The organism is Leisingera sp. UBA4491, from assembly GCF_002388965.1.
Lineage (GTDB): Bacteria > Pseudomonadota > Alphaproteobacteria > Rhodobacterales > Rhodobacteraceae > Leisingera > Leisingera aquaemixtae.
Genome location: NZ_DGNN01000010.1, coordinates 56,903 through 111,476, shown reverse-complemented (window position 1 = coordinate 111,476; position 54,574 = coordinate 56,903). Strand labels below are relative to the sequence as shown.

59 protein-coding genes (2 of these 59 cut by a window edge) are annotated in these 54,574 nt (G+C 64.8%); 28 read left to right on the top strand and 31 right to left on the bottom strand.

Features of this window, described 5'->3' with window-relative positions; genetic code table 11:
- On the top strand, positions 1–145 hold the final stretch of the coding sequence (locus tag B2P87_RS04705; RefSeq protein ID WP_058287167.1) for a TetR family transcriptional regulator C-terminal domain-containing protein. The gene continues 470 nt to the left of window position 1, outside the view; only the last 145 of its 615 coding nucleotides appear in the window; the start codon falls outside the window, past its left edge; the stop codon is at positions 143–145.
- 211 nt (positions 146–356) lie between these two features.
- Here the strand turns inward: B2P87_RS04705 and preA are convergent, their stop codons facing one another.
- The 8 genes from preA to B2P87_RS04665 all read right to left on the bottom strand — a co-directional run bounded on the left by preA (position 357) and on the right by B2P87_RS04665 (position 8,340).
- Positions 357–1,661, bottom strand: a complete 1,305-nt coding sequence (preA, locus tag B2P87_RS04700; protein ID WP_141890528.1) for an NAD-dependent dihydropyrimidine dehydrogenase subunit PreA — start codon at positions 1,659–1,661, stop codon at positions 357–359.
- 55 nt (positions 1,662–1,716) lie between these two features.
- The gene (locus B2P87_RS04695; RefSeq protein ID WP_141890529.1) at positions 1,717–3,051 is read right to left on the bottom strand and encodes an NAD(P)-dependent oxidoreductase; all 1,335 of its coding nucleotides are present in this window, start codon (positions 3,049–3,051) and stop codon (positions 1,717–1,719) included.
- A 155-nt stretch (positions 3,052–3,206) separates the two neighbouring features.
- Entirely contained in the window at positions 3,207–3,848 is a 642-nt protein-coding gene (locus tag B2P87_RS04690) for a cupin domain-containing protein (RefSeq protein WP_141890530.1), read from the bottom strand.
- A gap of 88 nt (positions 3,849–3,936) precedes the next feature.
- A complete protein-coding gene (locus B2P87_RS04685; protein WP_058287171.1) occupies positions 3,937–4,335 on the bottom strand; it encodes a RidA family protein in 399 nt (132 codons plus the stop codon).
- Positions 4,336–4,455: 120 nt separating this feature from the next.
- On the bottom strand, positions 4,456–5,193 hold the full coding sequence (locus B2P87_RS04680) for an SDR family oxidoreductase (protein ID WP_141890531.1): 738 nt from the start codon (positions 5,191–5,193) through the stop codon (positions 4,456–4,458).
- Positions 5,190–6,518 (bottom strand): FAD-binding oxidoreductase, encoded by a 1,329-nt coding sequence (locus B2P87_RS04675; protein ID WP_141890532.1) that lies wholly within the window; start codon positions 6,516–6,518, stop codon positions 5,190–5,192. Before B2P87_RS04675 ends, B2P87_RS04680 begins: the two co-directional genes overlap by 4 nt.
- Positions 6,515–6,934, bottom strand: coding sequence for a GtrA family protein (locus tag B2P87_RS04670; protein WP_141890533.1), 420 nt, complete (start codon positions 6,932–6,934; stop codon positions 6,515–6,517). The genes B2P87_RS04675 and B2P87_RS04670 overlap by 4 nt, the downstream gene beginning before the upstream one ends.
- Positions 6,931–8,340, bottom strand: a complete 1,410-nt coding sequence (locus B2P87_RS04665; protein WP_141890534.1) for a UbiA family prenyltransferase — start codon at positions 8,338–8,340, stop codon at positions 6,931–6,933. The genes B2P87_RS04670 and B2P87_RS04665 overlap by 4 nt, the downstream gene beginning before the upstream one ends.
- Positions 8,341–8,573: 233 nt before the next feature.
- Between B2P87_RS04665 and B2P87_RS04660 the strand changes: the two genes are divergently transcribed.
- Positions 8,574–9,980, top strand: a complete 1,407-nt coding sequence (locus B2P87_RS04660) for a hypothetical protein (RefSeq protein ID WP_141890535.1) — start codon at positions 8,574–8,576, stop codon at positions 9,978–9,980.
- 93 nt (positions 9,981–10,073) lie between these two features.
- On the opposite strand, the gene B2P87_RS04655 is transcribed toward B2P87_RS04660, so the two are convergent.
- Positions 10,074–10,337, bottom strand: coding sequence for a DUF2312 domain-containing protein (locus B2P87_RS04655; protein WP_008553759.1), 264 nt, complete (start codon positions 10,335–10,337; stop codon positions 10,074–10,076).
- A gap of 193 nt (positions 10,338–10,530) precedes the next feature.
- Between B2P87_RS04655 and B2P87_RS04650 the strand changes: the two genes are divergently transcribed.
- Complete coding sequence (locus B2P87_RS04650) at positions 10,531–10,749, top strand: hypothetical protein (RefSeq protein WP_141890536.1); 219 nt, start codon at positions 10,531–10,533, stop codon at positions 10,747–10,749.
- Between the two features lie 35 nt (positions 10,750–10,784).
- Here the strand turns inward: B2P87_RS04650 and B2P87_RS04645 are convergent, their stop codons facing one another.
- A complete protein-coding gene (locus B2P87_RS04645; protein WP_058287178.1) occupies positions 10,785–11,000 on the bottom strand; it encodes a hypothetical protein in 216 nt (71 codons plus the stop codon).
- 292 nt (positions 11,001–11,292) lie between these two features.
- Here B2P87_RS04645 and B2P87_RS04640 point away from each other — a divergent pair, with 292 nt between their 5' ends.
- Genes B2P87_RS04640 through B2P87_RS04625 form a run of 4 tightly spaced genes read left to right on the top strand, consistent with a single transcriptional unit; the run spans position 11,293 to position 13,488 of the window.
- Positions 11,293–12,156 (top strand): MBL fold metallo-hydrolase, encoded by an 864-nt coding sequence (locus B2P87_RS04640; RefSeq protein WP_141890537.1) that lies wholly within the window; start codon positions 11,293–11,295, stop codon positions 12,154–12,156.
- 32 nt (positions 12,157–12,188) lie between these two features.
- A complete protein-coding gene (locus B2P87_RS04635) occupies positions 12,189–12,617 on the top strand; it encodes a YeeE/YedE family protein (protein ID WP_141890538.1) in 429 nt (142 codons plus the stop codon).
- Positions 12,617–13,051: a DUF6691 family protein gene (locus B2P87_RS04630; RefSeq protein WP_208764533.1), complete on the top strand. Its 435-nt coding sequence runs from the start codon at positions 12,617–12,619 to the stop codon at positions 13,049–13,051. Before B2P87_RS04635 ends, B2P87_RS04630 begins: the two co-directional genes overlap by 1 nt.
- An 11-nt stretch (positions 13,052–13,062) precedes the next feature.
- A complete protein-coding gene (locus B2P87_RS04625) occupies positions 13,063–13,488 on the top strand; it encodes a TIGR01244 family sulfur transferase (protein ID WP_141890539.1) in 426 nt (141 codons plus the stop codon).
- 321 nt (positions 13,489–13,809) lie between these two features.
- Here the strand turns inward: B2P87_RS04625 and B2P87_RS04620 are convergent, their stop codons facing one another.
- The 5 genes from B2P87_RS04620 to B2P87_RS04600 all read right to left on the bottom strand — a co-directional run bounded on the left by B2P87_RS04620 (position 13,810) and on the right by B2P87_RS04600 (position 19,962).
- Positions 13,810–15,087, bottom strand: a complete 1,278-nt coding sequence (locus B2P87_RS04620; RefSeq protein WP_141890540.1) for a FliM/FliN family flagellar motor switch protein — start codon at positions 15,085–15,087, stop codon at positions 13,810–13,812.
- 84 nt (positions 15,088–15,171) lie between these two features.
- A complete protein-coding gene (locus B2P87_RS04615) occupies positions 15,172–17,850 on the bottom strand; it encodes an ATP-binding protein (RefSeq protein ID WP_141890541.1) in 2,679 nt (892 codons plus the stop codon).
- Positions 17,850–18,194 (bottom strand): hypothetical protein, encoded by a 345-nt coding sequence (locus B2P87_RS04610; protein ID WP_058287184.1) that lies wholly within the window; start codon positions 18,192–18,194, stop codon positions 17,850–17,852. The genes B2P87_RS04615 and B2P87_RS04610 overlap by 1 nt, the downstream gene beginning before the upstream one ends.
- Complete coding sequence (locus B2P87_RS04605; protein WP_058287295.1) at positions 18,191–18,571, bottom strand: response regulator transcription factor; 381 nt, start codon at positions 18,569–18,571, stop codon at positions 18,191–18,193. Before B2P87_RS04605 ends, B2P87_RS04610 begins: the two co-directional genes overlap by 4 nt.
- Before the next feature lie 92 nt (positions 18,572–18,663).
- Positions 18,664–19,962 carry a helix-turn-helix domain-containing protein gene (locus B2P87_RS04600; RefSeq protein ID WP_141890542.1) on the bottom strand — a complete coding sequence of 433 codons (1,299 nt, stop codon included), beginning with the start codon at positions 19,960–19,962 and terminating at the stop codon, positions 18,664–18,666.
- Positions 19,963–20,193: 231 nt separating this feature from the next.
- Between B2P87_RS04600 and B2P87_RS04595 the strand changes: the two genes are divergently transcribed.
- From B2P87_RS04595 to B2P87_RS04560, 8 genes are all read left to right on the top strand, one after another.
- Positions 20,194–21,540: a substrate-binding protein gene (locus B2P87_RS04595; RefSeq protein ID WP_141890543.1), complete on the top strand. Its 1,347-nt coding sequence runs from the start codon at positions 20,194–20,196 to the stop codon at positions 21,538–21,540.
- A gap of 129 nt (positions 21,541–21,669) precedes the next feature.
- Positions 21,670–22,692, top strand: coding sequence for a branched-chain amino acid ABC transporter permease (locus B2P87_RS04590; RefSeq protein ID WP_141890544.1), 1,023 nt, complete (start codon positions 21,670–21,672; stop codon positions 22,690–22,692).
- Positions 22,693–22,695: 3 nt separating this feature from the next.
- Positions 22,696–23,901 (top strand): branched-chain amino acid ABC transporter permease, encoded by a 1,206-nt coding sequence (locus B2P87_RS04585; protein WP_141890545.1) that lies wholly within the window; start codon positions 22,696–22,698, stop codon positions 23,899–23,901.
- 12 nt (positions 23,902–23,913) lie between these two features.
- Positions 23,914–24,669 carry an ABC transporter ATP-binding protein gene (locus tag B2P87_RS04580; RefSeq protein WP_141890546.1) on the top strand — a complete coding sequence of 252 codons (756 nt, stop codon included), beginning with the start codon at positions 23,914–23,916 and terminating at the stop codon, positions 24,667–24,669.
- Positions 24,670–24,681: 12 nt separating this feature from the next.
- Positions 24,682–25,437: an ABC transporter ATP-binding protein gene (locus B2P87_RS04575; protein WP_141890547.1), complete on the top strand. Its 756-nt coding sequence runs from the start codon at positions 24,682–24,684 to the stop codon at positions 25,435–25,437.
- A gap of 279 nt (positions 25,438–25,716) precedes the next feature.
- Positions 25,717–25,968 carry a PepSY domain-containing protein gene (locus tag B2P87_RS04570; RefSeq protein WP_141890548.1) on the top strand — a complete coding sequence of 84 codons (252 nt, stop codon included), beginning with the start codon at positions 25,717–25,719 and terminating at the stop codon, positions 25,966–25,968.
- 61 nt (positions 25,969–26,029) lie between these two features.
- Entirely contained in the window at positions 26,030–26,569 is a 540-nt protein-coding gene (locus B2P87_RS04565) for a cytochrome b/b6 domain-containing protein (RefSeq protein WP_141890549.1), read from the top strand.
- A complete protein-coding gene (locus B2P87_RS04560) occupies positions 26,569–27,117 on the top strand; it encodes a helix-turn-helix transcriptional regulator (protein ID WP_141890550.1) in 549 nt (182 codons plus the stop codon). Before B2P87_RS04565 ends, B2P87_RS04560 begins: the two co-directional genes overlap by 1 nt.
- A gap of 10 nt (positions 27,118–27,127) precedes the next feature.
- Here the strand turns inward: B2P87_RS04560 and B2P87_RS04555 are convergent, their stop codons facing one another.
- Positions 27,128–28,624, bottom strand: a complete 1,497-nt coding sequence (locus B2P87_RS04555; RefSeq protein ID WP_141890551.1) for a class I adenylate-forming enzyme family protein — start codon at positions 28,622–28,624, stop codon at positions 27,128–27,130.
- Between the two features lie 95 nt (positions 28,625–28,719).
- Here B2P87_RS04555 and B2P87_RS04550 point away from each other — a divergent pair, with 95 nt between their 5' ends.
- From B2P87_RS04550 to aat, 4 genes are all read left to right on the top strand, one after another.
- Positions 28,720–29,256, top strand: coding sequence for a PAS and helix-turn-helix domain-containing protein (locus B2P87_RS04550; protein ID WP_058287195.1), 537 nt, complete (start codon positions 28,720–28,722; stop codon positions 29,254–29,256).
- A gap of 179 nt (positions 29,257–29,435) precedes the next feature.
- Positions 29,436–29,930: an acetyl-CoA carboxylase biotin carboxyl carrier protein gene (gene accB, locus B2P87_RS04545; protein ID WP_141890552.1), complete on the top strand. Its 495-nt coding sequence runs from the start codon at positions 29,436–29,438 to the stop codon at positions 29,928–29,930.
- 9 nt (positions 29,931–29,939) lie between these two features.
- Positions 29,940–31,289, top strand: coding sequence for an acetyl-CoA carboxylase biotin carboxylase subunit (accC, locus tag B2P87_RS04540; RefSeq protein WP_141890553.1), 1,350 nt, complete (start codon positions 29,940–29,942; stop codon positions 31,287–31,289).
- Between the two features lie 74 nt (positions 31,290–31,363).
- A complete protein-coding gene (aat, locus tag B2P87_RS04535; protein ID WP_141890554.1) occupies positions 31,364–31,996 on the top strand; it encodes a leucyl/phenylalanyl-tRNA--protein transferase in 633 nt (210 codons plus the stop codon).
- Here the strand turns inward: aat and B2P87_RS04530 are convergent.
- From B2P87_RS04530 to B2P87_RS04505, 6 genes are all read right to left on the bottom strand, one after another.
- Positions 31,960–32,337 (bottom strand): DUF2155 domain-containing protein, encoded by a 378-nt coding sequence (locus B2P87_RS04530; protein WP_058287199.1) that lies wholly within the window; start codon positions 32,335–32,337, stop codon positions 31,960–31,962. The genes aat and B2P87_RS04530 overlap by 37 nt on opposite strands.
- A complete protein-coding gene (mlaD, locus tag B2P87_RS04525) occupies positions 32,334–32,786 on the bottom strand; it encodes an outer membrane lipid asymmetry maintenance protein MlaD (RefSeq protein ID WP_058287200.1) in 453 nt (150 codons plus the stop codon). Before mlaD ends, B2P87_RS04530 begins: the two co-directional genes overlap by 4 nt.
- A 23-nt stretch (positions 32,787–32,809) precedes the next feature.
- Entirely contained in the window at positions 32,810–33,196 is a 387-nt protein-coding gene (locus B2P87_RS04520) for an NADH:ubiquinone oxidoreductase subunit NDUFA12 (protein WP_058287201.1), read from the bottom strand.
- Between the two features lie 139 nt (positions 33,197–33,335).
- Positions 33,336–33,701 carry a RidA family protein gene (locus B2P87_RS04515; RefSeq protein WP_058287202.1) on the bottom strand — a complete coding sequence of 122 codons (366 nt, stop codon included), beginning with the start codon at positions 33,699–33,701 and terminating at the stop codon, positions 33,336–33,338.
- A 142-nt stretch (positions 33,702–33,843) separates the two neighbouring features.
- Entirely contained in the window at positions 33,844–35,112 is a 1,269-nt protein-coding gene (clpX, locus tag B2P87_RS04510; RefSeq protein WP_058287203.1) for an ATP-dependent Clp protease ATP-binding subunit ClpX, read from the bottom strand.
- Positions 35,113–35,261: 149 nt separating this feature from the next.
- Positions 35,262–35,894 (bottom strand): ATP-dependent Clp protease proteolytic subunit, encoded by a 633-nt coding sequence (locus B2P87_RS04505; RefSeq protein WP_141890555.1) that lies wholly within the window; start codon positions 35,892–35,894, stop codon positions 35,262–35,264.
- Between the two features lie 246 nt (positions 35,895–36,140).
- On the opposite strand from B2P87_RS04505, the gene B2P87_RS04500 reads away from it, so the two are divergent.
- Positions 36,141–37,148, top strand: coding sequence for a GlxA family transcriptional regulator (locus tag B2P87_RS04500; protein WP_141890556.1), 1,008 nt, complete (start codon positions 36,141–36,143; stop codon positions 37,146–37,148).
- 236 nt (positions 37,149–37,384) lie between these two features.
- Positions 37,385–38,824, top strand: a complete 1,440-nt coding sequence (locus tag B2P87_RS04495; RefSeq protein WP_141890557.1) for a hypothetical protein — start codon at positions 37,385–37,387, stop codon at positions 38,822–38,824.
- Between the two features lie 67 nt (positions 38,825–38,891).
- On the opposite strand, the gene B2P87_RS04490 is transcribed toward B2P87_RS04495, so the two are convergent.
- From B2P87_RS04490 to B2P87_RS04450, 9 genes are all read right to left on the bottom strand, one after another.
- Complete coding sequence (locus B2P87_RS04490) at positions 38,892–39,920, bottom strand: c-type cytochrome (protein WP_141892081.1); 1,029 nt, start codon at positions 39,918–39,920, stop codon at positions 38,892–38,894.
- Between the two features lie 133 nt (positions 39,921–40,053).
- Positions 40,054–41,325 carry a sulfite dehydrogenase gene (soxC, locus tag B2P87_RS04485; RefSeq protein ID WP_141890558.1) on the bottom strand — a complete coding sequence of 424 codons (1,272 nt, stop codon included), beginning with the start codon at positions 41,323–41,325 and terminating at the stop codon, positions 40,054–40,056.
- A 115-nt stretch (positions 41,326–41,440) separates the two neighbouring features.
- Complete coding sequence (gene soxB, locus B2P87_RS04480) at positions 41,441–43,138, bottom strand: thiosulfohydrolase SoxB (protein WP_141890559.1); 1,698 nt, start codon at positions 43,136–43,138, stop codon at positions 41,441–41,443.
- Between the two features lie 99 nt (positions 43,139–43,237).
- Positions 43,238–44,089 (bottom strand): sulfur oxidation c-type cytochrome SoxA, encoded by an 852-nt coding sequence (soxA, locus tag B2P87_RS04475; RefSeq protein WP_141890560.1) that lies wholly within the window; start codon positions 44,087–44,089, stop codon positions 43,238–43,240.
- 75 nt (positions 44,090–44,164) lie between these two features.
- Complete coding sequence (gene soxZ, locus B2P87_RS04470) at positions 44,165–44,494, bottom strand: thiosulfate oxidation carrier complex protein SoxZ (protein WP_058287209.1); 330 nt, start codon at positions 44,492–44,494, stop codon at positions 44,165–44,167.
- Between the two features lie 44 nt (positions 44,495–44,538).
- Complete coding sequence (gene soxY, locus B2P87_RS04465) at positions 44,539–44,955, bottom strand: thiosulfate oxidation carrier protein SoxY (protein ID WP_141890561.1); 417 nt, start codon at positions 44,953–44,955, stop codon at positions 44,539–44,541.
- A gap of 57 nt (positions 44,956–45,012) precedes the next feature.
- A complete protein-coding gene (gene soxX, locus B2P87_RS04460; protein WP_058287211.1) occupies positions 45,013–45,489 on the bottom strand; it encodes a sulfur oxidation c-type cytochrome SoxX in 477 nt (158 codons plus the stop codon).
- A 127-nt stretch (positions 45,490–45,616) separates the two neighbouring features.
- A complete protein-coding gene (locus B2P87_RS04455; RefSeq protein WP_141890562.1) occupies positions 45,617–46,198 on the bottom strand; it encodes a thioredoxin family protein in 582 nt (193 codons plus the stop codon).
- Between the two features lie 19 nt (positions 46,199–46,217).
- On the bottom strand, positions 46,218–46,955 hold the full coding sequence (locus B2P87_RS04450) for a cytochrome c biogenesis CcdA family protein (RefSeq protein ID WP_141890563.1): 738 nt from the start codon (positions 46,953–46,955) through the stop codon (positions 46,218–46,220).
- A 110-nt stretch (positions 46,956–47,065) separates the two neighbouring features.
- Here B2P87_RS04450 and B2P87_RS04445 point away from each other — a divergent pair, with 110 nt between their 5' ends.
- The 7 genes from B2P87_RS04445 to B2P87_RS04415 form a co-directional block, all read left to right on the top strand.
- On the top strand, positions 47,066–47,449 hold the full coding sequence (locus B2P87_RS04445) for a hypothetical protein (RefSeq protein ID WP_141892082.1): 384 nt from the start codon (positions 47,066–47,068) through the stop codon (positions 47,447–47,449).
- Positions 47,450–47,509: 60 nt separating this feature from the next.
- On the top strand, positions 47,510–47,848 hold the full coding sequence (locus B2P87_RS04440) for an ArsR/SmtB family transcription factor (protein WP_058287215.1): 339 nt from the start codon (positions 47,510–47,512) through the stop codon (positions 47,846–47,848).
- Between the two features lie 21 nt (positions 47,849–47,869).
- The gene (locus B2P87_RS04435; RefSeq protein ID WP_141890564.1) at positions 47,870–48,928 is read left to right on the top strand and encodes a YeeE/YedE family protein; all 1,059 of its coding nucleotides are present in this window, start codon (positions 47,870–47,872) and stop codon (positions 48,926–48,928) included.
- A gap of 180 nt (positions 48,929–49,108) precedes the next feature.
- Positions 49,109–51,142 carry a PhoX family protein gene (locus tag B2P87_RS04430; protein WP_141890565.1) on the top strand — a complete coding sequence of 678 codons (2,034 nt, stop codon included), beginning with the start codon at positions 49,109–49,111 and terminating at the stop codon, positions 51,140–51,142.
- Positions 51,143–51,296: 154 nt separating this feature from the next.
- On the top strand, positions 51,297–51,767 hold the full coding sequence (locus B2P87_RS04425) for a DUF302 domain-containing protein (protein WP_141890566.1): 471 nt from the start codon (positions 51,297–51,299) through the stop codon (positions 51,765–51,767).
- A gap of 144 nt (positions 51,768–51,911) precedes the next feature.
- Positions 51,912–53,525, top strand: coding sequence for a thiamine pyrophosphate-binding protein (locus B2P87_RS04420; protein ID WP_141890567.1), 1,614 nt, complete (start codon positions 51,912–51,914; stop codon positions 53,523–53,525).
- Positions 53,512–54,574: the 5' portion of a CaiB/BaiF CoA transferase family protein gene (locus B2P87_RS04415; RefSeq protein ID WP_141890568.1), read on the top strand. 137 nt of this gene lie beyond the right edge of the window; 1,063 of the gene's 1,200 nt are visible here — the first part of the coding sequence; its start codon is at positions 53,512–53,514; the stop codon falls past the right edge of the window. Before B2P87_RS04420 ends, B2P87_RS04415 begins: the two co-directional genes overlap by 14 nt.

Here is a 54,574-nt window from a genome sequence, read left to right as displayed (position 1 = left end):
GTTGTTTTCGATCTGGTCGCTGACCCAGCACTATGCGGATTTCGACGCCCAGGTGCGCACGCTGATGGGCGAGGAAGACCCGTTCGACGCCGCGCCAGAGTATCTGGAAACCCTGTACCGCCGGATGCTTACGCCCAAAAGCTGACCTCAGATATCCTCGGAAACGCTTTGCAGGAGAACCGGGAGCTCCCGCGCCCGCAGGTGCCATCAGCCGTGCTGATGCCCCCTTGGCGGCCTTGGGCCCGGCGCCGCGCAAAGCGCGGCGCCGGGCCCAACGGGAGGAGCGTCTCCTGAAAAGGAGACCGGCGACGGGCGGGAGCCTTTCCGTTTGAGCTGCCCCCGCCCGCTGGAAAAGTTTACTCTGCGGCCGTTGCCGACGGGTTGTTCGGATGCGTGGTCCAGTTGGCGTAGTCGTCCGAAACCACCTCGCCGGTGCGCTCGTCGATCTGGCCTGCCGGGACTTCCTCCATGGTGATGCAGCCCTCCACCGGGCAGACATTCACGCAAAGATTGCAGGCGACGCATTCGTCGTCCTTCACCGTGAACACCCGGTCCTCGCTCATCGCAATCGCCTGGTGCGAGGTATCCTCGCAGGCCGCATAGCAGCGGCCGCATTTGATGCAGTCGTCCTGGCTGATCCTGGCCTTGGTCACGTAGTTCAGGTCCAGATACTGCCAGTCGGTCACATTCGGCACCGCCATGCCGATGAAATCCTGGGTGGAGGTATAGCCTTTCTCGTCCATCCAATTCGACAGGCCCGAGATCATCTCCTTCACCACGTTGAAGCCATAGGTCATCGCCGCGGTGCAAACCTGCACGTTGCCAGCGCCCAGTGCCATGAACTCCGCCGCGTCGCGCCAGGTGGTGACGCCGCCGATGGCAGAGATCGGCAGGCCGCGGGTCTGCGGGTCGCGGGCGATTTCAGCGACCATGTTCAGCGCAATCGGCTTCACCGCCGGGCCGCAATAGCCGCCGTGGGTGCCTTTGCCGCCGATGGTCGGCTCCGGCGCCATGCTGTCGAGGTTCACCGAGGTGATCGAGTTGATGGTGTTGATCAGGCTGACCGCATCGGCGTTGCCCGCGTGCGCTGCCCGGGCCGGGTGGCGGATATCGGTGATGTTCGGGGTCAGCTTCACGATCACCGGCTTGGAGTAGTATTTCTTGCACCACTCGGTGACCATCTGGATGTATTCCGGCACCTGCCCCACGGCAGACCCCATGCCACGTTCGGCCATGCCGTGCGGGCAGCCAAAATTCAGTTCGATCCCGTCGGCGCCGGTGGCCTCCACCTGCGGCAGGATGTCCTTCCAGGCCTGTTCCTCGCAAGGCACCATGATCGAGACGATGACGGCGCGGTCCGGGTAGTCTTTCTTGACCCGGGTGATTTCCTCCAGGTTGGTCTGCAGCGGCCGGTCGGTGATCAGCTCGATGTTGTTGAGGCCCAAAAGACGGCGGTCGGCGCCCCAGATCGCGCCATAGCGCGGGCCGTTCACGTTGACCACCGGCGGGCCTTCGGCGCCCAGGGTCTTCCAGACCACGCCGCCCCAGCCGGCCTCGAAGGCGCGGCGGACGTTGTATTCCTTGTCCGTCGGCGGCGCCGAGGCCAGCCAGAACGGGTTGGGGGATTTGATACCCAGAAATTCCGTTGTCAGATCAGCCATTTGATCTCTCCTTTTAAGGCTAGCTTGGGTGCAGCGGAGCCGCACCCGAGCTGGCTCAGCCCATCAGGCTGGAGTGAATGTCCATTGCAGCGTGGCGGCCCTCGGCCACGGCAGTCACGGTCAGGTCCTCGCCGCCCGAGGCGCAGTCGCCCCCGGCCCAGACCCCGGCCACAGAGGTGCGCCCGCTGGCGTCGACCTTGATCTTGCGGCCCTCCAGCGCCAGCGCCTCCGGCTGGCCCTCCAGCGTCTGGCCGATCGCCTTGAACACCTGATCCGCGGCCAGCCGCAGGGTTTCGCCCGTGCCGGAGACCTTGCCGTCCGCGACCTGAGTATACTCCAATTCGATCTCGGCCGCTGCACCGCTGCCGTGCACCGCAACCGGCATCACGTTGAACATCAGCTTGACGCCCTTCGAGGCCGCCAAGTCCTGCTCGAACCGGCTTGCGCCCATCTCCTCGCGGCTGCGGCGGTAGGCGATGGTGACGTTTTCGGCGCCCAACAGCTTGGACTGCACCGCAGCATCCACCGCGGTCATGCCGCCGCCGATCACCACCACATTGCGGCCGACCGGCAGCGTGGTCAGGTCGTCCGCCTGGCGCAGTTCGGCGATGAAGTCCACCGCGTCGCGGACACCGTCCATGTCTTCGCCCGGCGCGCGCAGGGCATTGACCCCGGCCAGACCAATGGAGAGGAACACCGCGTCATACGCCTCCTTCAGCGCATCCAGTGACAAGTCCTCGCCCAGTTTTTGGCCGTAATCCATGGTGATGCCGCCGATCTGCAGCAGCCAGTCCACTTCGCGCTGCGCGAAGTTGCTGGTGGTTTTATAGGCGGCAATCCCGAATTCGTTGAGGCCGCCGGGCTTGGACAGGGCGTCATAGACCACCACGTCATGGCCCAGCATCGCCAGCCGGTGCGCGGCAGACAGACCCGCCGGGCCCGCCCCCACAACGGCCACCTTCTTGCCAGTCGCTGCGGCACGGGTGAAGGGATGCACGCCCTTCGCCATCAGCGTGTCGGTGGCATAGCGCTGCAGGCGGCCGATCTCGACCGGCTTGCCCTCTGCCGTCTCCCGCACGCAGACCTCTTCGCACAGGGTTTCGGTCGGGCAGACCCGGGCGCACATGCCGCCCAGAATGTTCTGCTCCAAAATGGTGCGGGCCGCGCTTTCGGGGTGGCCTGCCTGGATCTCCCGGATGAACTGGGGGATGTCGATGCTGGTCGGACAGGCCGTCATGCAGGGCGCGTCATAGCAGAAATAGCAGCGGTCGGCGGCCACGGCGGCCTCATGCGCGTCATAGGGCGGGTGCAAGTCCGAGAAGTTCTCAGCGATCCCGGCAGCGTCAAGCCGCGCTGCCTGAATGCCGGATGCCTGATGGCTGGTCGCCATTGGGTGTCTCCCTGATTTTCGGTTGTTCTTGCTGTTCAGAGTGCCACAGTCTTATTTTTTATCAACTGGTAAAATTTTTCCCGCAGGCAAAAAATATGCCGCCCCCGAAGGAGCGGCGTGCAAGAACTTGATTTCACGCCGAAATCAGGCGATGCCTATTGAGCAGTCATTTGCGAAAGATGGCCGGTTTTCATCCACACTTTCGCACCGTCCGTACCGGCGGTGGCGTCAAACCGGCTGCCGGGCGGCAGACGCAGCCAGTCCCAACGGGTGAAATCCTCGCCGTTCTCGCTGTAGCTGCCGTCCACCACAAAGACCTCCAGCCCGCCGGGCGCCTGCAGGCTGACCGCGTGATGCGGACCCCAGGTTTGCAGCGTCACCGTCTCAACCGCATCCTGAAACAGCTGCTGCTGCGCGGCGCCGCCATCGGCGCGGGTTTTGACCTCGGTACGGTCGGCGGGGTCGAACTGGTGCAGCTTGACCAGGATCACCGCGCCCTCCGCCGCGGCGGGCGTGTGGCTGGTGGTGGGCGGGTTACGGACATAGGAGCCTGCGGGAAAGTCGCCGTGCTCATCCTGGAACACGCCGTCCAGCACCAGAAACTCCTCGCCGCCGTCATGCACATGCGCATCAAAGGCGGACCCCGGCGCAAAGCGGACGATGGTGGTGGCGCGGGCAACTTCCTCGCCGATGCGGTCGAGCATCTTGCGCTCTACCCCCGGGGCCGGGCTGGGCACCCAGGGTGTGTCCTCGAAATGCACCGCGGCGCGTTTGGTGAAATCGGCATTGATACGCATCTTGCTCTCCCCTTGCTGCGCCAAGCAATGTGGCGGCTGGCCGGGACCATGGGAAGAGCGCTCACGAAACCGTGCTTGATCCGCGGCGTCAGCCGGGCAGCACGGCAGTGGCTTCGATCTCCACCCTGGCCTCATCCTCGACCAGCGCGGAGACGACAACCATCGTCATCGCCGGGAAGTGATAGCCCATCACCGCGCGGTAAGCCTTGCCGACCTCAGCCTGATGGCCAAGGTATTCCGCCTTGTCGGTCACATACCAGGTCAGCCGGGTGATGTCCTCTGCGGTGCCGCCCGCGGCCTCGACCACCTCCAGGATGTTGCGCAGCGCCTGGCTCATCTGGCCGATGAAATCATGGGCCTCGAACACCTGATCCGCAGTCCAGCCGATCTGGCCGCCGACAAACAGCAGCTTGCCCTCTGCGACCATTCCGTTGGCGTAGCCTTTGGCGGGCTTCCACCCTTCGGGATGCACACTGATGGCCGGCATGGCGGGGCTCCTTTGCTGATAATGCCTGCCACCGACAATAGCGCTGCCGCGGGAATTATTTCAAGCTTAAAACTTATAAGCCTGAAGCAAACCCGCCGGACCATCCGGTGCCAGCCCGCTTCAGATGCTCATCTTCTTGAACACAGCTTCCGGAATGTTGCGGATGATCAGCATGATCAGCCGCCAGACCGGCCGCACATAGACGATGTTTTTCTGCTTGGCAGTGGCCTCGGTGATGGCGCGGGCGACTTCCTCGGGCTGGGCCGTCAGCTTGTCCGGCAGGTCCATGCCCTCGGTCATCTGCGTGGCGACAAACCCCGGCAGCACCGTAACCACATGCACGCCCTTGCGGGCCAGCCGGTTGCGCAGGCCGGACAGGAAGGCGGTGAAGCCGGCCTTGGCCGCGCCGTAAACATAGTTGGTCGCGCGGCCGCGGTCTCCGGCCACCGAGCTGATCCCCACCAGCGTGCCGGAGCCGCGCTGTTCGAACCGGCTGGCCAGAACCGAAAGAATGCTGGCCGGGCCTTCGAAGTTGCTGCGCAGGACCCGGGCCGCGGCGGCGGGGCTGGTCTCGCTTTCGCCCTGCTCCCCCATGAAGCCGACGGCGCAGACGGCGATGCCCGGCAGTTCCGGCAGCGCACCGGCAAAGCGCTCATGATCCTCCAGCGCCAGCGCGTCGAACTCATGCAGAGAAACTGGCACGCCGTGGCGCAGCTCCAGATCGGTCTTCTGGGGCTCCAGACTGTCCGTATTGCGGGCGGCCAGCTGCACAGGGCGGCCTTGGGCGGCATAGGCATGGGCCACAGCCATGCCTATGTCCGACCGGGCGCCGAGGATCAGAACGGGGGATTTTGTCATAGCGAAAGCCTTTGCGACTGGGCGGACTGAAAGGACGGGTGCAACCCGGACAGCTGCCGCATCCCGGCAAACTCTGCTGCCCTGGAGTCGGCAGCGTGCAGCGTGTCCCGGCTCATCCGGCTGTCCTTGGCCAGATAGAAGCGGCCGCCGTGGGCAATGGTGATACGGTCGAGGTCCTGCATCAGCTGCAGGCTGCGGCGGTTGACCGGAAAGTCCAGCGCCAGCGTGTAGCCCTCCATCGGGAAGGAGAACGGGCTGTCCTGCGCGCCCAGCCTCTTGAGCACCGCCAGAAACGACCCCTGCCCGGCAGCAGAGATCGTCTTGAGCAAGGCACGCAAGCCTGCCCGCGCGCGGTCCAACGGCAGCACGCATTGAAACTGGGCAAATCCCTTGCGCCCGTAGATCCGGTTCCAGCCCAAAAGCGCATCAAGCGGAAAGAAGAAGCTGTCGTAACCGGTGATCTGCCGCCCGGCCTTGCGCGCCCCGGCCCAGTAATAGGCGGCATTGAACGCCCGAACACTGTAGCGGTTCAGCGCAAAGGACGGGAACACTGGCGGCACGGTGCGGTTGCTGGCGCGGGGTATGGCAAAGGGCCGCGCCGCCTGGTCATAGCTCAGGTCCTGCAGCCCGGCATGTTCCCCCAGCATGACCAGCGACCGCCCAAGATTGCCGCCGCCCGCCAGGCAGTCGATCCACGCCACGGAATAGGTTGCGGCGGCGGAGCGTTCAAAGATTTCGATGGCGGCGTTGAGGTTTGCAGCGGGTAATGTCTGCTGCCGGATCCAGGCCGAGGGCACCCGCCGCAGACGGATGGCGGCCCGCAGGATCACGCCCGTAAGCCCCATGCCGCCAGCGGTCCAGTTGAACAACTCTGTGTTTTCCTGGGGGGAGCAGCGGCGGACCGTTCCGTCCGGCCCCATCACCTCGACCCAGTCCAGGCAACTGCGGAAACTGCCGTCCTTGTGGTGGTTCTTGCCATGCACATCCGCGGCAATGGCGCCGCCAAGGGTCACGAACTTGGTGCCCGGCACCACCGCCGGAAACCAGCCCCGTGGCAGGAAGGCAGAGATGATATCGCCCAGCAGCACACCGCTTTCCGCCACCAGCAAGCCGGTCTGCGCATCAAAGGAGATCATCTTGTTGAAATGGCGCATATGCAGGGTCGCCGGCGCGCCAACCGCGCTGTCGCCATAGGCGCGGCCATTGCCGCGGGCGATGACGGAAGGATTGCTGGCGATCAGCCCCTGCAGCTCCGCCTCGCTGCGCGGCGCAAGCAGCTGCGCCTGGGACACGGGGTAGTTGCCCCAGCCTGACAGCCCTCTCATTCCGCCTCCCTTGCGCGGCGGGTAAAGACGAACTGCCGGTCGAGATGGTATTTCACCGTGTAGCCGATCACCAGTCCCAGGACTGCTCCGGCCTCGCGCGCCGCATCGGTGCCCCAGATGAGCCAGAACAGCGTTTCGGTGATCCAGAACACCGCCGTGGTCGCCACCCCCATCGCCGAATACAGCAGGAAGGTCCGGCCCTGGTGCTTCAGGCCGCCCTGCTGGTCAAAGAAGATCCAGCGCTTGTCCAGAAAGTATTTGACCACCAGCCCGGCCAAAGTGCCCGCAGCCATGGCAGCGGTGAAATGGGCGCCGGTCTCCCCCAGCTGCAAAACCGCGCGCTGGGTGGCGAGGTTGACGGCGGTGGCCGCGGCCGCAAAGGCGGTGTAGCGGACGAGAAGCTGGTGCAGGGTCATAGCGCGCTGCTCCACACCGCAAAGGACAGAGCGATCAGGAAGCACAGCTGGCTGCCGCGGTCGCGCGCGGCATAGACCACCGGGTCATCCTGCATCTGGCCGCGATGGGCCAGCATCACCGTATTGGTGATCCAATAAAGCAGCACACAGCAAATCCCCCACAACCCCTGCGGCGTGGCGTAAAGCGCGGCCACCGCAGGCGAATTGAGGTAGAGCGCCAGAACCAGCACCGACACGTAGCCCGCGGCAATCGCGATCATCGAGATCACCGGCAGATCGTCAACGTGATAGCCGCGCCCCTTGGCGGTCAGCTGCTGGCGTCTGGCGCTGTCCACCAGCTCCGCCTGGCGTTTCACGGCGGCCAGCGAAAAGAAGAAGAAGATGGAAAACGCCAGCAGCCAGACCGACAGCGGTATGCCGGTAGCGGCACCTCCCGCCGCGATGCGGATGGTGTAAAGCCCCGCCAGCAGGCAGATATCCATCACGATCAGCCGCTTGAAATGCAGCGAGTAAGCCGTTGTCATTGCGTAATAAAGCAGGATGACCCCAAGAAACAGCAGGCCCAGCGGCAGGGCTGCCGCCAACCCGCCCAGAAACAGCGCCGCCGCCAACCAGCTGCCGTGCTCTATCGGGATGCGGCCCGCGGCAAAGGGCCGGAACCGCTTGCGCGGATGGGCGCGGTCGGCGTTCAGGTCAAGGAGGTCGTTCACCACATAGACGCTGGAGGCGATCAGGCTGAACGACAGGAACGCCAGCAGCGACTGCACCAGGGTCACCATGTCCAGCTGATGCGCGGCCAGCATCGGCAGGAACACGAGGATGTTCTTCAGCCACTGATGCGGCCGCAGCGCCTTGACATACGCGGCCAGCGCGGGCTCCACCGTTGCCAGATGTTCGGTCCGGGACGCCGCGTGCTCCGCCTTCTGGCGCAGCGCCGGGGCGGCATTGACGGTGACCGCCGTTGACGCCAGCCGCCAGACCGGCAGATCGGCGGGGGAATCCCCCATGTAGGCAAACCTGCCCGCGCCGAACCGGTTTTGCAGGAACTCCGCCTTGACCGGGCCTTTCAGGTTTTCGGTGCCGGTGGAGCCATGCACCTCGTCAAACAGGTCCAGATGAGCGGCGATCTGATCGGCGATGGACTGGTCGCTGGCAGTCACCAGCGCGGTTTTGCCGCCCCGCTGCCGCCAGTCCCTGACATAGTCCATGACCGCCGGATCATAAGGCAGGCTGGCCGCATCAATGCGGGAGGTGCCGGCCAAGTGCCGCTTCAGCGCCGCTCGGCCGTTCAGCAGCGCAACCGCCGCGGAAAAGGGGCTTTTCCAGTCGCGCCCGAAGGAAGACCAGAAGCTTTCATAGAGGATATTGCTGCGCAGCAGGGTGCCATCCAGGTCGACGGCAAGCATGCCGGGCTGCCCGGCCGGAAGCGATGAATCTGTCGTCAAATGAAGTCAACCGGAAGATGGATTTGGTCCCTGCCCCGCTTGTACCAGCGGCCCGGCTTTTTGGCTAGGTGCCAACTCCGCCGTGCCGCGGCCGCCTGTTGCACCGATGCCTGTGCCGGAGCCGCTGTCCGCCAGGGGGAATTTCATAGACGCCCCGGTTCCAGTATGACGGGGCAAAACAATTGAGGTCCGGCATGACAACTCCCCCGCAGGTTACCGGCATGGCGCGCGCTCCGGCGCCCGGGCTGGCTTCGCTGCTGCGCGATACCGCAGTGTTCACCCTTGCCGCTGCGGCGGTCGTGCTGCTGACCAGAACGCTGGCGGCGCTGCTGCTGGAGATCCGCCCCGATCCTGTCCACCTGTCCGGGGCATACCAGCACCTGCCGGTGCAGCAGCTGCATGACGGGCTGCTGGAGGCACTGATCGCCTTGCATTCGCAGCCGCCGTTCTGGAACTTCCTGCTGGGGCTGGCAGCCAAGGCCTGCAATGCGCAGGAGGCCTGCATGATCCAGCTGATCTGGGGCAGCCACCTGCTGCTGACCGTTGCGACTGCTGCCAGCATGTACGCCGCCTTGCGGCTGCTGGCGCCGTCACGAAAGCTGGCATGGCTGCTGCCGCTGGCCTATGTGCTGTCTCCGGCTGTGTTCTATTACGAGAACTTCATCCTCTATGCCCATTTCACCTCAGCGCTTTTTGCCTTGTCGTGCCTCTGCGTCCTGCTGCTGCTGAAAACGCGCCGCACGCTGTTTTTCCTGCTGTTCTGCGCCTGCCTCGCCGTCCTGTCGCTGACCTGGACGCTTTTTCACCCGGTCTACATCCTGCTCGTGGGAGGCCTGCTGCTGTTCAAGGCGGGTGCCGGACCGGCCCGCGCCGCCATCCTGGCCCTGACGCTGGCGGTATCGCTGCTGCCGTCGGTCAAGAACAAGGCGGTGTTCGGCATTTTCAGTTCCGGCAGCTGGCTTGGCCTCAATGTCTCGCAAGTGGCGCCGGAGCGGATCGAAGGGTGTTCCTTCAAGACGTTTGCCGAAACCCACGGGCTGATCGGCCAGCATATTGGCAGCGCCCTGAACGATCCGCGGATGATCGGCTATTCCAAAACCTGCCTTAAGAAGTCCCTGGACGTGATTGCTGCCAGCCCCCTGCAATACGCCGCCGGCGTGGTGGTGCGCGCCTCGACAAGCCTGTCGCTGTGGCCGAACGAATACCTGTTCCCGCCGCTGAACTGGGACCGCTTCCCCAAACTGCCGGACACCAATCGGGTGCTGACCGAAGACAACAAGATCGTGATCGGCCCCAGCCTGTCGCGATTCCTGACCCTGGCGCTGAACCTGTTCGCGCTGATCGCGCTGGCGGAGCTTGCCCGCCGGGACCGGGATCCGGCACGCCGGGCGTTCTTTCAGGTGATGCTGCTGTCGGTCGTGCTGTTCCTGGGGGTGGCGCACGCGGTGAACGGGCCTGAGCAGGAGCGTATGCGCTACACGCTGCATCCGCTGTTCTGGGGGCTTTACGCCGTGGTGCTGCTGGAGGCCGGCCGGCGCCTGAGGCGGCTGTTCGCACGCGCCGGAGCAGAAAACCTGCCATCGGCGGGCAGCTCGCGCTAAAATTTCGCGGCTTGAATGCAAAACTGGCGCCGGGGGCACTTCCGCCCGCCCGGCGCCAGCTAATTCCCTGCCAGGGCCGAAGCCCGGCGCGGCTTACATGCCCAGGGCTTCCTTGTACATTTCCAGCACCGCCTCTTCTTCGGCGATGTCGTTTTCGTCGCGCTTGCGCAGGGCGATGATCTTGCGCATCACCTTGGTGTCGTAGCCGCGCCCCTTGGCTTCGGCCATCACCTCTTTCTGCTGCTCGGCGATCGTCTTTTTCTCTTCGTCCAGACGCTCGAACCGCTCTATAAACTGGCGCAGTTCGCCAGCGGTCACACGGTAGTTTTCGCTTTTTTCGTCTTCGGTGATATCCATCTGCGGCTCCGTCGGCACATGCTGTCAGTTGCTGTCGGAGCAAGGGGATAGCGCCCCGCCCGCCGCGCCGCAAGAAGGGAAAGCGGCGGAGCTGCGCCAAGCGGCAAAAACCGGCACCCGTGCCGGCGCGGCTTGCGCGCGGTGGACGGATCGGCTAGGCGCGGCGCAACGCAACCCCTGCAGGAGCACACCCATGTTCGATCTTATCGTCTGGACCGGAGCCGCCTTGTCCGTTGCCGGGCTGCTGGGGCTGGTCTGGTGCATCATCAAGGTCGCACGCGCCCGCCGCCAAAATCTGGATGACGACGCGCTGCGTGCCGTTGTGCAATCGGTGCTGCCCTACAATCTGGGCGCCCTGCTGCTGTCGGTGCTGGGCCTTATGCTGGTGATGACGGGCATCTTCCTGGGCTGACGCCCGGCCCGCCCCTGCCTGACAACAGGTCTGTGTCAGACGGGCATGTTGTCGAACATCTCTTCCACCGCTTCTTCGCACAGCGCAGCCTCAAGACGGCGGAACCGGCGCGGAACCTCTGCCCCTTTCTTGCGCATGTGATCCAGCAGCCGGATGAATTCGGGCCGCATGGCCAGCCGGGCCGCGCCGGTCTCTCTCTGAATTCTGGTTTCCAGCTGTTCGACGGTGTGAAACAGATCTTCCATTGTCATAAGCAGTCCTCCCTACGTCCTGCGATTGTGACAGTATTTCGCAACAGGAATACGAAATCCCGCAGAATGTTACCTTTGCGCCGCATTTTCACGCTTTTTTTACGGCTTCCTGACGCTTTTGCGGCTTTACTCAGCACCAAACGATTCTAAGGGGCCGGTTCCAGCCGCGCCTTGACACACATCAGACAGCTGCGATGATTTTTTGCCAAAGCCTGCGGTAAGGGCCGCCGGCTCTCTTGAAACATATTCTTAAATTGATATATGATTTCCGAGCATCCAGGGAGACTGACAGATGACCCCCGCCGTCAAAGCCTTTTTCGACGAAGCCACCAACACCGTGTCCTACGTGGTGCGCGAGCCCGAGGGCACAGCCTGCGCCATCATCGACTCGGTCCTGGACTTTGATCACGCCGCCGGACGCACCAGCACCGCCTCTGCCGACGCCATCATCGCCTGGGTCAAGGCCGAGGGCCTGCGGGTGGAGTGGATCCTGGAGAGCCATGTCCATGCCGACCACCTGTCCGCCGCCCCCTATCTGCAGGAACAGCTGGGCGGCAAGATCGGCATTGGCGACCGGATCACCGTGGTCCAGGACACCTTCGGCAAGATTTTCAACGAAGGCACCGAATTCCAGCGCGACGGCAGCCAGTTCGACCAGCTGTTCCGCGAAGGCGACAGCTTCATGATCGGCCAGCTGCGCGGCGAGGTGCTGCACACGCCCGGCCACACGCCCGCCTGCCTGACCTACGTGATCGGCGATGCGGCCTTTGTCGGCGACACGCTGTTCATGCCCGATTTCGGCACCGCCCGCTGCGATTTCCCGGGCGGCTCCTCTGCCGATCTGTACAACTCGATCCAGAAGATCCTGGCGCTGCCGGACGAGACCCGCATCTTTGTCGGCCACGACTACAAGGCGCCGGGCCGCGACGATTACGCCTGGGAGACGACTGTCGGCGAGCAGAAGGCGCTGAACGTGCATGTGGGTGAAGGCCGCAGCATCGAGGAATTCGTCCAGATGCGCGACGCCCGCGACGCGACGCTGGGGATGCCGCGGCTGATCCTGCCGTCGCTGCAAGTGAATATGCGCGCAGGCCAGATGCCGGAGCCGGATGAGCAGGGCGATGTGTTCCTGAAGATCCCGGTGAACAAGATCTGACCGGACGCACGGGAAAGGACCAGGGAAAGACAATGCAAGCAGACTGGATTTGGGGACTGGGCGGCGGCCTGCTGATCGGGCTAGGCGGCGCGGTTTACCTGCTCGGCAACGGCCGGATCATGGGGGCCAGCGGCATCCTGGGCGGGCTTCTGGATGGCAGCGGCCGCAACACCGCGGCTGAGCGGATCGCCTTCATCGCCGGGGTGATTGGCATGCCGCTGCTGATCGGGCTGCTGACGGGCGGCACGCCCGATACCCATGTCACCAGCAATGCGGCGGTTCTGGTGCTTGCCGGGCTGCTGGTGGGGGTCGGCACCCGCGTTGCCAACGGCTGCACGTCCGGCCACGGGGTTTGCGGCATTTCCCGCCTGTCCTTGCGCGGGATTGCGGCGACCGCCGTCTTCATGCTGGCGGGCATTCTGACGCTGGCGGTGCTGCGCCAGCTGCTGGGGGTGATCTGATGCTGCGGATGTTTCTGGCACTGGCCGCAGGCAGCCTGTTCGGGGCCGGCCTGATGTTTTCGGGGATGACTGACACCGCCAAGGTACAGGGGTTCTTGGATATCTTTGGCAACTGGGACCCTACCCTGGCCTTCGTGATGGGCGGCGCGCTGCTGCCGATGGCGCTGGCTTGGCGGCTGACGGAAGGGCGCAAGCCGGCCGCCGGCGGCAGCTTTCCTTCGCCGCCCTCGGCCGAGCTGGACCGGCGGCTTTTTCTTGGGTCGGTGCTGTTCGGCATCGGCTGGGGGCTGGTGGGCCTGTGCCCCGGCCCGGCGATGGCCTCGCTCAGCTACAACAGCTGGCAAGGCGCGCTGTTCCTGGCGGCGATGGCCTGCGGCATGATAGCCGCCCCGGCGGTCAGCCGGCATCTGGACCGTGGCGCCGCAAGCGCGTAAGGAGTCGGCCCATGGATGCACGTGTAATCACCCCCCGCTATTCGGTCTCGCCGCAGATCTCGGCTGAGGACCTGCCCGCCATTGCCGCCGCCGGCTATAAGACGGTGATCTGCAACCGCCCGGACGAGGAAGTGCCGCCCAGCCATCAGGCGGACGCGATCCGCGACGCAGCTGAAGCAGCCGGCCTGCGGTTTGAGGTTCTGCCCCTGACCCACCAGACCATGACGCCGGAAAACGTGGCGCTTCAGCGCGAGCTCTATGAAAGCAGCGACGGCCCGGTGCTGGCCTATTGCGCCTCCGGCACGCGCAGCTCAGTGGTCTGGGCGCTGGGTCAGGCCAGCGAATTGAGCGCGGATGATATTCTGCAAAAGACCGCTGCGGCGGGCTATCAGCTGGACGGGCTGCGCCCGGCGCTGGACTCGCTGGCAAACCGCTGAAGCAAAGCCTGCTTGGGGTTGCGGCCTGCACCCCCAAGCGGCGGCTTCCGGATTGAAGCCTGCGCCCTCTCCAACAGCCAGATCTGACTTGATTGCAATCGGCCGTCTCTGCCGGTGCCCGCGGCCGGCTGAGTACGCACCGGAAGCACAGGCAGCGGGCATAGCACCGCACGCTTGCTGGTGGCTTACCTTCTTACAGACCGTTGAATGCGCGCCGGAAATGGGACAGCAGAGCGCGCGAATAGCCTGAAGCCAAAGCCGGGAGTGCCGTGCTTCACCTACGCCAATCAAGAGTCAGCTTCAGTTGTTCTCTGTCAGGGCTCAGTCCAGCCCGGCCAGCTGCGAGATTTCCACCGCATCGGCGGCCTCGAAATCGCCGAGGTCGGCGGCGGGAAAGTCGGGCAGATCCGGCAGATCGGGAAGATCCGGCAGCCCGCCGTCCAGGCCATCCAGACCCAGCCCGCCATCACCGTCGAGGTCGGACAAGTCCAGGCCATCCAGCCCGGCGTCCATGCCGCCCATTCCACCCATGGCACCGCCATCCAGCGCCGGTGCGGCCTCCAGCGCGGGCAGGCCGCCGTCATCCATCGGGTCTTGCAGACCCTGGTCGGCAATGCCCATGCCAAGGGCCGGCGGCGCGTCTGGCAGCGCATCCAGGCCGCCCCCGTCGGAAAAGCCCATGTCGCCGCCGCCGTCGCCCGCCAGCTTGGAGCCGGACCGGTTCAGCCGGACCGCGCGGGACCCGTTCATCTGGCCCAGCCGCCCCTGCGCCACCGGTTTGCCGCCAATGGTCAGCAAGTCGGTTTCATACAGGAACGCCTGATCCAGCGGCAGCGTGTCGCCGATCTTGAGGTCCGTGAAGTCGCGCAGCGGAACCCGCATCTTGCACAGGACCGCGGTCAGCTCTGCGCGGATCGAATCGAGGTTGCGGCCCAGCGACGGACCCTGGGCGGCGGCGCCCTGGCTCTCCTGCAGCTCCTCCGCAGTGGGTTCCGGCAGGATCAGTTTCATCACGCCCTGCATGGCGCCGCAGGCCAGATCCAGGTTCAGCTCGATCACCCGGTAATCGTCAGCCTCCATCCCCAGCACCAGGCTGCGCACGTTTTCGACCTGGGCGCCAAAGCGGTAGCCGGAAAAGATGGCCTGATCCGCCTGGCCCTCCAGCATCGACACAACCTTGGCAAAGGAGCGTTCCAGGAACTCCGCGGTCATTGCAGCGTCGGTGGGGGTGTACAGCCGTTCGTTCGGCGCCTTGCCGATCACCGCGCCGATGGTCTGCTGCTGAATCAGCGCCGTCACCGTGGCCGCGTCCATGCTGGCCGCACCGACCCGCCCGTTCGGGCAATCCAGCACCACAAGCAGGTCTTTGTCGGACAGGTTCCGGGCCAAATCCTCGGAAATGCGGTTGCACTGGCGGGCCGCCAGCACCGCCAGCGGCAGTTCGCACAGATCGGCCGCCGCGCGCGCGAGGGAACGGCGCAACGCCTTCAGCGTCAGGGAGCTGTTGATCGCCCCTGCGCCTTCCTTGGTTGCTGCCAGCTTGCGTGCAAGCACACTTTGCTTACCGCTGCCCGCCTGTGCTGCTTCTGTCTCAGACATAGGCTGTTTAACCTGCCCCATACGCGTCCCGTTTCCCCGTTTTTACCCGAAAGGAGGTTAACAACTCCTATACCTCACAGCGGGTTACGCCGCCTTTTCGCCCGCAGCGGGTAGGGAAACCCGGAAAGCGCCGCCGCTGTGGCCCGGCAGGTAGCAGATATCGCCGCCAAGCCGCTGCATGACCTCGCGGCAGATCGCCAGACCGAGCCCGGCACCGCCCGCGCGCTCAGGGCTGACGCGGGAGAATTTTTCGAAAATCATCTGCCGGAAATCCGCGGGCACGCCGCTGCCGTTATCCGTGAAATCAATATGCAGGCGGCCGCCGGCGGCGTTGGCGGAGATGGTCAGCTCCGGCTTCTCCGCGTCGCAGTATTTCTGGGCATTGGCGATCAGGTTGATGAACACCTGCGCCAGCCGGTCAAGATCCGAGGAGATGCGGAAAGTCTCCGTCTCCGGGCTGCGGATCACCTTCAGCGGCCGGTCCGACCCCGCCAGCGCCGCCGCGACTGCATGGTCCAGCACTTCCGGCAGGGTGCCCGCCGTCATGTTGAGGCTCACCTGGCCGTTTTCCAGCACGCTCAGGTCCAGAAGGTCGTTGAGCAGCCGGGTCAGCCGCAGCGTCTCGTCATGGATGATACCGGCATAGTGGCGCTGCTCCTTGGGGTTGAGCTGGCCGTCGTCGCGCAGGATTTCCGAGAACGCCCGGATTGAGGTCATTGGCGTGCGCAGCTCATGGCTTACCTGGCTAAGAAACGCATCCTTCTGCTCAGAGAGCTGGGTCAGCTTTTCGTTTGTTTCCCGCAGCTTGCGCGCCGTTGCCGAGAGCTCTGCCGATTGCGCCTCAAGACGGCTGGAGTATTCCAGCATCTGCGCCGTCTCATCCGCCACCGCCAAAAGATCCTGCACAGAGACCGACGAGCCGCCGACAATCTGGCCGATCATCGCATGCGCCGCCGCCGCCCCGATGGAGGCGCTGAGCTCGCGCTCCAGCCGCTCCAGGAAGGCCGGCGTTGGCTCCGGCAAGGGCCCGCGGCCGCCCTGGCGCAGCCGCTCGCGCTGGAAGAACGCCTGCGCCTCCGGCGCGCCAAGGATCCGCTGTGACATGATCATCAGGTCTTCGGATTGCGCCACAGAGCCGGTCCAGCCGCGCGGACCCGCGGAATGGTCGAAGACATTGACGAATTGCGCCCCCTGCAGCCGCTCCAGCGGGCTCGGGAAGCTCACCAGCGACACCAGGCAGAACGCCAGGGCATTGAGGCTCATCGACCACATCACCGCATGGACCGTCGGGTCCAGCCCCTCGATCCCGAACAGCGCCTCTGGCCGCAGCCAGGCCAGGCCAAACAGGCCCTCGCGCAGGATATGCTCCGGCAGCAGCCCGCCGCCCAGTGCCGGCAGCAGCATGGTGTAAAGCCAGATGGCAAAGCCCACGGTAAGCCCGGCCAGGGCGCCGGAGCGGGTGGCGCCGCGCCAGAACAGCCCGCCGACCAGAGCGGGCAGGATCTGCGCCACCCCGGCAAAGGAGATCAGTCCGATGGCCGCCAGCGCGGCGGCGCCGCCCGAGAGGTGATAATAGAAATACCCCAGCGCCATGATCACCGCGATCGACACCCGGCGGGAAAACAGCACCACATCGCGCACATCGCCCGAGACCGAGGCCTGGCGGCTTTGCAGCCGCAGCCAGACCGGCATCACGATATGGTTCGACACCATCGTCGACAGCGCCATGGCCGCCACGATCACCATCGAGGTCGCGGAGGAGAAGCCGCCCAGGAATGACAGCACCGCCAGCCCCTGCTGCCCCTGCTGCAGCGGCACCGTCAGAACGAACATGTCCGGGTTGGCGCCCGCGGGCAGCAGCTCCAGCCCGACCACGGCAATCGGCACCACGAACATCGAGATCAGCAGCAGGTAGAGCGGAAACGCCCAGGAGGCGATGCGCAGGTGGCGCTCGTCCTCATTTTCCACCACCATCACTTGGAACATCCTAGGCAGGCAGACAAAGGCGGCCGCGGCCAGGAAGGTGATGGTGGCCCAGCGGCTGCCATCGACGTTCCAGTGGCCGATCTGCGAGGCATCAATGCGCTGCAGCGTCGCGCTGACGCCGCCCGCCACGCCCCAGACCACAAATACCCCGACCGCCAGCAGCGCCGCCAGCTTGACGATGGCCTCCAGCGCAATGGCCGTCACCACCCCGTGGTGGCGCTCGTTGGCGTTGAGGTTGCGGGTGCCGAACAGGATTGCAAACACCGCCAGCCCGGCGGCCACCCAGAACACGGTCGAAGTTTCATTGTAGCCGCGCAAGGGGTCGGCCTCGGCAAAGATGGCAAAGGACAGGGTGACCGACTGCAGCTGCAGCGAGATATAGGGGGTAACGCCAATCACCGCGAGGATGGTCACCCCGGTGGCCAGCAGGTTCGACTTGCCATAGCGCGAAGAGATCAGGTCGGCGATGGAGGTGATCCGCTGGCTGCGCCCGATCCGCACCAGCTTACGCAGGCCCCACCACCAGCCGATCATCACCAGCGACGGGCCAAGGTAGATGGTCACGAACTCCAGCCCCGAGCGTGCCGCATAGCCGACCGCGCCGTAAAAGGTCCAGGCGGTGCAGTAGACCGACAGCGACAGCGTGTAGATCAGCGGCGAGCGCATCCAGGCGGCACTGCGGCCGCGGGCGGCCATCCGGTCGGCCCAGAAGGCGATGAAGAACAGGAAGGCCACATAGGCAAGGCAGACAAAGGCCAGCACGTTCAGGGAGGCCATCAGGCGTCCTCCGGGCCGGCGGGGCCGTCCCCGGGAAGCTCTGCCCCGTCCGGCCCGCCGCCGGTCCAGTGATCAGCCCACCGCTGCACTGTCAGGCTGAAGGCGAAACAGGCGCCGATCAGACCGATCCAGACCGCGAACACATAGATGATGGCCGAAGACATGCTGACCCCGCCGCGCGCGGCCGGATGGGTCGAGGCCTCAGGCCAGAGCAGCGGCAGCGCCAGCAGCAGCACCCCCAGCACCGGCAGCAGCCGGGCGATGTCCATCAGGCGGCGGCGGCGGTAGGTCTGGCGTTCCGCGCGGGTGCCCGTTTGCTCTCTGGGGCTGCCGTCCCGGGTCATCCCTGCCCGGCCTGGGCGTGCAGGTCCCGCACTGCGGTCAGCACCTCGGCGTTGGAAAAGGGTTTGGTCATGAACCGGGTGACGCCGGCCTTTTCCGCCATCTCGCGGTCGCGCATTTGGCCGCGGGCGGTCAGCATCAGCACCGGCAGCGCCTGCATCCCCCCCTCGGCGCGCAGCTCGCGCACGATCTCCAGCCCGCTTTTGCCCGGCAGCATCAGATCCAGAATCACCAGGTCGGGATTGGCATCCCGGATCACCTCCACCGCAGTGGCGCCATCGGTGTGCGCATCAACGCTCCACCCGTCCCGGGTCAGCAGAAACCGGATAGCCTCGGTGATATTCGGCTCATCTTCGATCAGTACAACATGCCTGCCCATCAGCAGAAATTCCTCCCGGCGCCCCCTGCCGGACAAGCCGGTGCGGGCACGCATTCCTTTTGGCGCAGGTTAGCCCCGCCGCCATGTTGCTGTCAAAACTCTTCCTTCAGGATCGACGGCTCGCGCCGGGCCGGACAGCCGCGGCGCGGGCAGATCCGGCAGCTGGCGCCGACCGGCTGCGGGTCTTGCGCGTCCTGCCCGCCGGGCAGGATCAGCATCACTGCCCGGTACAGCGGATCAGCCCCGAAATCCGGCATCTCCAGCGGCCAGGCCACCGCCAAGCAGTCAAAGGCCGCCGCGTTGCGCCCCTGCTGCACCACGTTGCGCCGCACCGGAACCTGGGGGCGCACCAGCGCGGTGTAGAGCGGCCACAACGGACAGGATGCCCCGAACCTCGGCATGGCAAAGCCGGTCACCGGCTTGCGGAACAAAAGCGTGCCGGAGGCGTCGCAGATCACCAGCCCGGCTTCGCGGCCCAGCACCTCTTCCGGCAGCGCAGCCAGACGGCGCAGCACCACTGGCAGGCCGCAGCCGAACTGCCGCGCCAGCGCCACCGGATCCAGCCCGCCAGAGCGGATCCCGCGCGCCAGCGTCGGCAGCGGCATGGCGCGGGCGTCCGCCTGATACTGCTCCAGCGCCGCGCGGGCCAGGCTGCGGGACGCTTCGCTCACCAGCTCCGGCGCGTGCTGCACCAGCTCCTGCGGCACGGCAGTGCCCTCCTCCAGCGCCGGGAAATGGAAGCCGCTCGCCTGCAGGAAGGCCTCGGCCTCCTCCTGCGGCATGCCGCGGCGGTCCTCGCCGGTGTCGCCCTCATCCAGAAAGCTGACCAGCGCCCGGCTGCTTTCGGACAGGCGCAGCGAATCCTGGTTGAGGTTCTTGTGGAAACGGTCGCGCCACTCCGGTTCCAGCTCGCCGGTTTCCGCCAGGATCGACGCGGTGGAGCGGATCGCGGCGGCGGTCGACAGCACCTCATGCACCGAGGCCGCCAGGTTGGGGTCATGGGTCAGCCGGTCCGACAGCGTCTCGACCGTGCGCTCCAGCGTCGCGATGCGGCGGTGGCCGGAGGCCAGCACCTCGGCCCAGCCCGGAAACCGGCCGGCGAACTCGTCCACCCGGTCCAGCTCCGCCACCGGCACGCCGCTGTCGGCCGCCGCCTCCCGCAGGGTGGAGATCAGCGCCGCCTCCGCCCCCTCGCTCAGCATCGAAGGCTCCACCCCCAGAACCCCGGCAATGCCGACCAGCAGCTTGCCGCCGATTCTGCGCCGGTTGTGCTCGATCAGGTTGAGATAAGAGGCTGAAATCCCGGCCTCCCGCGCCAATTCAGCCTGCCGCAACCCCAGGATGAGCCTGCGTTCGCGGATCCGGCTGCCGGTCAAGGTGTCGCGTGCCATGCGGACAGGCCTCCCAAAACACTTCCAATTCAAGGGCTTTCTGCAACGCAATATAACTTTGTTTACAGTATGCCACGGAATATTGTTCATTTATTTACAGAATTTTCAAGCTGCAAAAGGGTTTTATTGCTTGGGTTTACATGACGCTCCCATACTGATTTTGCACTTATCGTGCTGGTACCGCGCAGAAGTGAGGAGCTGCAAGGCACCAATCATATTAGGGAGGAATACATGTCTAAATTTGACGTTTCGCGCCGTGGTGTCTTGAAGACCGGCGCAATGGCAGGCGCTGGCGTGGCGCTGCCGACCATCTTCACCGCCTCATCCGCCGCGGCCTTCACCAATGAGCCGACCGGCAGCACCGTCACCCTGGGCTTCAACGTGCCGCAGACCGGACCCTACGCCGACGAAGGCGCCGACGAGCTGCGCGCCTATGAGCTGGCGGTCGAGCATCTGAACGGCGGCGGCGACGGCGGCATGATGAACACCTTCAGCTCCAAGGCGCTGCAGGGCAACGGCATCCTGGGCAAGAAGGTCGAATACGTCACCGGCGACACCCAGACCAAATCCGACGCCGCCCGCGCCTCTGCCAAGTCGATGATCGAAAAAGACGGCGCGGTGATGATCACCGGCGGCTCCTCCTCCGGCGTGGCCATCGCGGTGCAGGGTCTCTGCCAGGAGGCAGGCGTGATCTTCATGGCCGGTCTCACCCACTCCAACGACACCACCGGCAAGGACAAGAAGGCCAACGGCTTCCGCCACTTCTTCAACGGCTACATGTCGGGCGCGGCGCTGGCACCGGTGCTCAAGAACCTCTATGGCACCGACCGCACCGCCTATCACCTGACCGCCGACTACACCTGGGGCTGGACCCAGGAAGAGTCGATCGCCGCCGCCACCGAAGCCCTGGGCTGGCAGACCGTGAACAAGGTCCGCACCCCGCTGGCGGCCACCGATTTCTCCTCCTACATCGCGCCGGTTCTGAACTCGGGCGCTGACGTTCTTGTGCTGAACCACTACGGCGGCAACATGGTGAACTCGCTGACCAACGCGGTGCAGTTCGGCCTGCGCGACAAGGTGGTGAACGGCAAGAACTTCGAAATCGTCGTGCCGCTCTACTCCCGCCTGATGGCCAAGGGTGCTGGCGAGAACGTGAAGGGCATCCACGGCTCCACCAACTGGCACTGGACGCTGCAGGATGAAGGCTCCAAGGCCTTCGTGAAATCCTTCGGCACCAAATACGGCTTCCCGCCGAGCCAGGCCGCGCACACCTGCTATGTGCAGACCCTGCTCTATGCGGATGCCGTGGAACGGGCCGGCAGCTTCAACCCCTGCGCCGTTGTCGAAGCGCTGGAAGGGTTCGAGTTCGATGGCATGGGCAACGGCCCGACCCTCTACCGCGCCGAAGACCATCAGTGCTTCAAGGACGTCCTGGTGGTGCGCGGCAAGGAGAACCCGACCTCGGAGTTCGACCTGCTGGAAGTGGTCGAGGTCACCCCGCGGGCACAGGTGGAATACGCCCCCGATCACCCGATGTTCGCTGGCGGCAACCTGGGCGCCTGCAACCCGGGCGCATAAGCCAGCCACAGGGCGCCGGAATTATTTAAAGTTCCGGGCCGGAGTCCGCACCGGACTCCGGCTGCCCCAACCGGCCCGTCCGCTCCCCCGCCGGACGGGCCATTCCGAACCTCACGCACGGTGGGACCCATGGACGCCATTCTCCTGCAAATCCTGAACGGGCTCGACAAGGGCTCGGCCTATGCGCTGATCGCGCTGGGATTGACACTTATCTTCGGCACGCTGGGCGTGGTGAACTTTGCCCATGGGGCCCTGTTCATGATCGGCGCCTTCTGCGCCGTGACCCTGCAACGCATTCTGAACCTCAGCTATGAGGTGGTCGACGAGACACAGACCGACTTCCTCGGCAACCCGCTCAAGGTGAAAACCCCCTATGTGGAGGCCTGGTTCGGCCCCGAGTTCGGCGGCGCCCTCATCGACTGGGCAGTGCCGCTGGCGATCCTCTTTGCGATCCCGATCATGATCGGCGTCGGCTATGTGATGGAGCGCGGGCTGATCAAGCATTTCTACAAACGCCCCCACGCGGACCAGATCCTGGTGACCTTCGGCCTCGCCATCGTGCTGCAGGAAGTGGTCAAGTACTTCTACGGCGCCAATCCGATCCAGACCCCGGCGCCGGACGCGCTGAACGGCGTGGTGAACCTTGGCGCCGTGATCGGCATGGACATCATCTATCCGGTCTGGCGCGTGGTCTATTTCTTCTTTGCGGTGCTGATCATCGGCGGCATCTTCAGTTTCCTGCAGTTCACCACCTTCGGCATGGTGGTGCGGGCCGGCATGGCCGACCGCGAGACCGTGGGCCTGCTGGGCATCAACATCGACCGCCGCTTCACCATCATGTTCGGTATCGCCGCCGCCGTCGCGGGCCTTGCGGGCGTTATGTACACGCCGATCAACTCCCCCAACTACCACATGGGCATGGACTTCCTGGTCCTCAGCTTCGTGGTGGTGGTTGTCGGCGGCATGGGCTCCCTGCCCGGCGCGGTGCTGGCGGGCTTCTTGCTGGGTGTTCTGGAAAGCTTTGCCTCGATGAACGAGATCAAATCGCTGATCCCCGGCATCGACCAGATCATCATCTATGTGGTCGCAATCATCATTCTGCTGACCCGCCCGCGGGGCCTGATGGGCCGCAAAGGCGTGATGGAGGACTAAGACATGTTCGGACTGGACAAAAGAGACACTTCCCTGCTGATCATCGTCGCCATCCTGACGCTGTTTGCCCCCTTCATCCTGAACCCCTTCCCGTCCGGCAGCGCCATGGCGCAGTTCAATGCGGGCTATCCGGACCTGATGCAGCGCTTCGTGATCTTCGGGATCTTCGCCATCGGCTTCAACATCCTGTTTGGCCTCACCGGCTACCTGTCCTTCGGCCACGCGGCCTTTCTGGGGGTCGGCTCCTACTCCGCGGTCTGGATGTTCAAGCTCATCGGCATGAACGTGATCCCGGCGATTGTGCTGTCGGTGATCGTCGCGGGCCTGTTTGCGCTGCTCATCGGCTTTATCAGCCTGCGCCGCTCCGGCATCTACTTCTCGATCCTGACGCTCGCCTTTGCGCAGATGTCATTCAACCTCGCCTATTCGGTGCTGACGCCGGTCACCAACGGCGAGACCGGGCTGCAGCTGACGCTGGAAGACCCCCGCATCCTGGGCGTCTCCGCCACCGCGGACGGCTCGATCCCCGTGACCAACCTGTTCGGGCTGGAGATGCGCTCCACTTTCGAACTCGCCGTCGGCCCCTGGGCGTTCCAGTTCAACGCGGGCTATTACCTCTGCGCGCTGATCCTGCTGGCCGCCTTCTACCTGGCGATCCGCATCTTCCGCTCGCCCTTCGGCATGATGCTGCGGGCGGTGAAGTCGAACCAGCAGCGGATGAACTACACCGGCCTCAACACCCGGCCCTACACCCTGGCGGCCTTTGTGATCTCCGGCATGTACGCGGGCCTGGCAGGCGGGCTGATGGCCTCGATGGACCCGCTGGCGGGCGCCGAGCGGATGCAGTGGACCGCCTCCGGCGAGGTGGTTCTGATGACCATCCTCGGCGGTGCCGGCACGCTGATCGGCCCGGTTCTGGGCGCGGGCTTCATCAAGTACTTCGAGAACATCTTCTCCAAGATCAACGACAACGTGCTGCACAGCTGGTTCAGCTTCCTGCCCGACGGGATGGAGGACGCGGTGGTGTTCCTGATCCACCCCTTCATCGGCAAGGGCTGGCACCTGACGCTGGGCATCCTGTTCATGCTGGTGGTGATCTTCCTGCCCGGCGGCCTGGTCGAAGGCGGCCAGCGGATCAAGGGCTGGCTCAGCGGCCGCAAGGCCAAGGATGGCAGCAAGGCTGCCGGCGAAACCAACCCCGCGGAATAAGGAGACAGAGCCATGGGTATCCTTGAAGTCAAAGACGTGGGGAAACGGTTCGGCGGCCTGCAAGCGCTGTCCAACGTGAACCTCAGCGTGAAGGAAAACTCGGTCCACGCGATTATCGGGCCGAACGGTGCAGGCAAGTCCACCCTGCTGAACTGCCTAGTGGGCAAGCTGATCCCCGACACCGGGTCCGTCATGTTCGACGGCCAGTCGGTGCTGGGCCGCGCGCCCTATGAGATCAACCAGATGGGCATCAGCCGCGTGTTCCAGACGCCGGAAATCTTCGGCGACCTGACGGTGCTGGAAAACATGATGATCCCCTGTTTTGCCAAACGGGACGGCGCGTTCGAGCTGAACGCCTTGTCGTCGGTTTTGCGGCAGAAGGACATTCTGCAAAAGGCAGAGCACATGCTGGAAGAGATGAACATGTCGGACAAGCGGCACATGCACGCCGCCGCCATGTCCCGCGGCGACAAGCGGCGGCTGGAGATCGGCATGTGCCTGAGCCAAGAGCCGCGCCTGCTGCTGCTGGATGAGCCCACCGCCGGCATGGCCCGCGCCGATACCAACAACACCATCGACCTGCTGAAACAGATCTCGGACGAGCGCGACATCACCATCGCCATCATCGAACACGATATGCATGTGGTTTTCAGCCTCGCCAACCGGATCACCGTGCTGGCCCAGGGCACCCCGCTGGTCGAGGACGATCCGCAAAACATCCGCGGCAACCCAAAGGTGCGCGAAGCGTACCTGGGCGAGAGCGCGTAAAGGAGAAACACCATGAACGTGAAACCCGATTTCTCCAAGAACGCCAATATGGCCACCACCGCGCCGGCCTTTCTGTCGGTCTGGGACGTCCATGCCTATTACGGCGAGAGCTACATCGTGCAGGGCATCAGCTTTAACGTCCACGAGGGCGAGATTCTGGCACTGCTGGGCCGCAATGGTGCCGGCAAAACCTCCACTTTGCGCTCGATCGCGCGTACCGGCTCGCCTTTGGTCACACGAGGCGAGATCTGGCTGGACCACAAGCCGCTGCACAAGATGGAATCTTATGAGGCCGCTGCCGTGGGTCTGGGCCTGGTGCCCGAAGACCGCCGCATCATCCCCGGCCTGACGGTGGAGGAAAACCTGCAGCTGGCACAGATTGCCCCGCCCGTCGGCTGGTCTCTGGAGCGCCTTTATGACCTGTTCCCGCGCCTTGGCGAACGCCGCAAGCAGGAGGGCGTGACCCTTTCCGGCGGCGAGCAGCAGATGCTGGCGATTGCCCGCGCGCTGGCCCGCGACATCAAGGTGCTTCTGCTGGACGAACCTTACGAAGGCCTCGCCCCGGTGATCGTGGACGAGATTGAAAAGACCCTCATCCACATCAAGGAACAGGGCATGACAACCATCATTGTCGAGCAGAACGCAGTCCGCGCCCTGGAACTGGCAGACCGTGCAGTGATCCTCGATACGGGCGGCATTGTCTTTGATGGCACCGCCGCCGAGGTTCTGGAAAACGAGGAGCTGCGCGCCGAATACCTGGCGATCTGAGGCGCGCTGCAAAATTCATCTCCGTCTTGCCGGCCGCCCGCGTGCCGGCAGTGGCAGACTGAGGCCGGCTCTGTTCAAGGGCTGGCCTCTTTTCCGGCAACCGCCGCGCCTGCCCTGCAAACATCAGTCTTTGCCGCAATAAACCCGGGTTATACAGCCCCGGTTTCTGCGCCGTTCCAACCTGGCGCCTATTTCCCTTTGCTGCTCCCGCCCCGACGTCTCTGACACGGACCGCGCCATTCCGGTGCGGCGCCGGCCAGGACACCGAAAGGACACCCGATGCGCCATTCACTGAAACTCCTCGCCCTTGTTCTCACCCTGCCTGCGGCAGCGGCCTTTGCCTCTGACAGCGCCCCCAGCGCCGACACCCAGGCCAAGATCCGCGATCTGCTGACAGGCCAGGGCTACGAGGTGCGCAAGATCGAAGCCGAAGACGGCCAGTTTGAGGCCTACGCCGTGAAGGACGGCAAGAAGTACGAGGTCTACCTGAACGGCAAGCTTGAGGTGGTGAAGGTCAAGGAAGACGACTGACCGGCTCAGGGCATCATCTGCCGGGCGCCATACGGCGCCCGGCCACGGTAGGAGGGCTGACATGCACCGCACATACGTCTGGGACCCTGTAGTCCGGCTGTTCCACTGGTCGCTGGCGGCGGGCTTTGCCGCCAACGCGCTGGTCACCGATCCGGAGGGCAATCTTCATGAATACATCGGCTATGCCGTTGCCGCGCTCATCGGCATCCGGGTGATCTGGGGCCTTATCGGCAGCCGCCACGCGCGGTTTTCCAGCTTTCCGCCCGATGCAGGCGCCGCGGCCGGGCAGCTGAGCGATATCGCCACAGGCCGGATCCGGCGGCATCCCGGCCACTCTCCACTGGGCGCGCTGATGATCTACAATCTGCTGCTGACGATCACCGGCATCGCCCTTACCGGCTATCTGATGACCACAAACATGTTCTGGGGCATCGAATGGCCGGAAGCGCTGCATGAGGCGCTGGTCTCCTGGGCGGAGATTTCCATTGTGCTGCATGTGGCGGCGGTGCTGTTTGAAAGCCGCCGGACCAAAGTCAATCTGGCGCGCGCGATGGTCACTGGCTACAAGGAGGGCACGGAAACCAGCAGAGAGAGCCCCTGATGCGCCACGCCCCGAACGGCCCTGCCCAGCCTTGGGTCCTGATCGCCGTCATCGCCGTGCAAGCCATTTGCGCGGCGGTGTTTCTCGGAGATGTGATTGCGGACCTCAGCGGTTTGGAGGCCGGAGAGGCGGAAGCCGGGGAACGCGGCCACACCTATATCGAAGGGCTTGCCGCGCTGGCGCTGACTGCGGCCATCGTTATTGAAACCCGCATTCTGATGTGGCTGCTGCGCCGCAAGGCGCATCTGGAGGAAAGCCTGAGCGCCGCCCAGGCCGCGGTGCAGGACGTGATCAACACGGAGTTTGCCGCCTGGGGTCTGACACCTGCCGAACTGGATGTGGCAACCTTTCTGGTCAAGGGCCTCAGCACGGCCGAAATCGCCGCCATGCGCGGCAGTGCCGAAGGCACCGTCAAGGCGCAGCTGAATGCGATCTACCGTAAATCCGGCACCGCCAGCCGGGCTGAACTGATGAGCCTCCTGATCGACACGATGATGGGACAGCGCCAGCCCGACCGCAGCGAAGGCTCCGCCGCCCGCCCGGCCTGAGCTGGCGCCATCAGACCATCTTCCGCAGCTCGGTCTTCAGCACCTTGCCGTAGTTGTTCTTGGGCAGCGCATCGATGCGCAAATAGGCCTTCGGCCGTTTGAACCGGGCAATCCGGCTGTTGCACAGATCGTCCAGTTCCGCATCCGGCGCATCCCCCACGACAAAGGCCACCACCTCCTCGCCCCAATCCGCATGCGGGCGGCCCACCACCGACACCTCGCGCACCTGCGGATGCAGCAGCAGCACCTCCTCCACCTCGCGCGGGTAAACATTGGAGCCGCCGGTGATGATCATATCCTTGGAGCGGTCCTGCAGCGTCAGATAGCCGTCCGCGTCCAGCACCCCCATGTCGCCGGTCATCAGCCAGCCGTTGAGCAAGGTCTTGGACGTCGCTTCGGGATTGTCCCAATAGCCCGGCATCACCGCATCGCCGCGCACCATGATCTCGCCGTGCTGGCCTGCGGGCAAAAACACGCCTTCCGGCGTGCCGATCCGCACCTCCACCACGCTTTGCGCCCTGCCGACGCTGGCCAGCCGCTCGCGCCAGCGCGGATGCGCGCGGTCCTGCACGTCGCGGCGCGGCAGCGCGGTGATCGCCATCGGGCATTCGCCCTGACCGTAAACCTGCACGAAGACCGGGCCGAAATGCTCAACCGCCTCGATGATATCGGCGGCATACATCGGCCCGCCTGCATAGACGACCGTGCGCAGCCCGTCCCCCTTGAAGCCCAGCCGCTTGGCCTCAGCCGTCATTCTTGTGACCATGGTCGGCGCGGCAAACATGTGGACCCGCCCGAAATGCGCGGCAAGGCCGAAGATCTCTGCCTCATCGAAACCGCCGGAGGCCGGGCAGACGTGGCGCGCGCCCGCCAGCACGTGCTGAATCGCGTAGATGCCCGCGCCATGGCTCATCGGCGCGGCATAGAGCGCGTGGTCGGCGGCGCTCACCTGATCCACGTCGGCGAAATAGGCGATGGCCATGGTCATCAGCATCCGGTGGGTGATCATCACCCCCTTGGGCCGCCCGGTGGTGCCGGAGGTGTAAAACAGCCACGCCAGATCCCCGGGCGCGCGGCAGGCAGGCCCCGCTACCGGCTCCGCCTGAAGCGCCGCCGCATAATCCGCACCGGTGATATCCACGCAGCGCACCGCGGCCCCGGTGTCTGCAACCGCCTCTGTCAGCCCAGGCGAGGTGAACAGCAGGCCGGTGCCGGAATTTTGCAGGATGTACTCCGCCTCCTTGCCGTGCAGCTTGGCATTGATGGGAACTGCCGCCGCGCCGGCATACCAGATAGCATAAAGCGCGATCAGGTAATCCGGGCAGTTGTTCATGAAGATGCCAACCCGGTCGCCCGGTGAAATCCCCTGCGCCAGCAGCCAGCCCGCCACCGAGGCCGCCCGCGCATGAAACCCGGCGTAATCCGCCACCGGATCCCGCCCCAGATACAATGCAGGCCGCGCGCCCTCTGCCGCCGCTGTCCGCTGCAGCCACACCGCTATGTTCATTCGTTTGCCCTCTCCCGCTTGCCCCGCAGCGCGCAACGTGGCACGCAGCGGCTGCCCCCTTCAATTCCGCAAAAATACCGGGGTAAAAGTACCATATGAACGATCTTGCCTTTGACCATGCCCCCGTGGGCCTCGCCGTCCTGGAACGCCGCGTCATCACGCGGTGCAACCTGCAATTCGCGGCGACCTTTGGCGGCGCGCCTGGTGACTATACCGGCATGCTGGTGGCCGAACTGTACCCCAGCCAGGAGGATTTCAACCGCATCGGCGCCCTTCTGCAGCAGCCAGAGGCGCAGCGCGGCAGCTACAGCGACGAACGCATCATGCGCCGCCGGGCGGGCGGATTGTTCTGGTGCCGGGTGCGCGGCCGGTCGGTGACGCCTGAGGCGCCGTTTCAGACCGGCATCTGGTCCTTTGCGGACATTTCCGACGACCGCCCTGTGGTCTCCCTCACCCCGCGCGAGCGCGAAGTGGCGATCCTCACCTGCAAGGGGCTGTCGGCCAAGGAGATCGGCAAGCAGCTGGACCTGTCCTACCGCACGGTCGAAAGCCACCGGGCGCATCTGCTGCAAAAGTTCGGCGCCCGCAAACTGCCGGAACTGGTGGCCAAGCTGACGGGAATGCCGCTGTGACCCGGCAACTGGAGTCTGAATGCGGCAGGCAATTGCAAATTTATCAATTCATCTCCATGTTACAGCAAGCATCGACAGCGCTTTCCTTGCGGTAATCCTTGCCCTATAAGCGCGCTAATTTCCTGCCTGCCGGGCCTTCCGGGCCCGGGCGGGCATGTCGGAACCGGCTTGAGGACAATATGACAAACAAATCTCACGAAGCGGATGTGGCATTCATCAAGGCGCTGGCGGAGCTGCTGCGCGAAAACGATCTGACCGAGCTGCAGGTCAAACGGGAATACGGCGATGACGACAGCCTGAACGTGCGCGTCTCCCGCCAGACCGCGATGGCCGCGGCGCCGATGCAGGTTCAGGTGCCTGCCGCCCCGGCGGCGGCTGCAGCCGCCGCCGCACCTGCCGCTGCCGCCCCCGCAGCCGCAAACGACGATCCGGCCAGCCACCCCGGTGCCGTGACCTCGCCGATGGTCGGCACCGTGTACCTGCAGCCCGAGCCGGGCTCGCCGTCTTTCATTTCCGTGGGCGCACAGGTCAGCGAAGGCGACACCCTGCTGATCGTCGAAGCCATGAAGACCATGAACCACATTCCGGCGCCGAAATCCGGCACCGTGAAGCGCATCCTGGTCGAAGACGGCGCCGCCGTTGAATTCGGATCGCCCCTGGTCATCATCGAATAAGGATCTGCCATGTTTGACAAGATCCTGATTGCCAACCGCGGCGAGATCGCCCTGCGCGTGATCCGTGCCTGCCGGGAAATGGGCATCAAATCGGTTGCGGTGCACTCCACCGCCGACTCCGACGCGATGCACGTGCGCATGGCCGATGAATCGGTCTGCATCGGGCCGCCCTCCGGCGCCCAAAGCTACCTGTCGATTCCGGCCATCATTTCCGCTTGCGAGATCACCGGCGCCCAGGCGATTCACCCGGGCTACGGCTTCCTGTCGGAAAACGCCAATTTCGTGCAGATCATCGAGGACCACGGGCTGACCTTCATTGGCCCCTCGGCCGAACACATCCGCATCATGGGTGACAAGATCACCGCCAAGGAAACCGCCAAAAACCTCGGCATTCCGGTTGTTCCGGGCTCCGAAGGCGGCGTGCCCGACATTGCCGCTGCCAAAAAGGCGGCGAAGGACATGGGCTACCCGGTGATCATCAAGGCGACCGCCGGCGGCGGCGGCCGCGGCATGAAGGTGGCCAAGGACGAGAAAGAACTGGTCTCGGCCTTCTCCACCGCCCGGTCCGAGGCCAAGGCCGCCTTCGGCAATGACGAAGTTTACATGGAGAAATACCTCCAGAAGCCGCGTCACATCGAAGTGCAGGTCTTTGGCGACGGCAAGGGCACCGGCATTCACCTGGCTGAGCGCGACTGCTCGCTGCAGCGCCGCCACCAGAAGGTGTTCGAGGAGGCCCCCGGCCCCTGCATCACCCCGGAAGAGCGTGCCCGCATCGGCAAGATCTGTGCCGACGCGATCGGCAAGATGGGCTATTCCGGCGCCGGCACCGTGGAATTTCTCTATGAAGACGGCGAGTTCTACTTCATCGAGATGAACACCCGCTTGCAGGTGGAGCATCCGGTGACCGAAGCCATCTTTGGCGTCGACCTTGTGCGCGAACAGATCCGGGTGGCCGAAGGCCTGCCGATGTCGTTCACGCAGGACGATCTGGAGATCAACGGCCACGCCATCGAGGTCCGGATCAACGCCGAAAAGCTGCCGAACTTCTCGCCCTGCCCGGGCAAGATCACCGCGTTCCACGCCCCCGGCGGCCTGGGTGTGCGGATGGATTCAGCGCTCTATGACGGCTACTCGATCCCGCCCTACTATGACTCGCTGATCGGCAAGCTGATCGTGCACGGCCGCGACCGGACCGAGGCGCTTGCCCGCCTGCACCGCGCCCTGGGCGAGCTGATCATCGACGGCATCGACACCACCGTGCCGCTGTTCCATGCGCTGCTGGAGGAGCAGGACATCCACACCGGCGAATACGGCATCCACTGGCTGGAACGCTGGCTGGAAAAAAACACACCGGCCTAAAACCCGCGGGGCGCGCCATCCGGCTGCGCCCCGTTTTACTTTTCCCTGCCTTTGCCCTTTATACTGGCGGCACCATGAGCCTGACTGCCGATCTCCTGCTGCACGCCTATTCCGCCGGTGTTTTCCCGATGGCCGAACACCGCGACGACCCGGAAGTGTTCTGGGTCGACCCCAAACGGCGCGGGATCCTGCCGCTGGACGGCTTCCGTATCTCCCGCTCCCTGGCCAAGCGCATCCGCAACGGCGGCTTTGAGATCACCGTGAACCGCGACTTTGCCGGCGTGGTGGAGGGCTGCGCCGACCGGGCGGAAACCTGGATCAGCGCCGAAATCCGCGACCGCTACTTGGAACTGCACGCGATGGGCAACGCCCATTCGCTGGAGGTCTGGCATCAGGGCATTCTGGCCGGAGGCACTTATGGGGTGTCACTGGGCGGCGCATTTTTCGGCGAAAGCATGTTCTCCCGCCGCCGCGACGCCTCCAAGGTGGCGCTGGCCTATCTGGTTGACCGGCTGGTGCAGGCTGGCTTCATCTTGTGCGACACCCAGTTTCTGACCCCGCACCTGGCTTCCCTCGGCGGCATTGAGGTCAGCCGCGCCCGCTACCGGGCGCTGCTGCGCGACGCCTTGTCAAATGAGGCCGATTTCAACCGCCCCGCCGTGCCCGCGCCTCAGCTGCTGCTGCAGCGGATGACCCAGACATCATAACGGCTGTGGTCCAGCGGGTTCAGCGCCGGGCTGGACGCGATCATCCAGCCCTCGAACTGCACCGCATTGTCAGCGGGATTGCGCACGGTGAGAAAGGCGTAGGCATCCCCGGTCGGGTTCTCCGCCGGATAGCGGCAGTCCGACACGGTGACCAGCAGCCCGAACATCTCCCCACTGCCGCCGACCGCGATCTCGGCATCCATGCTGTGGCCGTTGACTTTGTCCAGCGCCCGCAGCACCGCCGCAGTGCCCTGTGCCGCACCGCTCTGCGCCACCTGCTCCTGCCCCCAGGCAGGCAGGGCCAGCAGGCCTGCGGCCAGGGCAGCGGCCAGCCGCTTCACGAGTCTTCCCCGCCGCCTGCCACGAATTTCACCAGCAGCGAAATCAGGCTGACCGCGCCTTGGGTATCCTCGATCTCATCCCCCGGCTCGAAAGCGAAGGCAGAGCCGCCCGGCATGATTTCCACGAAATTGCCGCCCAGCAGCCCCTCGGAAGAAATCACCACCGCGCTGTCATCGGGGATATCGATCCCTTGCTTTACCGAAAACCGGGTGTCGGCGCGGAAGGTTTCCGGGTTCAGGTCAACACCGGTCACGGTGCCGATCTTGACGCCCGCAAGCCGCACATCGGTGCCGACGCTGACGCCCTCAAGGGACCGGAAAGACGCGCTCAGATCATAGGTAGCGCCGGCCCGCGACAGGCCCGCAGCCTGCCCGGCATAGACGGCAAACGCGACCGCGGCGGCCAGCACGACGCCACCGGCCAAAACTTCAGTAGGATTTTGTGACATGAAACCAGCCTTCTGGCAGATGTTTATTCGGGCACCCAGGCCTCATAGTCGCGGCGCTCCTTGGGCTCGCCGCCGGCGCGGATCGAGCCCGCAGGCGCATAGGCCATCATGGTGCCGGTCAGGTTTTCCTGGTGCGGCTTTTCCCAGGGCTTATGCTTCAGCGGCTTCTCGCTCGGCACCTCGTCAAAGGTCCGGTGCAGCCAGCCGTGCCAGTCCGGGCTGACGCGGGAGGCTTCCACTTCGCCGTTGAACATCACCCAGCGCTTGCTGTCATCGGCATTGCGGTAAAAGACATTGCCCTGATCATCCTCACCCACCTTGATGCCCTTGCGGGCGGTGAAGATCCGGGTGTTCAGGGTGGAACCGTTCCACCAGGTCACAGCGCGCAGAAGAGTGTTCAGGATTCCCATGGATGCCTCCGGAGTTTTCCGATCTTGATATGGCCCAATTTCCCGCCAAGGTCCAGTGGCTTGCGCCGTCGCTTGGGGCCTGCCGGCGGGAACGGACAGTTTTGCCTCAGCCCCGCGTGCGTGCGGGGCATCCGCCGGCTCAGCTGTCCGCCGGTGCCAGCGCGGTTACCTCGATCTCGATGCGGTACTTCGGATCAATCAAATTGCATTCGATCATCGTCGCCGCCGGCGGGCTGGCGCCAAAGGTTTCGGCCAGAACCGGCCAGCAAGGCTCAAACTCCGCTGCATCCGGCAGGTAGTAGTTGACCCGCACCGCATCGGCGAAGCTTGCCCCCGCCTTCTCCAGCGCCGCGCCGATGGTGTCCAGCGCCGACCGGCACTGCGCCACCACATCGTCGCCCTGGCCAACCGTTCCGGCCACATGCACGAACCCGCCCGCAACCACGGCGCGGCAATAGCCGATCTTGGCCTCGAACTCACCGCCGGAGGAAATCCGTTTGATCATCGCCTTTCACCTTCTTCTGGCTGAAAATATCCCAGGGGAGCAGCGGCCTGCCGCTGCGGGGGCAGCGCCCCCTCTGCCGAGCCGCCCCCAAAAGACAAACGGCGCGGAAAAAACCGCGCCGTCTGATTTAAGTCATTTCCGTTTACCCGGCCGTTGCGGGTTCTTTCTCGGCATCCGCGTGGATCATCAGCGGCTGCGCGTCCGAGGTCACCGCCTCTTCGTTCACGACCACCTTGGTCACGCTGTCCATGCCCGGCAGGTCGAACATGGTATCCAGCAGGATGTCCTCCATGATCGAGCGCAGGCCGCGGGCGCCGGTCTTGCGTTCGATCGCCTTGCGGGCAATCGCCTTCAGCGCTTCTTCGGTGAAGTCCAGTTCGGTGTCTTCCAGCTCGAACAGGCGCTGGTACTGTTTGACCAGGGCGTTCTTCGGCTCGGTCAGGATGGTGACCAGCGCCTCCTCGTCCAGGTCCTCCAGCGTTGCCAGAACCGGCAGACGGCCGACAAATTCCGGGATCAGGCCGAATTTCAGCAGGTCTTCCGGCTCCAGATCCTGGAAGATTTCACCGACGCCGCGCTCATCGTTGTCGCGCACATCAGCGCCAAAGCCCATCGCCGAGCCCTTCCCGCGCGCCGCGATGATCTTGTCGAGGCCGGCAAAGGCGCCGCCGCAGATGAACAGGATATTGGTGGTGTCCACCTGCAGGAATTCCTGCTGGGGATGCTTGCGCCCGCCCTGCGGCGGAACCGAGGCCACGGTGCCTTCCATCAGCTTCAGCAGCGCCTGCTGCACGCCCTCGCCCGACACGTCGCGGGTGATCGAGGGGTTTTCCGACTTGCGGGTGATCTTGTCGACCTCGTCGATATAGACGATGCCGCGCTGTGCGCGCTCGACGTTGTATTCCGACGACTGCAGCAGTTTCAGGATGATGTTCTCGACATCTTCGCCCACGTAACCGGCCTCGGTGAGCGTGGTGGCATCCGCCATGGTGAACGGCACATCCAGAATCCGCGCCAGCGTCTGCGCCAGCAGCGTTTTGCCGCAGCCGGTGGGGCCGATCAGCAGGATGTTGGATTTTGCCAGTTCGATGTCCGAGCCAGCCTTCTGGGCGTGGTTCAGACGCTTGTAGTGGTTGTGCACCGCAACCGACAGCACCCGCTTGGCGGTGGCCTGACCGATCACATAGTCATCCAGCACCTGGCAGATGTCCTTGGGTGTCGGCACCCCGTCGGTCGCCTTCAGCCCGGAGGCCTTGGTCTCTTCCCGGATGATGTCCATGCACAGTTCGACGCATTCATCGCAAATGAATACGGTGGGGCCGGCGATCAGCTTGCGCACTTCATGCTGGCTCTTGCCGCAGAAGCTGCAATAGAGGGTGTTTTTGCTGTCGCCGCCTGAATTCGTCGCCATGGTCTACCTTTCAGTCCGCCCGGTCCGATGCGCCCGCGCTGCGGGGCAAGTCAACTTTCTGCCAGCTTAAGCCACTGCTTAGGCCGCCACAATGTGAAAGTGCGCCCCAAGTTAATCGCAGGGCGCACCGCTGGTCACAAGCGCAGGCCTCAGGCCTGCTCGTCATCGCCTTTGGCTCTGTTTTCAACGATTTCGTCGATCAGGCCGAACTCCTTCGCCTCTTCCGGCGCCATGAAGTTGTCGCGCTCCAGCGCGTTCACGACTGTGTCGTAGTCCTGGCCGGTGTGCTTGACGTAGATCTCGTTCAGGCGCTTCTTCAGCTTCAGGGTCTCTTCGGCGTGGATCATGATATCGGTCGCCTGCCCCTGGAAGCCGCCGGAGGGCTGGTGCACCATCACGCGGCTGTTGGGCAGCGAGAAGCGCATGCCTTTTTCCCCAGCCGTCAGCAGCAATGACCCCATCGACGCCGCCTGGCCGATCACCAGGGTGGACACCTTGGGCTTGATGTACTGCATGGTGTCATAGATCGACAGGCCGGAGGTCACCACCCCGCCGGGCGAGTTGATGTACATGGAAATTTCCTTGGACGGGTTTTCCGCTTCAAGGTGCAGCAGCTGCGCCACGATCAGCGAGCTCATCCCGTCATGCACCGGACCGTTCACAAAGATGATCCGTTCCTTCAGCAGGCGGGAAAAGATGTCATAGGCCCGCTCGCCCCGGCTGGTCTGCTCAACCACCATCGGGACCAGGGTGTTCATGTATGTTTCTCTGGAATCAATCATTTCGACCTGCCTGCGTTGTTTATGTCCGGCACCATACCCGACAGTGTGTTACCCGAGTCTTAGTATCGCCCCTTTTGACCTGCAAGGGGCGGCGGGCATTTTACGGTGCCGCAAACCTGCATGCGGTGTCGCAATCCGCAGGAACGCTGTCGCTATTCTAGGGCTGTGGCCTGCGTCAGCGCCTTAGGAAGCAAAATCAAGTCCGAATTCCGCCCGGCTGCCCGGGTGCCGCGCTGGGGTCCCGCCATGTCCGATGACAGCTTCGTTCAGAAAGGCGCCGCCGCCAATCTCGCCATCCCGTTCGAGGGCGCGCCGCAGGATTTCTATTTCCTGCTGCTGCCCAAGGCGACGATGCTGCCGGTGGCCGCCGCCATCGAGCCCCTGCGCATTGCCAACCAGGTGACCGGCACCCGGCTCTACCGCTGGTACATCATGACAGAGGACGGCCAGCCGGTGCGCTGCTCCAACGGCATGGTGGTGACGCCGGACACCCCGCTGCAGCCGCTGCCCTCGGATTCACTCGGCTTTGTTTGCGCAGGGGTCGAGCCGCACAGCGCCGCCACAGAGATCACTCTGAACTGGCTGCGCCGAGAAAGCCGCTTTGGCCGCGCCATCGGCGGCATTTGCACCGGCGCCTTTGCGCTGGCCCAGGCCGGGCTGATCAAGAATCACAAGTTCACCCTGCACTGGGAGAACCAGCCGGGGTTCCTGGAAAGCTATCCGAGCCTCGCGCCCTCGCCCAATATCTTTGAGATCTCGGGGCCGCTGATGACCTGCGGCGGCGGCAACGCCGCAACCGACATGATGCTGCACCTGATCGAGGAACGCCACGGCAAGCAGCTGGCAATCATCGTCGCCGACATGTGCCTGCACGTGCGCTCCGGCGGCCAGGCGGCGCCGCAGAAATCGAACTACGCGGTGGCCATCGGCAGCCGCAACCAGCGGCTGCTGAATGCGCTGCAGTTGATGCAGGAATCGATCGAGGAGCCGCTGTCCATCGGCGAGCTGTGCGACCGGCTCGACATCTCCCGCCGCCAGCTGGAGCGGCTGTTCTCGCGCTATCTGAACCAAAGCCCGATGCACGTCTATTTTGACATGCGCCTCAGCCATGCCTTTGCGCTGATGAACGAAACCTCGATGAGCGTCACCGAAATCGCGCTCGCCTCGGGCTTCAACTCCGCCACCCATTTCTCGCGCCAGTTCAAGCGCAAGTTCGGCGCCTCCCCGCATTTCTTCCGCAAGGGCTGGAGCTGAAACCCGGCACGCCCCGCAAAGGCCGCCGCGCCAGTTAAGCGCTCGGGTGAGGCCGGCAGGTGCGCGGACCGGACCTTGAAAAATGCCCGCCCAGCTGCTTCACTGCGCCGGTGCTGCTGCTGCCCTGGCGGCTGGCAAATTCAGACAATCATTTCCCCCCCCTGCACCTGTGCCGCGCTGAATTCAAAGGCGGCTGGCGGTCAGGGCGGCATTCTAAAACCAAACGGAATTAATCCATGCGCCGTTCCCCGGACCCTCAACTGCCGCAAGCCACCCGCGCGGCAGCTGGCAGCCTGCCTGCCTTCCTCGCGGCCTGTGCCGTGGCCCTTCCGGTTCTGCTGGCCGTTTCGGCTGGCAATATCGCGGATCCGATTGTCCGCTACGACGATTACCCCGCCCTTCTCGCCCAGCCCGAAAGGTTCTGGCAGAAAACCCTGACCGAAGGCCGCTGGCTCAATTACCTGTGGCACCTGCGCGGCGCGGTAACGCCGGCCTGGCTGAATTTCGTTCTGTTCCAGATCCTTTGGGGCGTGACCGCCGCCGCCATCGCAACCGCGGCCACCCCGCCCGGCAGCCGCAAATGGTTTACTGCGGTTCTGGCCCTCACCCTGCTGCCGGCCCCGCCGGTGTTTCTGATGGCGCCCTGGTCCAGCACGCTCATCCCCGGGTTTGCGGTGCTGGCGCTGTTTGCCTGCCTGGCGCTGGTGCTGTCTCAGGCCGCCCTGCGCCTGCTGCTGCCGCTTTTCACGCTGCTTGCCTTCACGGCCTACACCACCTTTCCGCTGATCCTGCTTGCGGTCTGCCTGATCAGCACGCGGCAGCGCTCGCTGCCGGACTTGGCCCGGCTTCTGATCCTGTTCGGGGCCAGTTTCGCGGGCGCGGTTTTGGCCGTCTATGCGTTGAACTGGCAGGTGCATGGCGTCTTTGGCATCCCGCTGGACCCGGCCCGCAGCCCGGACCCGGCGCAGGACCTTGCCGGATTGTGGTCGCACCTGCCGCTGCTGCAGGAGACGCTTTCGGTCCTGCTCGGCAAGCTGAGCTTCCAGTCCACGCCGGTTCTGCTGTTTCACCTGTGCCTGCTGATTGCCGCCACCGCCGTGCTGCTGCGCCGCCAGCCGCTGGAGGCCCTCTACCTCTGGACCGCGCTTTGGGCCGGGATGGCGCTGATGACGCTGCAGGTGCTGAAGCTGGGCGTGACGATCCCGGTGCGGGCCTTTCACTTCACCTGGATCATCTACGCGGTGCTGATCGTGCGGGCCGCGCAAGAGCTCAGCCGCGGCCCCGGCCTGCCCGGGCGGCTGGCGCGCAATGCGGTGCTGCTGGTTGCACTCAGTTACCTGGTGCAGACCGCTGTGCAATTCACCCGCTTCCGCGACTGGCAGCACGAGACCCGCGCTATGGCAGCCGCCATTGCCGCTCAACCAGGGCCGGTCTATGCCACTGGCAGCATTCTGGATTACCCGGCAGCGCGCAAGGCAGGCCTTCACCGGGCCAGCAGCCTGGCCAGCCGGCTGGAGCTTCTGACCGGGCGCCAAGTCTCCCTGTGCAGGGCAATTCCCGAAACCTGCGCCCATCTGCCGCCGGGGCTGACCAGCCCCGCGCCGGAGCCGCAGCCGCAAGCCCGGCTGGAACGTTTCAAGGGCGCAAACGTCCTTGTTTTCCCGCCGCGGCAATAGAAGGTTCGGCTCCCAAGCAAAAAAGGGCGCCTCTAGCGCCCTCTTTCACCACCCTTCAGGGCTGCGCCTACTGAGAATAGGACTGCAGATAGGCGATGACCGCCTCAATATCGCTGTCCTTCTTCAGCCCGGCAAAGGACATCTTGGTGCCCTTCATGTAGGTCTTGGGCTTGGCCAGAAAGGCCGCCAGCTCAGCTTCGGTCCAGACCAGCCCCTCGTCCGCCGCGGCTGCCATCGCCTTGGAATACCGGAACCCCTCCGCATGGCCGGCCGGGGCGCCGACAATGCCGTTCAGAACCGGCCCGGTTTTGGACTTGGCGCCATCGCCCACCTGGTGGCAGGCCTTGCACTTCTTAAAGGTCTTCTCGCCCTGGGCCACCAGTTCCGGATCCAGAACCGCAGCCGTCTGCACCGGTTCCTCTGAGGGCTGTTCCGCCGCGGCGTCCTGCACCGGTTCAGCGTCCCCGGCCGGCGCCTCGGCAGGGGTCTCAGCAGCGGCCTCGGCACCTTCCTCCTCCGGCGTCACATCCAGCACCATGGCCCGCTTGGTGATCTCGACGCTGTCCTTGCAGTTCTCCATGCAAGGCTCCGGGTTCCAGAAATGCTTCTCCGCCTCCTGACGGTCGTCCAGGATAAAGCCGTCCGCATTCGGCAGTTCAACCTCCAGGAAGGTCTCGTCCGACAGCACGAACTCATCATCCACCAGATCGTTGGAATAGAGGATATAGGCCACGATGGCGTACACCTCATCCGGCGTCAGCGACTGCGCGTTGCCAAAGGGCATCGACCGGTTCACGTAGTCCCATGTGGTCGACAGATAGGGCCAGTAGCTGCCCACCGTCTTCAGCGGGTCCTCATGGTCCAGCGTGCCCTGCCCGCCTGCCAGCTTGGGCCAGTTGCCCACGCCCTCGGCAAAATCGCCATGGCAGACCGCGCATTTCTCGGCAAAGACCTCCTCGCCGGTGAACACATCGCCCGAGCCTGCGGGCAAGCCGGTGCCGTCGGGGGCCACGTCCAGGTCCCATGCCGCGATTTCCTCCGGCAGCGCGGGACGGCCGAGGCCGAATTTTTCCGCTGCAGCGGGCGTCACGAACATCGTGGACAAAACAGCAGCTGCAACCAAGTTCCGCCTGGCCGACAGGCCGGGCAGCGCCCGGCCCTCCCCACGGGAGGGCGCTCCCGCACCCACCCAGGGTCGGGCGCTGCCCTCAGCGGGTTTCATCAGCACTTCAAGAAACCTCGACATTCTCCGCCTCCCCGTTTGCCTTGACCCACCAGGTCTGGATGGCGTTGTTGTGATAGATCGAATTCAAGCCCCGCACCTCGCGCAGCTGCGCCTTGGTGGGCTGCACATAGCCTGAAGAATCCTTGGCCCGGCTCTGCAGCAGCATCTCGGAGCCGTCCCAGTTGATATCCAGGTAGAACCGGGTCAGCGCCTTGTCCGTTCCCGGAGCCGCCAGCCGCGCCTCGGTCCAGTTCTTGCCGCCGTCCAGCGACACATCCACACCGGTGACCGCACCGCGGCCCGACCAGGCCAGACCGGTGATCACCAGCGGCCCTGCACCATGCTTGATGGGCGCCTGCGGGCTGGGGCTGGTGACGACGGATTTGGCATCCATCTCCCAGGTCCACTTGCGGCTGATGCCGTTGGCCAGCGTGTCGGTGTATTTAGAGGTCTCCTCGCGGCTCTCGACCGGCTGGTCCATCACCTCGACCCGCCGCAGCCATTTGATCCACATGTTGCCTTCCCAGCCCGGCACCACCAGCCGCACAGGATAGCCATGCTCCTTGCGCAGCGCCTCGCCGTTGGCCTTGAAGGCGACCAGCACGTCGTCCATCGCCTTCTCCAGCGGGATCGAGCGGCCGTTGGAGGACGCATCCGCGCCTTCCACATAGACCCACTTGCCCTCCGGTTTGACCCCGGCTTCCTCCAGCAGCGTCCGCAGGGACACGCCGGAGTATTCCATGTTGTGGATCATGCCGTGGGTGAACTGCGCGCCGTTCAGCTGCGCGCCGGCCCACTCCATCCCGGAGTTCGCCGCGCATTCGCAGAAATAGACGCGGTTCTCGCGCGGGAAGCGCTCCAAATCCTCGTATGTGAACACCAGCGGCGTCCCGACCAGGCCGTTGATCATCAGCCTGTAGTCTTCCTTGCGCAGCTCAATCGCGCCTGAATGATGGCGTTCAAACGCGCAGCCCTGCGGCGTGATGGTGCCGTCCAGCGCGTGGATCGGCGTGAAGTTGATCGAGCTGATGGTGTCCGCCGTCAGCCACTCCACATTGCGGCGCACCACATCGCTTTCGTATTTGATCGGCAGGCCATAGGGCGTGGCATCCACCCCCTCGCCCAGGCCGCTGGCCCAGTCCTGCACTTCGGTAATCAGCGGATCGGGTGCGGCCGCCCTGGCAGCCCCGGCCGCCACCGCCCCTGCACCGGCCGCCGCCGCCCCGGTCAGGAACTGACGGCGCGAAGGTGCCAGGCTCTTGGCGTCATCACTCATTTTCTTTGCCTCCTTACATAGATAAATTCACGTTCGTGAATTCAACTGCGCAAAATTTTTCGATGGGCCCGCCGCCCGGGCGGGTGTGATCTGCCCCTGCCGGGGCGGGCGCTGATTACGCGCCCGCCACCTGCACAGAGTTGTTGGGGTCCAGGGTCACGGTGCCAAGCTTGCGGATGTGATCCTCGACCACATCCCAGATCATCGGGCCTTCGGTGCCCTCGTTCACGCTGGCCCAGCCGGCCACCACATAGGACTTGGCCGGATCGATCGCCTCGCCCGTCTTCAGCAGGGTCATCTCGCTGATCCGCTCGCCCTGCGGCTTGGTGATGTCGATGCGGTAGCCCATGCCGCCGATCCGCACCATGTCGCCGCCCTGCTGGTAATAGGGATCGGGATTGAAGATGTTGTCGGCCACATCCTCCAGGATCACCTTGATGAACTCACCGGTCATCTCGCTCCGGTAGGCCTCGCCATAAGACATCGAGGTCACGTTCCAGATATCCTCGCGGGTGATGTCATCCCCCGGCACCAGCGACGGCCCCCAGCGCACGCCGGGCGACATGGCGATATCCGCTTCCCGCTCGCTCAGCAGCGCATCGCAGATCAGGTCGTCCCAGGTGCCGTTGAAGTTGCCGCGGCGGTACAGCAGCGTATCGGTCTGGCCGATCACCTCCTCCAGCTGCGCCTTGAAGGGCGCGCGCTCGGCCTCGATCAGCTGCGCCACCGCCGGGTCCGGCGCGATCACATCCGAGAACACCGGGATCAGCTTGTGCCGCAGCCCCATCAGCTGGCCGTCGCGCACATCCAGATCCACGCGCGAAACAAATTTCCCGTTCGACCCGGACGCGATGATATGGGTTTTGCCGGCCAGCACCGGCTCCGGCAGCGCATCGTGGGTGTGGCCCGACAGGATAACGTCGATGCCCTGCACCTTGCTAGCCATCTTCTTATCGACGTCAAAACCGTTGTGGCTCAGCACCACCACCACATCGGCGCCTGCCGCGCGGACCTCGTCGACCATGGCCTGCATATGCTCGTCGCGGATGCCGAATGAATACTCCGGGAACATCCAGCCCGGATTGGCAATCGGCATGTAGGGGAAGGCTTGGCCGATCACCGCCACATTGGCGCCGCCGCGCTCAAAGAACTTGTAAGGCTTGAACAGCTCCGCCGGCTCGTCCCATTCCGAGTCAAAGATATTCTGGCCAAGCGCGGCAAAGGGCAGGTTCTCGACGATCTCGTTCACCCGGCCGCTGCCCAGCGTGAACTCCCAGTGAAAGGTCATCGCATCCGGCTTCAGCGCGTTCATCACGTTGACCATGTCCTGGCCCTGGGTGTGATGGCAGGTATAGGAGCCGTGCCAGGTGTCGCCGCCGTCAAGCAGCAGCGCATCGGGGCGGTCGGCGCGGATCGCGTTTACGATGGTCGACACCCGGTCCAGCCCGCCGACGCGGCCATAGGCCTTGGCGAGCGCAGAGAAGTCATTGTAGGTCAGCGCATAGGCCGAAGGGCTGCCGTCGGCGATCCCATACACCTTGCGGAAGTCGGCGCCGGTGATGTGGGGCACGTGGCCCTTGTTCTCTCCGACCCCCAGATTGACTGAGGGTTCGCGGAAATAGATCGGCTTCAGCTGGCCGTGAATATCGGTCACATGGATCAGGCTGATATTGCCAAAGGTGTCAAACTCCAGCAGCTGGTCCTGGGTCAGCGACTGCTGCGCAGCCAGCCGCGCCCAATTGCCAAAGCCTGACGCCCCCACCATGGCGGATGCAGCCATGGAAACCTGCAGAAAATCGCGGCGCGAGATCATGAGTACCGGTATCCTGTTTGTTCACGCGATATATTCACGTGAATGAATGTTTCAAAAGAGATACGCCCCGCACCTGGAAACAGGCGCGGGGCGCAAAGATCAGTTGCGGACGGAGGGAGCTTCGACCGACAGGCCGTTGCCGCGCGAGGCGACATAGAGCTCCAGCGCGACAAACTCCGCGGAACCCGGCTTGTAGGTCTCGGCGCGGGTGTCGCGCACGCAGCCCTTGAACCGCGCGTGGGCGGTGTTCAGCTTGGTGTTCTTCAGGCGGTACACCGGGAAGCCGTTGATCTGGCCCTGGCTCAGGTGGTCGGCGCGGATCATGTTGCCATAGTTGTCTTCATGGCAGTTCGCGCAGGACAGCTCCAGCTGACCGGTGCGCGTGTAGTACAGCTCCTTGCCCTGCTCCCAGGTCGCCTGGACCGGGCCGTCGATGGCGACGTTCACCGGCAGCCCGCGCGACTGGACAGAGATCAGCGCCTCCATCGCGGCCATGTCGCCTCCGGAGTATTTCCACTTCTCCGCGCCCATCTGGTTTTCGCGGCAATCGTTGATCTGCATGTTCAGGGTGCGGACCTCGCCAGCCTCTTCGTTCCACTTCGGGTACACCGCGCGTACGCCTGCCATGCTTTCCGCGACGTCGCCGTGGCACGACGCGCAGGATTTGCCCTCGGACCCGTCGGCAGTGTCCCAGGCTTCCTGCGCCTGATCGACAAACACCATCGCCGGGTTCTCGAAGTCATCCATCTGCAGCGCTTGCGTCTCGTCCGAGCGGAAGTGCCAGCCCGACATCACCTCGTCCAGCACATCCGCCACATGGGCGGGCGCCGCGGCCTTGGTGATCATCTCGATGTCCTCGTTGACCACCAGCTTGTCGTCATCGGGGCCTGCGCCCGCCGCCATCGGCAGCGCCAGCACAGCGGCAATGGCTGTGATTGCCTTTTTGTTCATTCCTTTTCCTCCCTTGGGTGCCTGCCCTGCCCGGTTCACACCGGACAGGACGCGTGCCTGAAGATCCGGAACGGATCAGCCGATGGCGATTTGCTTCTTGGTGTCGTAGACGGAGCCGTCGTCGTCATACCAGGTAAAGACGAACTCGCCCGCTTCCGGAACGGTCGCGTCGAATTCGAAATACGGGTTGGTGGAGATCGCGGGCTCCATCGCGACGTCCAGCACCATGGTGCCGTTGAACTCGCAGGTGAAGCGGTTGATGATCGAGCGCGGGATCAGGTTGCCTTCCTTGTCCTTGCGCTGGCCGCTTTCCATCTTGTGGCTGATCAGCGTCTTGATGGTGACCGCCTCACCGGCGGCAGCGGACTTCGGGACCTTGACGCGGGGTTTAACACCGGATGCCATGTCTTTAATTCTCCTTAAGAATTCCGTTCAGGGTGCGGGCGGCCTCAGCCGCCGCAGCCGCCGATGGTCACTTTGACGGTGGCGCTGGCCTTGGCAAAAGAGCCGTCCGCCAGCTTGGCAACCGCAACCACGTCCTGGGTGCCCGCCAGGCGGATCCGGGTGGAGGCCGCCTGCTGCGCCGCGCCAGGGCCAAAGTTGAAGGTTGCCACCCCCGGTTCCGGGTTGCCGGCGGCCAGCACCAGAATTGCGGTGGCGCCCGGCGCCTCGACCGAAATCGGAACGGTGTTGCCGTTCTCGGCAATCTCCGGCGCGTTCAGGGTCACGCCCCCTTCGGCCAATTCGGCACCGCCGGTAAAGGCGGCAATCCGGTCATCCGCCGCCGCGCTCACGCGGAACGGCAGCACGGTAACCATGGCAGCGCCCAGGCCCATCGCCAGGGTCTCACGGCGTGAGAACTCCATCATATCTCTCCTTTGACTTCACATCGGTGCAGGGCGCTGAACGGCCCCGCCCGCGCTTTACTCTTCTTTCAGCGTCGCGAGGAACGCGACCACATCCTCGATCTCCTGCGCCGTCAGGATCGGCGGCAGCGGCTCAGCCCCGGCCTCGCCGGTGTAGGCATCGCCCGGTCGGATGAAGCCCTCGACCTTGTAAAAGGCCGGCATCATCGTGCCTTCGAATGTCATCTTGGCATTGGCAATCAGGCCGCGCAGCTCTTCCACAGTCCAGCGGTCGCCGGCGCCATCCAGCGACGGGCCGATCTCGCCATGAAACGGCACATCCGCCAGCGCGCTCACCTGGTGGCAGGCGACGCAGTTGCCCTTGGACTTGGAGCCGGCAACAATCGCCCCGTTGGCCGCATCGCCGGCCACGCCGGTCAGCGAGGCGGCAACCTCACCCGACTCGCCAAACTGCACCGCTTTCGGAGCAACCTCCCCGGCCAAAGCCGCAGTCCCGGCCAGGCTTAGCGCCAGTGTCAGAGATGTAAGCTTCATGTTTCCTCCCATTGGCTGCCGCTGTTCCCGGGCGGCTTGCTTAGCTTTGCATACCGTAGGGCACAGCGCCCCGGATACGCAACAACAAATTCATTATTGTGAATTTTTATAGATCGTGCGCAAAACGTCAGTCTGTGGACCCATTGTTGCGCTCTTGAATGCGGCGCGCGTGGTAGCGCTGGAAATCTTCCTCATTATCAAGCGCATACCGCTTTTCGTTGACCCATGTAAACATGTCCAGCGTGGTGCCCGCACCAAATGCGCCCGGCATCACCGCCACCGCCGCCTCAGGCGCGGTGGCATCTTCGCCCACCTCTTCCGGCAGGAACAGAATCGTCGGCGTGAACAGCACCCGCCATTTGCGCGCCATGTCCTTTTCCGGCAGCGTTTCGCCATCGAAATCCGTCACCTCCACGTCGCCGTGAAGGTTCAGCTGCACGACAAAGTAATTGTCCTCGATATACTGGCTGACCTCCGGGCGGGGAAAGACTTCCTCATGCATCTTGGTGCAATAGATGCAGCCGCGCTGTTCAAAGAACAGCACCAGCCGCTTGCCCTCGCCATTGGCCTCTTCCAGGTCTTCGCGCAGATCCTTGAAGGTGTCCCGCATCCAGGACGTCTTATGCAGCCCGTCGTCCCCCAGCTCCGCCGCAGCCAGCGGACCGGCAAGAACCGCAGCCGTTAACACTTTTGCAATACTTCTCAGCATGTTGAACTCCAAACCTCACTTACCCGATAGCACCAAACCCCGGCACCCAGCGGATCATCGCCTCGGCAATCAGCCGCACCCCGCCCGTGGCGATCAATACCGCAAACAGCACCAGCATTGCGCCCATGCCCTTCTCCACCCAGGCAAAGGCGCTGCGGTGCCGCGCAACCCAGCCCAGGAACGGCTTGGCAAACAGTGCTGCAACCACAAAGGGCGCGGTCATGCCCAGCCCGTAGACCAGCAGCAGCAGCCCGCCGCGCCAGATGTCGCCCATGCCGGAGGCAATCATCAGGATCGACGCCAGCGCCGGCCCCACGCAGGGCGTCCAGCCGAACCCGAACGCCAGCCCCATCAGATAGGCGCCCAGCACGGTGGACGGCTCCGCGCCGCTTTCCATCCGCGCCTCGCGGTACAGCAGCGGGATCTTCACCACGCCCAGGAAATGCAGCCCGAACAGCAGCAGCAGCGCCGCCGCGCCATAGGACAGAACGTCCAGATACTGGCCGAACAGCTGCCCCAGCGCAGTCGCCCCCATGCCCATCAGCATGAACACCGTGGTGACCCCGGAAGCAAAACAGACCGCCGACAGCAGCAGCCGCCGCTGCGCCCCGGCCTGAATCGCCCCGTCCCCGCGCAGCTCCGCCATCGACAGACCGCCCATGTAGGACAGGTAAAACGGCACCATCGGCAAAATGCAGGGGGTGAAAAAGCTCAGCAGACCTGCGATCAAGGCGCCGAACAGGGTAATTTCAAGCATCGCACCCCCAAAGAGGCCCCACGCGAACGTTATCCGGGCCCGGCTTGTGTCATTCACATATTCGAATTATGTTGTTTCTCACCGTACGGTCAACAGATGGAATGACACCCATGCGCCCTTTCCGCCACTTGGCCGCAGCTGCGGCCGCGGCTTTTGCAGCGCTGCCCGCCTGGGCGGCGGAACTGGTGATGGTCGAACAGCCGGGCTGCGAGTGGTGCGCCCGCTGGAACGCGGAAATCGCCCCGATCTATCCGAAAACGGCTGAGGGCAAACACGCCCCTCTGCGCCGTGTGGACCTGCGCGCCCTGCCCGATGATCTGCAGGTCGCCCGCCGGGTCATGTTCACCCCCACCTTCCTGGTGGTCGAGGACGGAGAGGAACGCGCCCGGCTCGAAGGCTATCCGGGCGAAGATTTTTTTTGGCCTTTGCTCGCGGATTTGCTAAGCGCCCATACAGGGTTTGTTGATAATACGAACGCCACGGGCGGCAGCTGACCGCCCCGGCGGGGCAAGAAAGAGGAGTGCGGCACCGCGGTGCCGCTCAGGAGACGGCACATGGCACTACCACAGTTCACCGCTGACATGGACCCGGAGGAGATGGACCGGATGGTCGAGAACGCGACCAAAGCGTCCAATTTCCTCAAGGCGATCAGCCACGAAGGCCGGCTGATGATCCTGTGCCACCTGGTCTCCGGCGAGAAATCCGTGACCGAGCTGGAGGAACTGCTGTCAGCCCGCCAGGCCGCCGTCTCGCAGCAGCTGTCCCGCCTGCGCCTGGAGGGGCTGGTCATTCCCCGCCGGGAAGGCAAGGCGATTTTTTACCGGCTGGCCGACGACAAGCCCCGCCGGATGCTGGAAGTGGTCTATGACCTGTTCTGCAAGGACGAAGGCTGACGCCTGTATGAAATCCCCACCATGTTTGACCTCCTGACAGAACACCAGCTGGCCGCCTGCATCGGGCTGCTGGGCGGTGTGCTGCTGGGGCTTGCCGCCCGGCTGGGGCGGTTCTGCACTTTGGGCGCGATCGAAGACCTGCTCTATGGCGGCTCATCCCTCAGGATGCGGATGTGGGGCGTGGCCATTGGCGTGGCTGTCCTCTCCAGCTTTGCGCTGATCGGGCTGGGTCTGGCGGATGCAGGCCAGTCCTTTTACCTCTCGATCCGCTGGATGCCCGCCGCCTCGATCCTCGGCGGGCTGATGTTCGGCTACGGCATGGCGCTCAGCGGCAACTGCGGCTATGGCGCCATTGCCCGGCTTGGCGGCGGCGACCTGCGCAGTTTCGTGATCGTGCTGGTGATGGGGGTATCCACCTACGTGGTGCTGGCAGGCCCGCTTGCCCCGTTGCGCAATTTCTTCTTCGAACAGCAGGATGTCACCACGGAAATCCCGCCGGGCCTCGCCCATTACGCCGCCGCCTGGAGCGGGCTGCCGCTGGCCGCCATCGGCATCGCCGCGGGCGTTCTGATCCTGCTGGCCTCCCTCGCCAGCGCCGAACTGCGCCGCGACAGGCAGGCGCTGTTCTGGTCGGCCGTGGTGGGGCTGGCGGTGGCCTCCGGCTGGGCCGGAACCACCTATGTCAACACCGCCGGGTTCGAGGCGCTGCCGGTGGTCTCCCACTCCTTCTCGGCTCCGTTGGGCGAGACCATCCTGTGGACCATGACCGGATCCCTGCGCCCCCTGTCGTTCGCCGTCGGCTCCATCGCCGGGGTCTGGACCGGCGCCTTCCTCGGCTCGCTGATCAAGGGCCATTTCCGCTGGGAGGCCTGCGAGGACCCGCGCGAGCTGCGCCGCCAGATCATCGGCGCCGCGATCATGGGCGCTGGCGCGGTGATTGCGATGGGCTGCACCGTCGGCCAGGGCCTCAGCGCGTTTTCGCTGCTGGCAGTCTCGGCGCCTGTCACCATGCTGGCAATCTTCGCCGGCGCCGCCATCGGGCTGCGCCAGCTGATCGAAGGCTTCCGGCCGGCGGAATAATCCGCTGTCCCTGCGGGGACAGGCCGCGCAATCCGGACCATCCGCGAACGCCTGAAGTCTTGGTAAATTTTTGTTAACGATTACACAGACGTTACACGCCGTTCTTAAAACGCCCCCCGGGGGGGGGGGGAACCGCCCCGCATCGCCGACCTGACGCGTCCATACACTCCGGAGACCGCCGTGAACCGCAAGCAGATCATCAAAGACCCGCAAAATGGCAACAAGGCGGAGGCGTTTGAGGCATTTGACAACATCCCGGCCAACCCGGACCCCAGCCGCACCCTCGGCGATGTGATCGCTGCCCGCTATGGCCGCCGCGCGCTGCTGAAGGGGATGCTGGGCACCTCCGCCGCCGCCGCCCTGTTCGGCGCCTCCGCGCTGGCCGCAGCGCGCCAGGCCAGCGCCGCAACACCCACAGCACCAAGCCGCTATGCTTTTGACGAACTGGCCTCTGGCATCGACGAAACCCATCATGTCGCCCGGGGCTATGACGCCGATGTGCTGCTGCGCTGGGGCGATCCGGTTTTCGCGGACGCCCCGGACTTCGACGTGATGAACCAAAGCGCAGAGGCCCAGCTGCAGCAGTTCGGCTACAACAACGACTACGTCGGCTTTCTGCCGCTGAACGCCGAGGGCAGCCGCGGCCTCCTGTGCGTGAACCACGAATACACCAATGAAGAAGTTATGTTCCCGAACCTTGGCCGTCAGGACAAGGCAGAGTTTGCCGGCATGACCCAGGAGCTGGTCGAGATCGAAATGGCGGCACACGGCGGGACGGTTGTCGAGGTCGTCCGCGCCCCGGACGGAAAGTGGGCCGTGGTGCGCGGCGGCGCGCTGAACCGCCGCATCTCACCGCTCACCACCGCAATGGTCCTCGACGGCCCCGCCGCAGGCCACCCGCGGATGCAGACCAGCGCCGACCCCGGAGGATTTGAGGTCATCGGCACCCTCAACAACTGCGCCGGCGGCATGACCCCGTGGGGCACCTGGCTGATGGCGGAAGAAAACTTTCACGGCTACTTCTGGACGGACAGGCTGGACTTCGATGGCGAACCGGACCTCGCCGGCCAGCCGGAGGCGGCCCAGATGGCGCGCTACGGCGTACCCGGGATGTGGTACGCCTGGGGCAAGCACCACTCCCGCTTCAATATCGACGAAAACCCCAATGAAGCGAACCGCTTCGGCTGGGTTGTTGAGGTCGATCCGATGGACCCGCGGTCGAAACCGGTGAAGCACACCGCCCTGGGCCGTTTCGCCCATGAAGGCGCGGAGACCACCCTGTCCAAGGACGGCCGACTGGTGATCTACATGGGGGACGATGCGCGGTTTGAGTATCTCTATAAATACGTCTCTCGCGGCGCCGTGTCGGAGGACCGCGCGGCCAATGCGCAACTGCTGAGCGATGGCACCCTCTACGCGGCCCGGTTCGAGGCGGATGGCACCGTCCACTGGCTGCCGCTGGTGCATGGCCAGGGCCCGCTGACGGCGGAGAACGGCTTTGCCAGCCAGGCGGATGTGCTAATTGATGCGCGGCTGGCGGCGGATGCGCTGGGGGCCACCCCGATGGACCGGCCCGAGGATGCCACGCCCCGCGGCGACGGCACCGCCTATGTGATGCTGACCAACAACTCCAGACGCAAGGCCGGCCAGACCGATGCCGCCAACCCGCGCCCGGAGTCGCGGTTCGGCCATATCATCGAAATCAAGGAGGACGGCGGCGACCATGCGGCGGCACGCGGGCAGTGGTCGATCCTTGTGAAATGCGGCGACCCGGCGATTGCCGAAGTCGGCGCCGAATGGCACCCGGACACTTCGCAGCACGGCTGGTTCGGCTCCCCCGACAACAGCGCAATGGATGCAGACGGGCGGCTGTGGGTTGCCACCGACCAGGGCAGCAACTGGGGCCGGACCGGCAAATCGGACGGGCTTTACGGTGTGGAAACCGGCGGCGCCTTGCGCGGCCATTCCAAGCTGTTCTTCCGCTGCCCCGTGGGGGCTGAGCTGTGCGGGCCGTATTTCACCCCGGACGGCGAGACGCTGTTCCTGGCCGTTCAGCATCCTGGCACCGACGGCACCAAAGACCTGCAAGGTTTCGGGCGCGCCTCGACGTTTGAGGACCCGGCCACCCGCTGGCCGGATTTCGACCCGCAAATGCCGCCGCGCCCCTCGGTCGTGGTGGTGACCAGACAGGGCGGCGGCAAGATCGCCAGCTGACCCGGGATCGGCTGTTGTCAGGCGGAGCGCGCCCCGTCCGGGGCGCGCACAGGTTCAGGCCCTGCCGGGCCGGCCGCCGCCGGATGCACGCGATTGTGAAACCGCAAGCGCCCGCCCTGCCCTAAAACCGGGAGAAACCCTGCGGAGACCTGCCATGCCCATCAAACGCCTGACGGCCGCCCTGATCCTTGCCGCCTCTGCCGCCTCTGCAGGCAGCATCGCGCCGCGCGACGGCTGGGCGGTGCATGAGACCTCCAAACCCTATGCGCAGCTGATCGAGGACGTCAAAGCCGCCGCCAAGGCCGAGGGCCTGGGGATCGTCACCCAGGCAGGCCCCACCGAGGCGGCGGCGGCCCGCGGCATCACCATTCCCGGCAACCGGGTCATTGGCCTCTTCAACAATGACTTCGCGGTGAAGATCCTCGCCCTCTCCACCGCCGCGATGATCGAGGCGCCAGTGCGCATGTATGTGACCGAGGAGGCAGACGGCAGCGCCACCCTCTCCTACAAGCGGCCCACCCACGTCTTTGCGCCCTACGCAGAGGAAGGCGGCGCTGGGCTGGCGGCCCTTGCAGGCCAGCTCGACCGCCGCTTTGCGCTGATTGCGGAACGGGCGCAGAAATAGCCGCGGGCGTCTATCCGGTCTCTGCCCCCCTTGCACGATTTGTGCCGGATTCCGCCGCAGTTTTTCTCACACTGGCGTGAACGGGCTTGCGCGCGGGCGCAGCCTCGGCAATCTGGCGGCAATTCAACGGATTGGACGGACAAGATGACAGAGACCCTGCGCGCAGCCGATGTTCTGGCCCGGCGGCTTTTTGAGGCAGGCTGCCGCCACGCCTTCGGGATGCCCGGCGGCGAGGTGCTGACGCTGGTCGATGCGCTGACCAGGGCCGGCATCGCCTTTCACCTGGCCAAGCATGAAAATTGCGCCGGTTTCATGGGCGAAGGCGTGCATCACGCCGACGGCGCGCCGGTCATTCTCGTGGCCACCCTCGGCCCCGGCGCGCTGAACGGTGTCAATGTGGTGGCCAATGCCCATCAGGACCGGGTGCCGATGCTGGTGCTCACCGGCTGCGTCGATGCGGCAGAGGAGCAGAGCTACACCCATCAGGTGCTCGACCACCGCGCGGTTTTTGCCCCGATCACCAAGGCCACCTTCCGGCTGGATGCCGAAGCGGCGGACCTGATCGCAGACAAGGCGGTGGCCATCGCAACAGAACCCCGCAACGGGCCGGTGCATATTGACGTTCCGATCTCAGTGGCAGATGCGCCGGCCAGGGACCGCAACGTCCGCCGCGCGCCTGCAAGTGCCAGCGCGCCAAGCGGCGAGGCGCTGGCGCAGGCGCGCTCCTGGCTGACGGCCGCAACCCGCCCGGTGGCGGTGATCGGCCTCGATGCGCTGCAGGAAAACGCAGGCCCCGCCCTGCGCGCCTTCCTCGAAAAGCATCAGATCCCTTTCATCACCAGCTACAAGGCCAAGGGCATCCTCCCCGAAGACCACCCCCTTTGCCTCGGCGGCGCGGGCCTGTCGCCGCTGGCCGACAAGCACCTGCTGCCCTTGGTGCGGGAGGCCGATCTGGTGCTCTCTATCGGCTATGACCCGATTGAGATGCGCCCCGGCTGGCGCAATGTCTGGGACGTGAACACCCAGAACGTGATCGACATCGCGCCGGAGGCCAACACCCACTACATGCATCAGGCAGGCCTGAACTTCCTGACCGCGATTGCCCCCACCCTTGCGGCGCTGTCGGAAGGCACCGAACCGCGCGGCACATGGCCCACTGGCCGCCCCGCCGCGGTCAAATCCGCACTGGCGGACGCCTTCCCGCAGGATGAGGACTGGGGTCCGGCCGGCGTCATCGCCGAATGCCGCGCCACCCTGCCGGCGGACACCCTTGCCACCGCCGACAGCGGCGCCCACCGCATTCTGCTCAGCCAGATGTGGGAGTGTTCCGGGCCGCGCGGACTGATCCAGTCCTCGGGCCTCTGCACCATGGGCTGCGCGGTGCCGATGGCAATCGGGCGTAAATTGGCGCAGCCGGACCGCCCGGTGGTCAGCTTTTCCGGCGATGCCGGTTTCCTGATGGTCGCCGGTGAACTCGCCACTGCGGCGGAACTGGGTGTGGCGCCCATCTTCGTGGTTTTCGCCGACGCCAGCCTCGCCCTGATCGAGCTGAAACAGCGCCAGCGCCAGCTTGCCAGCGGCGGGGTCGATTTCGCCGCACACGACTTTGCCGCGATGGGCCGCGTCTTTGGCGGCAACGGGGTGACGGTCACAAACCGCACCGATCTGCGCGCCGCCCTGCAGGACGCGCTGAAAGCCGAAAAATTCACCGTCATCTCTGCTGTGATCGACCGCGGAGGCTACGATGGCCGCATCTGACATGCTCCCCCATGGCGCGCTCCAGGGCGTCAAGGTCCTTGACCTTTCCCGCATCCTGGCAGGCCCCACCTGCACCCAGCTGCTGGGCGACCTTGGCGCGACGGTGATCAAGGTGGAAAACCCCAAGACCTGCGGCGACGACACCCGCCAGTGGGGGCCGCCCTATGTGATGGATGCGGACGGGCAGCAATCCGACCTCTCCGCCTATTTCATGGCGGCCAACCGCAACAAACGCTCGGTTGCCATTGATATTGCAACGGAAGAAGGCCAGCAGGCGATCCGCCGCCTGGCGGCAGAGGCCGACATCCTGATCGAGAACTTCAAGCCCGGCGGGCTGGCCAAATACGGTCTGGACTACGCCAGCCTCAAGGAGGACCTGCCGGGCCTGATCTACTGTTCCATTTCCGGATACGGCCAGACCGGCCCCAACAGCCACAAACCCGGCTATGACATCATGGCCCAGGGCTTCGGCGGCATCATGTCGCTGACCGGCGAGCCGGAGGGCCAGCCGATGAAGGCCGGCGTCGGCATCGCCGATGTGATGTGCGGCATGTATGCCTGCATCGGGATCCTCAGCGCCCTGCACCACCGCGACAAGACCGGCGAGGGCCAGCAGATCGACCTGGCCCTTGTGGATGCCCAGATCGCCTGGCTGATCAACGAGGGCGTTGCCTATCTGAACACTGGCCAGATCCCCAAGCGGCGCGGCAACGAACACCCCAGCATCATGCCCTACGGCGTCTATGAAACCGCGGACGGCCATGTGATCCTGGCGGTGGGCAACGACAGCCAGTTCCGCCGCTTCATGGAATTCCTCAAGCTCGAAGGGCTGGCCGAGGACGCCCGCTTTGCCACCAACCCCGCCCGGCTGCAAAACCGCGACGCCCTGAACGCGATCCTGATCCCCGCGGTGCAGCGCTTCACCACCGGCACGGTGCTGGCCGTGATGGAGGAGCGCAAGGTGCCGGCAGGCCCGGTGCAGACCCTGGACACTCTGTTTGCCAGCAGCCAGGTCGACGCCCGCAGCATGGCGATTGGCATGGACACGG

Coding starts and splice junctions, on each gene's coding strand:
- B2P87_RS04520 (WP_058287201.1), bottom strand. CDS start 33,196: ATGGGAATCCTGAACACTCTTCTGCGCGCTGTGACCTGGTGGAACGGT.
- B2P87_RS04695 (WP_141890529.1), bottom strand. CDS start 3,051: ATGGCGACCAGCCATCAGGCATCCGGCATTCAGGCAGCGCGGCTTGAC.
- B2P87_RS04620 (WP_141890540.1), bottom strand. CDS start 15,087: ATGTCTGAGACAGAAGCAGCACAGGCGGGCAGCGGTAAGCAAAGTGTG.
- B2P87_RS04450 (WP_141890563.1), bottom strand. CDS start 46,955: ATGCTTGAAATTACCCTGTTCGGCGCCTTGATCGCAGGTCTGCTGAGC.
- B2P87_RS04675 (WP_141890532.1), bottom strand. CDS start 6,518: ATGAGAGGGCTGTCAGGCTGGGGCAACTACCCCGTGTCCCAGGCGCAG.
- B2P87_RS04645 (WP_058287178.1), bottom strand. CDS start 11,000: ATGACAATGGAAGATCTGTTTCACACCGTCGAACAGCTGGAAACCAGA.
- B2P87_RS04435 (WP_141890564.1), top strand. CDS start 47,870: ATGTTTGACCTCCTGACAGAACACCAGCTGGCCGCCTGCATCGGGCTG.
- accC (WP_141890553.1), top strand. CDS start 29,940: ATGTTTGACAAGATCCTGATTGCCAACCGCGGCGAGATCGCCCTGCGC.
- soxX (WP_058287211.1), bottom strand. CDS start 45,489: ATGAAGCTTACATCTCTGACACTGGCGCTAAGCCTGGCCGGGACTGCG.
- B2P87_RS04655 (WP_008553759.1), bottom strand. CDS start 10,337: ATGGATATCACCGAAGACGAAAAAAGCGAAAACTACCGTGTGACCGCT.
- B2P87_RS04570 (WP_141890548.1), top strand. CDS start 25,717: ATGCGCCATTCACTGAAACTCCTCGCCCTTGTTCTCACCCTGCCTGCG.
- mlaD (WP_058287200.1), bottom strand. CDS start 32,786: ATGTCACAAAATCCTACTGAAGTTTTGGCCGGTGGCGTCGTGCTGGCC.
- B2P87_RS04650 (WP_141890536.1), top strand. CDS start 10,531: ATGTTCGATCTTATCGTCTGGACCGGAGCCGCCTTGTCCGTTGCCGGG.
- preA (WP_141890528.1), bottom strand. CDS start 1,661: ATGGCTGATCTGACAACGGAATTTCTGGGTATCAAATCCCCCAACCCG.
- B2P87_RS04680 (WP_141890531.1), bottom strand. CDS start 5,193: ATGACAAAATCCCCCGTTCTGATCCTCGGCGCCCGGTCGGACATAGGC.
- B2P87_RS04500 (WP_141890556.1), top strand. CDS start 36,141: ATGTCCGATGACAGCTTCGTTCAGAAAGGCGCCGCCGCCAATCTCGCC.
- B2P87_RS04635 (WP_141890538.1), top strand. CDS start 12,189: ATGCAAGCAGACTGGATTTGGGGACTGGGCGGCGGCCTGCTGATCGGG.
- soxZ (WP_058287209.1), bottom strand. CDS start 44,494: ATGGCATCCGGTGTTAAACCCCGCGTCAAGGTCCCGAAGTCCGCTGCC.
- B2P87_RS04560 (WP_141890550.1), top strand. CDS start 26,569: ATGCGCCACGCCCCGAACGGCCCTGCCCAGCCTTGGGTCCTGATCGCC.
- B2P87_RS04640 (WP_141890537.1), top strand. CDS start 11,293: ATGACCCCCGCCGTCAAAGCCTTTTTCGACGAAGCCACCAACACCGTG.
- B2P87_RS04555 (WP_141890551.1), bottom strand. CDS start 28,624: ATGAACATAGCGGTGTGGCTGCAGCGGACAGCGGCGGCAGAGGGCGCG.
- B2P87_RS04610 (WP_058287184.1), bottom strand. CDS start 18,194: ATGACCCGGGACGGCAGCCCCAGAGAGCAAACGGGCACCCGCGCGGAA.
- aat (WP_141890554.1), top strand. CDS start 31,364: ATGAGCCTGACTGCCGATCTCCTGCTGCACGCCTATTCCGCCGGTGTT.
- soxY (WP_141890561.1), bottom strand. CDS start 44,955: ATGGAGTTCTCACGCCGTGAGACCCTGGCGATGGGCCTGGGCGCTGCC.
- B2P87_RS04505 (WP_141890555.1), bottom strand. CDS start 35,894: ATGATTGATTCCAGAGAAACATACATGAACACCCTGGTCCCGATGGTG.
- B2P87_RS04490 (WP_141892081.1), bottom strand. CDS start 39,920: ATGTTCGTGACGCCCGCTGCAGCGGAAAAATTCGGCCTCGGCCGTCCC.
- B2P87_RS04615 (WP_141890541.1), bottom strand. CDS start 17,850: ATGGCCTCCCTGAACGTGCTGGCCTTTGTCTGCCTTGCCTATGTGGCC.
- B2P87_RS04685 (WP_058287171.1), bottom strand. CDS start 4,335: ATGCCGGCCATCAGTGTGCATCCCGAAGGGTGGAAGCCCGCCAAAGGC.
- B2P87_RS04595 (WP_141890543.1), top strand. CDS start 20,194: ATGTCTAAATTTGACGTTTCGCGCCGTGGTGTCTTGAAGACCGGCGCA.
- soxA (WP_141890560.1), bottom strand. CDS start 44,089: ATGAACAAAAAGGCAATCACAGCCATTGCCGCTGTGCTGGCGCTGCCG.
- B2P87_RS04550 (WP_058287195.1), top strand. CDS start 28,720: ATGAACGATCTTGCCTTTGACCATGCCCCCGTGGGCCTCGCCGTCCTG.
- B2P87_RS04585 (WP_141890545.1), top strand. CDS start 22,696: ATGTTCGGACTGGACAAAAGAGACACTTCCCTGCTGATCATCGTCGCC.
- B2P87_RS04670 (WP_141890533.1), bottom strand. CDS start 6,934: ATGACCCTGCACCAGCTTCTCGTCCGCTACACCGCCTTTGCGGCCGCG.
- B2P87_RS04425 (WP_141890566.1), top strand. CDS start 51,297: ATGCCCATCAAACGCCTGACGGCCGCCCTGATCCTTGCCGCCTCTGCC.
- soxB (WP_141890559.1), bottom strand. CDS start 43,138: ATGATCTCGCGCCGCGATTTTCTGCAGGTTTCCATGGCTGCATCCGCC.
- B2P87_RS04515 (WP_058287202.1), bottom strand. CDS start 33,701: ATGATCAAACGGATTTCCTCCGGCGGTGAGTTCGAGGCCAAGATCGGC.
- B2P87_RS04495 (WP_141890557.1), top strand. CDS start 37,385: ATGCGCCGTTCCCCGGACCCTCAACTGCCGCAAGCCACCCGCGCGGCA.
- B2P87_RS04600 (WP_141890542.1), bottom strand. CDS start 19,962: ATGGCACGCGACACCTTGACCGGCAGCCGGATCCGCGAACGCAGGCTC.
- B2P87_RS04605 (WP_058287295.1), bottom strand. CDS start 18,571: ATGGGCAGGCATGTTGTACTGATCGAAGATGAGCCGAATATCACCGAG.
- B2P87_RS04690 (WP_141890530.1), bottom strand. CDS start 3,848: ATGCGTATCAATGCCGATTTCACCAAACGCGCCGCGGTGCATTTCGAG.
- B2P87_RS04630 (WP_208764533.1), top strand. CDS start 12,617: ATGCTGCGGATGTTTCTGGCACTGGCCGCAGGCAGCCTGTTCGGGGCC.
- B2P87_RS04440 (WP_058287215.1), top strand. CDS start 47,510: ATGGCACTACCACAGTTCACCGCTGACATGGACCCGGAGGAGATGGAC.
- B2P87_RS04590 (WP_141890544.1), top strand. CDS start 21,670: ATGGACGCCATTCTCCTGCAAATCCTGAACGGGCTCGACAAGGGCTCG.
- soxC (WP_141890558.1), bottom strand. CDS start 41,325: ATGAGTGATGACGCCAAGAGCCTGGCACCTTCGCGCCGTCAGTTCCTG.
- B2P87_RS04565 (WP_141890549.1), top strand. CDS start 26,030: ATGCACCGCACATACGTCTGGGACCCTGTAGTCCGGCTGTTCCACTGG.
- B2P87_RS04445 (WP_141892082.1), top strand. CDS start 47,066: ATGCGCCCTTTCCGCCACTTGGCCGCAGCTGCGGCCGCGGCTTTTGCA.
- B2P87_RS04420 (WP_141890567.1), top strand. CDS start 51,912: ATGACAGAGACCCTGCGCGCAGCCGATGTTCTGGCCCGGCGGCTTTTT.
- B2P87_RS04580 (WP_141890546.1), top strand. CDS start 23,914: ATGGGTATCCTTGAAGTCAAAGACGTGGGGAAACGGTTCGGCGGCCTG.
- clpX (WP_058287203.1), bottom strand. CDS start 35,112: ATGGCGACGAATTCAGGCGGCGACAGCAAAAACACCCTCTATTGCAGC.
- B2P87_RS04455 (WP_141890562.1), bottom strand. CDS start 46,198: ATGCTGAGAAGTATTGCAAAAGTGTTAACGGCTGCGGTTCTTGCCGGT.
- B2P87_RS04660 (WP_141890535.1), top strand. CDS start 8,574: ATGACAACTCCCCCGCAGGTTACCGGCATGGCGCGCGCTCCGGCGCCC.
- B2P87_RS04665 (WP_141890534.1), bottom strand. CDS start 8,340: ATGCTTGCCGTCGACCTGGATGGCACCCTGCTGCGCAGCAATATCCTC.
- B2P87_RS04625 (WP_141890539.1), top strand. CDS start 13,063: ATGGATGCACGTGTAATCACCCCCCGCTATTCGGTCTCGCCGCAGATC.
- B2P87_RS04575 (WP_141890547.1), top strand. CDS start 24,682: ATGAACGTGAAACCCGATTTCTCCAAGAACGCCAATATGGCCACCACC.
- accB (WP_141890552.1), top strand. CDS start 29,436: ATGACAAACAAATCTCACGAAGCGGATGTGGCATTCATCAAGGCGCTG.